The 57671-nt window shown below is 71.2% G+C and carries 52 protein-coding genes (2 of these 52 running past the window's edge); 30 read left to right on the top strand and 22 right to left on the bottom strand.

Annotation, left to right across the window (positions count from 1 at the left end; translation table 11 throughout):
• Positions 1-110: the end of a PadR family transcriptional regulator gene (locus MQN93_RS22435; RefSeq protein WP_242710989.1), read on the top strand. It extends 442 nt beyond the left edge of the window; the window shows 110 of its 552 coding nt (coding positions 443-552); its start codon lies off the left edge, out of view; its stop codon occupies positions 108-110.
• A 12-nt stretch (positions 111-122) separates the two neighbouring features.
• Here the strand turns inward: MQN93_RS22435 and MQN93_RS22430 are convergent, their stop codons facing one another.
• Both MQN93_RS22430 and MQN93_RS22425 read right to left on the bottom strand, forming a co-directional pair.
• Positions 123-683: a hypothetical protein gene (locus MQN93_RS22430; RefSeq protein WP_242710988.1), complete on the bottom strand. Its 561-nt coding sequence runs from the start codon at positions 681-683 to the stop codon at positions 123-125.
• A 183-nt stretch (positions 684-866) separates the two neighbouring features.
• Positions 867-1847 carry a fibronectin type III domain-containing protein gene (locus MQN93_RS22425; protein WP_242710987.1) on the bottom strand — a complete coding sequence of 327 codons (981 nt, stop codon included), beginning with the start codon at positions 1845-1847 and terminating at the stop codon, positions 867-869.
• A gap of 397 nt (positions 1848-2244) precedes the next feature.
• Here MQN93_RS22425 and MQN93_RS22420 point away from each other — a divergent pair, with 397 nt between their 5' ends.
• The gene (locus MQN93_RS22420) at positions 2245-2940 is read left to right on the top strand and encodes a glycoside hydrolase family 75 protein (protein WP_242710986.1); all 696 of its coding nucleotides are present in this window, start codon (positions 2245-2247) and stop codon (positions 2938-2940) included.
• Positions 2941-3031: 91 nt separating this feature from the next.
• On the opposite strand, the gene dhaM is transcribed toward MQN93_RS22420, so the two are convergent.
• Genes dhaM through dhaK form a run of 3 tightly spaced genes read right to left on the bottom strand, consistent with a single transcriptional unit; the run spans position 3032 to position 5075 of the window.
• On the bottom strand, positions 3032-3442 hold the full coding sequence (gene dhaM / locus MQN93_RS22415) for a dihydroxyacetone kinase phosphoryl donor subunit DhaM (RefSeq protein ID WP_242710985.1): 411 nt from the start codon (positions 3440-3442) through the stop codon (positions 3032-3034).
• Positions 3435-4037, bottom strand: a complete 603-nt coding sequence (dhaL, locus tag MQN93_RS22410; protein WP_016433356.1) for a dihydroxyacetone kinase subunit DhaL — start codon at positions 4035-4037, stop codon at positions 3435-3437. The genes dhaM and dhaL overlap by 8 nt, the downstream gene beginning before the upstream one ends.
• Positions 4038-4082: 45 nt before the next feature.
• Positions 4083-5075 carry a dihydroxyacetone kinase subunit DhaK gene (dhaK, locus tag MQN93_RS22405; RefSeq protein WP_016433355.1) on the bottom strand — a complete coding sequence of 331 codons (993 nt, stop codon included), beginning with the start codon at positions 5073-5075 and terminating at the stop codon, positions 4083-4085.
• A 179-nt stretch (positions 5076-5254) separates the two neighbouring features.
• Here dhaK and MQN93_RS22400 point away from each other — a divergent pair, with 179 nt between their 5' ends.
• Entirely contained in the window at positions 5255-5842 is a 588-nt protein-coding gene (locus MQN93_RS22400) for an Rv1733c family protein (RefSeq protein WP_242710984.1), read from the top strand.
• Between the two features lie 134 nt (positions 5843-5976).
• On the opposite strand, the gene MQN93_RS22395 is transcribed toward MQN93_RS22400, so the two are convergent.
• On the bottom strand, positions 5977-6339 hold the full coding sequence (locus MQN93_RS22395) for a DUF6479 family protein (protein WP_016433353.1): 363 nt from the start codon (positions 6337-6339) through the stop codon (positions 5977-5979).
• Between the two features lie 71 nt (positions 6340-6410).
• On the opposite strand from MQN93_RS22395, the gene MQN93_RS22390 reads away from it, so the two are divergent.
• From MQN93_RS22390 to MQN93_RS22360, 7 genes are all read left to right on the top strand, one after another.
• Positions 6411-6782, top strand: coding sequence for a four-helix bundle copper-binding protein (locus MQN93_RS22390; protein WP_242710983.1), 372 nt, complete (start codon positions 6411-6413; stop codon positions 6780-6782).
• A 76-nt stretch (positions 6783-6858) separates the two neighbouring features.
• Positions 6859-8037, top strand: coding sequence for an acyl-CoA dehydrogenase family protein (locus MQN93_RS22385; RefSeq protein ID WP_242710982.1), 1179 nt, complete (start codon positions 6859-6861; stop codon positions 8035-8037).
• A 22-nt stretch (positions 8038-8059) separates the two neighbouring features.
• Complete coding sequence (locus tag MQN93_RS22380; RefSeq protein ID WP_242710981.1) at positions 8060-8998, top strand: oxygenase MpaB family protein; 939 nt, start codon at positions 8060-8062, stop codon at positions 8996-8998.
• Positions 8980-11220, top strand: coding sequence for a serine/threonine-protein kinase (locus MQN93_RS22375; protein WP_242710980.1), 2241 nt, complete (start codon positions 8980-8982; stop codon positions 11218-11220). Before MQN93_RS22380 ends, MQN93_RS22375 begins: the two co-directional genes overlap by 19 nt.
• 68 nt (positions 11221-11288) lie before the next feature.
• Positions 11289-12857, top strand: coding sequence for a phytoene desaturase family protein (locus tag MQN93_RS22370; RefSeq protein WP_242710979.1), 1569 nt, complete (start codon positions 11289-11291; stop codon positions 12855-12857).
• On the top strand, positions 12854-13669 hold the full coding sequence (locus MQN93_RS22365; protein WP_242710978.1) for a class I SAM-dependent methyltransferase: 816 nt from the start codon (positions 12854-12856) through the stop codon (positions 13667-13669). Before MQN93_RS22370 ends, MQN93_RS22365 begins: the two co-directional genes overlap by 4 nt.
• Before the next feature lie 42 nt (positions 13670-13711).
• Complete coding sequence (locus MQN93_RS22360) at positions 13712-15100, top strand: Fic family protein (protein WP_242710977.1); 1389 nt, start codon at positions 13712-13714, stop codon at positions 15098-15100.
• 199 nt (positions 15101-15299) lie between these two features.
• Here the strand turns inward: MQN93_RS22360 and MQN93_RS22355 are convergent, their stop codons facing one another.
• A complete protein-coding gene (locus tag MQN93_RS22355) occupies positions 15300-17078 on the bottom strand; it encodes a serine hydrolase domain-containing protein (RefSeq protein WP_242710976.1) in 1779 nt (592 codons plus the stop codon).
• Positions 17079-17253: 175 nt separating this feature from the next.
• Between MQN93_RS22355 and MQN93_RS22350 the strand changes: the two genes are divergently transcribed.
• The 4 genes from MQN93_RS22350 (at position 17254) to MQN93_RS22335 (ending at position 23121) form a co-directional block, all read left to right on the top strand.
• Positions 17254-18378: a nitronate monooxygenase gene (locus MQN93_RS22350; protein WP_242710975.1), complete on the top strand. Its 1125-nt coding sequence runs from the start codon at positions 17254-17256 to the stop codon at positions 18376-18378.
• Positions 18375-19928 (top strand): acyl-CoA synthetase, encoded by a 1554-nt coding sequence (locus MQN93_RS22345; protein ID WP_242710974.1) that lies wholly within the window; start codon positions 18375-18377, stop codon positions 19926-19928. Before MQN93_RS22350 ends, MQN93_RS22345 begins: the two co-directional genes overlap by 4 nt.
• A gap of 95 nt (positions 19929-20023) precedes the next feature.
• Positions 20024-21520, top strand: a complete 1497-nt coding sequence (locus MQN93_RS22340) for an acyl-CoA synthetase (protein WP_242710973.1) — start codon at positions 20024-20026, stop codon at positions 21518-21520.
• Between the two features lie 86 nt (positions 21521-21606).
• Positions 21607-23121, top strand: coding sequence for a purple acid phosphatase family protein (locus MQN93_RS22335; RefSeq protein ID WP_242710972.1), 1515 nt, complete (start codon positions 21607-21609; stop codon positions 23119-23121).
• 24 nt (positions 23122-23145) lie between these two features.
• Here the strand turns inward: MQN93_RS22335 and paaK are convergent, their stop codons facing one another.
• Positions 23146-24438: a phenylacetate--CoA ligase PaaK gene (gene paaK / locus MQN93_RS22330; protein ID WP_242710971.1), complete on the bottom strand. Its 1293-nt coding sequence runs from the start codon at positions 24436-24438 to the stop codon at positions 23146-23148.
• Between the two features lie 199 nt (positions 24439-24637).
• On the opposite strand from paaK, the gene MQN93_RS22325 reads away from it, so the two are divergent.
• Positions 24638-25495, top strand: coding sequence for an alpha/beta fold hydrolase (locus MQN93_RS22325; RefSeq protein ID WP_242710970.1), 858 nt, complete (start codon positions 24638-24640; stop codon positions 25493-25495).
• On the opposite strand, the gene MQN93_RS22320 is transcribed toward MQN93_RS22325, so the two are convergent.
• Both MQN93_RS22320 and MQN93_RS22315 read right to left on the bottom strand, forming a co-directional pair.
• Positions 25464-27257 (bottom strand): alkaline phosphatase family protein, encoded by a 1794-nt coding sequence (locus MQN93_RS22320; protein WP_242710969.1) that lies wholly within the window; start codon positions 27255-27257, stop codon positions 25464-25466. The two genes, MQN93_RS22325 and MQN93_RS22320, sit on opposite strands and share 32 nt — an antisense overlap.
• A 279-nt stretch (positions 27258-27536) precedes the next feature.
• Complete coding sequence (locus MQN93_RS22315) at positions 27537-29156, bottom strand: acyl-CoA synthetase (RefSeq protein ID WP_242710968.1); 1620 nt, start codon at positions 29154-29156, stop codon at positions 27537-27539.
• Positions 29157-29342: 186 nt separating this feature from the next.
• Here MQN93_RS22315 and MQN93_RS22310 point away from each other — a divergent pair, with 186 nt between their 5' ends.
• From MQN93_RS22310 to MQN93_RS22280, 7 genes are all read left to right on the top strand, one after another.
• Positions 29343-30143 carry a crotonase/enoyl-CoA hydratase family protein gene (locus MQN93_RS22310; protein WP_242710967.1) on the top strand — a complete coding sequence of 267 codons (801 nt, stop codon included), beginning with the start codon at positions 29343-29345 and terminating at the stop codon, positions 30141-30143.
• Between the two features lie 30 nt (positions 30144-30173).
• Positions 30174-31115: a Zn-ribbon domain-containing OB-fold protein gene (locus MQN93_RS22305; protein ID WP_242710966.1), complete on the top strand. Its 942-nt coding sequence runs from the start codon at positions 30174-30176 to the stop codon at positions 31113-31115.
• A complete protein-coding gene (locus MQN93_RS22300) occupies positions 31115-32161 on the top strand; it encodes a thiolase family protein (protein ID WP_242710965.1) in 1047 nt (348 codons plus the stop codon). Before MQN93_RS22305 ends, MQN93_RS22300 begins: the two co-directional genes overlap by 1 nt.
• Positions 32158-33324, top strand: coding sequence for a thiolase family protein (locus tag MQN93_RS22295; protein ID WP_242710964.1), 1167 nt, complete (start codon positions 32158-32160; stop codon positions 33322-33324). Before MQN93_RS22300 ends, MQN93_RS22295 begins: the two co-directional genes overlap by 4 nt.
• Positions 33325-33418: 94 nt before the next feature.
• Positions 33419-33661: a DUF397 domain-containing protein gene (locus tag MQN93_RS22290; protein WP_016433331.1), complete on the top strand. Its 243-nt coding sequence runs from the start codon at positions 33419-33421 to the stop codon at positions 33659-33661.
• A gap of 134 nt (positions 33662-33795) precedes the next feature.
• Positions 33796-36702, top strand: a complete 2907-nt coding sequence (locus MQN93_RS22285) for an ATP-binding protein (RefSeq protein ID WP_242710963.1) — start codon at positions 33796-33798, stop codon at positions 36700-36702.
• 190 nt (positions 36703-36892) lie between these two features.
• On the top strand, positions 36893-37390 hold the full coding sequence (locus MQN93_RS22280) for a hypothetical protein (RefSeq protein ID WP_016433329.1): 498 nt from the start codon (positions 36893-36895) through the stop codon (positions 37388-37390).
• A gap of 25 nt (positions 37391-37415) precedes the next feature.
• Here MQN93_RS22280 and MQN93_RS22275 read toward each other — a convergent pair whose 3' ends face one another.
• The gene (locus MQN93_RS22275) at positions 37416-38510 is read right to left on the bottom strand and encodes an ornithine cyclodeaminase family protein (protein WP_242710962.1); all 1095 of its coding nucleotides are present in this window, start codon (positions 38508-38510) and stop codon (positions 37416-37418) included.
• 44 nt (positions 38511-38554) lie between these two features.
• Positions 38555-39319: a 3,4-dihydroxyphthalate decarboxylase gene (gene phtC / locus MQN93_RS22270; protein ID WP_242710961.1), complete on the bottom strand. Its 765-nt coding sequence runs from the start codon at positions 39317-39319 to the stop codon at positions 38555-38557.
• Positions 39320-39436: 117 nt separating this feature from the next.
• Between phtC and MQN93_RS22265 the strand changes: the two genes are divergently transcribed.
• Together MQN93_RS22265 and MQN93_RS22260 are read left to right on the top strand one after the other, a co-directional pair.
• A complete protein-coding gene (locus tag MQN93_RS22265) occupies positions 39437-40222 on the top strand; it encodes a FadR/GntR family transcriptional regulator (protein WP_242710960.1) in 786 nt (261 codons plus the stop codon).
• A 164-nt stretch (positions 40223-40386) separates the two neighbouring features.
• Positions 40387-41397, top strand: a complete 1011-nt coding sequence (locus MQN93_RS22260; RefSeq protein WP_242710959.1) for a cupin domain-containing protein — start codon at positions 40387-40389, stop codon at positions 41395-41397.
• A gap of 65 nt (positions 41398-41462) precedes the next feature.
• Here the strand turns inward: MQN93_RS22260 and MQN93_RS22255 are convergent, their stop codons facing one another.
• From MQN93_RS22255 to MQN93_RS22210, 10 genes are all read right to left on the bottom strand, one after another.
• Positions 41463-42350, bottom strand: a complete 888-nt coding sequence (locus MQN93_RS22255; protein ID WP_242710958.1) for an AAA family ATPase — start codon at positions 42348-42350, stop codon at positions 41463-41465.
• Positions 42351-42366: 16 nt separating this feature from the next.
• Positions 42367-43434, bottom strand: coding sequence for a cupin domain-containing protein (locus MQN93_RS22250; RefSeq protein WP_242710957.1), 1068 nt, complete (start codon positions 43432-43434; stop codon positions 42367-42369).
• Between the two features lie 47 nt (positions 43435-43481).
• Entirely contained in the window at positions 43482-44711 is a 1230-nt protein-coding gene (locus MQN93_RS22245; RefSeq protein ID WP_016433322.1) for an MFS transporter, read from the bottom strand.
• Positions 44712-44714: 3 nt separating this feature from the next.
• Positions 44715-45851, bottom strand: coding sequence for an ABC transporter ATP-binding protein (locus MQN93_RS22240; protein WP_016433321.1), 1137 nt, complete (start codon positions 45849-45851; stop codon positions 44715-44717).
• An 18-nt stretch (positions 45852-45869) separates the two neighbouring features.
• Positions 45870-47663 (bottom strand): ABC transporter permease, encoded by a 1794-nt coding sequence (locus tag MQN93_RS22235; RefSeq protein WP_242710956.1) that lies wholly within the window; start codon positions 47661-47663, stop codon positions 45870-45872.
• 6 nt (positions 47664-47669) lie between these two features.
• The gene (locus MQN93_RS22230) at positions 47670-48779 is read right to left on the bottom strand and encodes an ABC transporter substrate-binding protein (protein ID WP_242710955.1); all 1110 of its coding nucleotides are present in this window, start codon (positions 48777-48779) and stop codon (positions 47670-47672) included.
• A gap of 42 nt (positions 48780-48821) precedes the next feature.
• On the bottom strand, positions 48822-49925 hold the full coding sequence (locus MQN93_RS22225; RefSeq protein ID WP_242710954.1) for an extracellular solute-binding protein: 1104 nt from the start codon (positions 49923-49925) through the stop codon (positions 48822-48824).
• A gap of 277 nt (positions 49926-50202) precedes the next feature.
• Entirely contained in the window at positions 50203-51777 is a 1575-nt protein-coding gene (locus MQN93_RS22220) for an ethanolamine ammonia-lyase reactivating factor EutA (RefSeq protein WP_242710953.1), read from the bottom strand.
• 30 nt (positions 51778-51807) lie between these two features.
• A complete protein-coding gene (locus tag MQN93_RS22215; RefSeq protein WP_016433316.1) occupies positions 51808-52941 on the bottom strand; it encodes a cupin domain-containing protein in 1134 nt (377 codons plus the stop codon).
• Between the two features lie 93 nt (positions 52942-53034).
• Positions 53035-53799, bottom strand: coding sequence for a 2,3-bisphosphoglycerate-dependent phosphoglycerate mutase (locus MQN93_RS22210; protein WP_242710952.1), 765 nt, complete (start codon positions 53797-53799; stop codon positions 53035-53037).
• 154 nt (positions 53800-53953) lie between these two features.
• Here MQN93_RS22210 and MQN93_RS22205 point away from each other — a divergent pair, with 154 nt between their 5' ends.
• From MQN93_RS22205 to MQN93_RS22180, 6 genes are all read left to right on the top strand, one after another.
• Positions 53954-54268: a 2Fe-2S iron-sulfur cluster-binding protein gene (locus tag MQN93_RS22205; RefSeq protein ID WP_234024405.1), complete on the top strand. Its 315-nt coding sequence runs from the start codon at positions 53954-53956 to the stop codon at positions 54266-54268.
• Positions 54269-54337: 69 nt separating this feature from the next.
• Complete coding sequence (locus MQN93_RS22200; protein ID WP_242710951.1) at positions 54338-55624, top strand: aromatic ring-hydroxylating dioxygenase subunit alpha; 1287 nt, start codon at positions 54338-54340, stop codon at positions 55622-55624.
• A gap of 1 nt (position 55625) precedes the next feature.
• Complete coding sequence (locus tag MQN93_RS22195; protein WP_242710950.1) at positions 55626-56105, top strand: 3-methyl-2-oxobutanoate hydroxymethyltransferase; 480 nt, start codon at positions 55626-55628, stop codon at positions 56103-56105.
• 12 nt (positions 56106-56117) lie between these two features.
• Entirely contained in the window at positions 56118-56951 is an 834-nt protein-coding gene (locus MQN93_RS22190; RefSeq protein WP_242710949.1) for a 3-methyl-2-oxobutanoate hydroxymethyltransferase, read from the top strand.
• Between the two features lie 25 nt (positions 56952-56976).
• Positions 56977-57159 carry a hypothetical protein gene (locus MQN93_RS22185; RefSeq protein WP_242710948.1) on the top strand — a complete coding sequence of 61 codons (183 nt, stop codon included), beginning with the start codon at positions 56977-56979 and terminating at the stop codon, positions 57157-57159.
• Between the two features lie 25 nt (positions 57160-57184).
• Positions 57185-57671, top strand: the 5' portion of a protein-coding gene (locus MQN93_RS22180; RefSeq protein ID WP_242710947.1) for an alpha/beta fold hydrolase. 368 nt of this gene lie beyond the right edge of the window; the window shows 487 of its 855 coding nt (coding positions 1-487); its start codon is at positions 57185-57187; its stop codon lies off the right edge, out of view.

The raw sequence follows: 57671 nt of genomic DNA, 5'->3' as shown, positions 1-57671 counted from the left end.
TCCAGCACCTGGTGCTGCGCGCCGGGATCGACCTGGAGACCTTCTGGACGCAGTGGCTCACACACGCCCTGGAGGAGTTCGCCGAGCTGCCCGAGTCCGGGACGGCGTGAGGGCGGCCGCCGTCAGAGGCGGTTGGGCTTGGTGCGCTTGCGCAGATACCAGCCCGTCGCGATCACACCCGTGCCCACCAGGGCCGCGCCCACTCCCAGCGTGACCGGGCCGTAGTCCTTGACGGCGCCGCCGAGACCGCCCGCCACTCCGCGCGAGGGCGAGGCCGAGGGCTTGGACGTGGCCGAGATGGTGGGCCGGGAGGCGGGGGAGACCACGACGGACTGGGTGCCCGCGGTGCGGTTGTTGGAGGAGCAGATGACGGTCACCGTGTAGGTGCCGGCGTTCACGCTCGACCAGGCCGCCGACTGCAGGGCCGTGGTGCCCGACAGCGACACCTGACGTCCCTGGGCGAAGTTCGACTGGCCGCTGCTGAGCAGCGAGGCCGTGCCCCAGCTCCCGCTGCTGCTGGTCCGGGCGCACTGGGTGGTCGTGACCGAGACGGTGGACCCGCTGGTGCTCACCGAGATGCCCGACCCCTGCGCCGTGGCAGGAGTGGCCGCCAGGGCGAGGGGCAGCACGGCGGCGGCCGCGGCGGTCAGGGCGGCACGGGGAAGTGGCTGGGAGTTGCGCATTGGTCTGCCCTCCGACGGCACGGTCCGCGGCACATCCCTTGCGCCGCCGAGGGTCGGGAAACGCCCGTGCTGCCTCAGAGGCAGCCAACGTCCCCGCCGTCCGTGCCGCATGCGGACCGCCCCCGGGCAGGTGACGGATTCCTTCGTCCGGCCCATGCGGGCGCGCCCTCGGCCGAGGTCGCGTCAGTCCCCGGTGGTCACCGTCCGCTCCGCCGACCAGCCGCCCCAGGTACCGTCGGGCAGCCTGGCCGCGATCCGCACGCGATGGGTCACGCCGGCGTCCTTGCCGACGTAGAAGGAGTACGAGGCCCTGGTGCGCGGCGCGTCCCCGCCGTACACCAGGGAGGTGGCCGCCCGGCCGTCGAGGCGGATGCGGTACTCCGTGATCACACCGTCCGCGCGCGGCGGGATCCAGTCGAGGTCGAGGTAGTAGGCGCCGTCGGCGCGGTGGCTCGTCGCGTGGAAGGCGGTGGGCGCCGTGTCGCGGCCGTCGTCGGAGCCCGGGGTGGTGAGGCGGACGGTGGTGCCGGGCGGCGAGACGTTGTCGGCCGCGTCGCGGGCGCGGACGGTGAAGGCGTAGCGGGTGCCGGGACGCAGCCCCGTGACCACGGTCGCCGTCTGGGCTCCGCCCACACTGTGGATCTTCGAGGAGCCCTGGAGGATGTCGTACGACGCCACGGCCCGGTCGTCGATGGAGGCGGACCAGGAGAGCTCGACCTCCCGGCTGCCGATCACCCGGCCCCGCGTCCGGCCCGGCCGGCTCGGCGCGGTGTCGTCCGCCGCCACCTCCGCCGGAGTCGTCGCCCGCACCGCGCGGCCCGGCGGTCCGAGCCGGCCCTCGGTGTCCCGGGCGCGCACCGTGAAGGCGTACTCGGTGGACGGTCTGAGCCTGGTGATGTCGACCATGTGCTCGGAGCCGGGGACTTCCCCGACCTTTGTGGTGCCGCGATATACCTCGTAGACGCGGACCCGGGGGTCGGCGGACACCGCGTTCCACATCACGTGCACGCTGGTCGCGCTGCCCGCCGTGGCGGTCACGCCCGTGGGTGCCGCGGGCATCCCGCCGCTCTCGTCGCCCGCGTCGGTGTAGCCGCAGGACCCGACGAGGGTGAGGACCGCGCCGAGCGCGAGGGACCGGTACACGAGCACGGTGGCACGACGCACGGCACTGCCTCCCCGGACCGCGGCAATGGTCCGGACCAATATCGCGCTGCTGACGTGATCGCATCAAGAGGGCGGTCGGCTGGGGGTGGTGGGTACCGCCCCCGGAGGTTACGTATGCTGAAGCTCCTCACGGCTGAACTCTCCATGAGGGCTGGTGAGTTATGCCGGTGGCGCGGACCGCTGTCGTCGCTGTTCCCGCGCCCGACGGGGGTGGCCGGGCGGCCGGGGTCGATACGGACCCAGGTGCCCGGCCCCCCACCGCTCGCCTCCGGCGCGCCACGCCGCAGGTCACCTGAAGCCCGTACGCCGGTCCGCCGCCTACGGTGGGCCGCGTCATTCATTCGACGCATAACGGACATAACGCCCGTCTGCGTCCCTTCAGGAGAGGCCCTTCATCGTGCGTGTCCAGTCGCTGACCCTGGCCGTGGCCGGCGCCGCCCTGCTCGCCCCGTCGATGGCGGCCGCCGCCGAACCGCGTGTTCCGGCGGCACCGACCGCCCTGCGCGAGGGAGACGTCCGCGCCACCGACCTGCTGACCAGGGTGCGCGACTGCACCCGCATCTCCCACGGCCGCTTCCGCAGCGACCACGGGAAGCGGGCGTCCGTCGCGGTGTGCGGCACCCGGCACGCCGTCTTCTGGAAGGCGGACCTGGACATCGACTGCGACGGGCAGCCGGGCCCGCGCTGCAACCGCCGTACCGATCCGCTGTTCTCGGCCGCCACCGCCTACCGGCAGTCCGACGGGCGCGCGTTGAGCGCCGAGCGCCTTCCGTACGTCGTCGTGCCCGCCGGCGGCCCCGTCTGGAACCCGGCCGACGACGGTGTCCGTGGAGGGTCCGTCGCCGCCGTCGTGTACCGCGGCCGCGTGCAGTACGCGGTGGTGGGGGACATCGGTCCGCGCGGCCTCATCGGCGAGGCGTCCTACGCCACCGCCAAGGCTCTCGGCATCGACCCGAACCCCCGCCACGGCGGCGCCCCCTCCGGCGTCACCTACATCGTCTTCAAGAACTCCCAGGCCAGACCCATCGAGAGCCATGCAGCCGCCGTCGCGGCGGGCCGGCGGTTGGCGCGGCGGTTCGTGCAGGGGGAGTAGGCCGGCCGACGAGCCCGAGGTGGCCGTGCGGCTCGCTGGACATGACCCTCCGGCTGCTGCTGGACCGCCGCCCATCCGGCTGCCCCGTGCGTCACACCTTGCGGTAGCTGTACGCCTCCGCGGCCGCCGCCTCCACGGCCGCGAGGTCGGCGCCCGTGGAGGCCGTGACCACCGCGGCCACCGCGCCCTCCACGAAGGGGGCGTCCACGAGGCGGGTGTGGTCGGGGAGTTCGTCGCCCTCGGCGAGCAGGGCCTTCACCGTGAGGACGGCGCTGCCGAGGTCGGTGAGGACGGCGACGCCGGCGCCGCGGTCGACGGATGCGGCGGCGGCGGCGATCAGTTCCGCACTCGTGCCGAGACCGCCGCCCTCGGTGCCGCCCGCCGGGGCGACGGGCACCGACGTCCCGCCACCTGCGAGCCCCTTGGCCAGCTCGGCCACGGACGCGGCCACCTCCGCGCTGTGCGACACCAGCACGATCCCGACCTGCTTCTCGTCACTCACCGTCGGCCTCCGCGAGAGCGGCGACGAGGAGCGAGGACGAGGTCGCGCCGGGGTCCTGGTGACCGATGCTGCGCTCCCCGAGGTAGCTGGCGCGGCCCTTGCGCGCCTGCAGCGGCGTCGTCGCGAGCGCGCCCTGCTCGGCGGCGGTCCCGGCCGCGGCGAAACCACCGTCGCGGAGCGCGTCCACCGCGGGCACCAGCGCGTCGATCATGGTCTTGTCGCCCGGCGCCGCGCCGCCGAGCGTCATGACCGCGTCCACCCCGGCCCGCAGCGCCTCGGCGAACTGCTCCTCACTGACCTCGGCGGCGTCCCCGAGCGCCTTGCCGGTACGGCGCAGCAGCGTGCCGTAGAGGGGCCCCGACGCGCCGCCGACGGTCGAGATCAGCTGTCGCCCGGCCAGTGTCAGCACCGCACCGGGCGTCTGCGGCGCCTCCTTCTCCAGCGTCGCGGTCACGGCCCGGAACCCGCGCTGCAGATTGCTGCCGTGGTCGGCGTCCCCGATGGGCGAGTCGAGGGCGGTGAGCCGTTCCGCCTCGCGGTCCACGGACGCGGCGGTCGCCGTCATCCAACGGCGGAAGAAATCGGCGTCGAGCACTGGATCTCCTTGCGTGGTAGGTACGTTGACACCCGGCCTGCCGGTCTACATTCCCCAGCGCAGCCCCGGCGTCTTCACCGGCGCGTCCCACAGCCTGAGCAGTTCCTCGTCGATCTGGCACAGGGTGACCGAGGCGCCGGCCATGTCGAGCGAGGTGACGTAGTTGCCCACCAGCGTGCGCGCGACGGAGACTCCGCGCTCGGTGAGCACCCGCTGCACCTCGGCATTGAACCCGTACAGCTCCAGCAGCGGCGTCGCGCCCATGCCGTTGACCAGGACCAGGACGGGATTGCGCGGGGACATGTCCTCCAGGATCGCGTTCACCGCGAACTCGGCGATCTCCCCCGAGGTCATCATGGCCCGCCGCTCCCGGCCGGGCTCGCCGTGGATGCCGATGCCCAGCTCCAGCTCGCCGGCGGGCAGGTCGAAGGTGGGGCTGCCCTTGGCAGGCGTCGTACAGGCGCTCAGCGCGACACCGAAGCTGCGCGAGTTCTCGTTCACTTGCCGGCCGATCGCCTCGACCCGCTCCAGCGGCTGCCCCTCGTCGGCCGCGGCGCCCGCGATCTTCTCCACGAACAGCGTCGCCCCGGTGCCCCGGCGCCCCGCGGTGTAGAGGCTGTCGGTCACCGCCACGTCGTCGTTGACCAGCACCTTGGCGACCTGGATGCCCTCGTCCTCGGCGAGCTCGGCCGCCATGTCGAAGTTCAGCACGTCACCGGTGTAGTTCTTCACGATGAACAACACGCCCGCCCCGCTGTCGACGGCGGCCGCGGCGCGCAGCATCTGGTCCGGCACCGGAGAGGTGAAGACCTCACCGGGACAGGCCCCCGACAGCATGCCGGGGCCCACGAAGCCGCCGTGCAGCGGCTCGTGCCCCGAACCGCCACCGGAGACCAGGGCGACCTTGCCGGCCACGGGAGCGTCCCGCCGTACGATCACCCGGTTCTCCAGGTCCACGGCCAGCTCGGGGTGGGCGGCCGCCATGCCGCGCAGCGCGTCCGTGACCACGGACTCCGGGACGTTGATCAACATCTTCATGGGTTCCTCCTGCTGGGCGTGGCACCTGTGGGCAGTATCGACCTTGAGGCGGCGGCGGTCACGTGGGTGTGGGGGCACTTGTCGGGTGATCGCCTGCGGTTGACCCTCCCATTGCGATGCGCGAGGTGAGACCTTTGAGAAGTGTCCGTCCTCATGGCGCCCGTGGGGAGGTGCGACCGATGCGCAGAGCCAGACGCGTGCAGGTCCTGGGGTGGCGCTGGCGGAGCAATCCGCTGCGACGGCGCAGTGATGTGCTGGAGGCGTGGATCGTGCTGGCCGCCTGGACGGTGGCGACGCTGGGAGCGGTCGTCGCCGGCGTCGTCGGCGCACAGGCCGTCCAGCGCGCGGTGCAGCGCGACCGCGCGGAACGCAGGCCCGTGACCGCGGTGCTGGTCAGGACCGTTCCCGGCAGCGGACGGGACGTCGTCACCGGTGTGCGGTACGACATGGTGCTCGCGAAGGTGCGGTGGACCGACGCGGACGGAACCGTGCGCACCGGCACGACGAAGGTGACGCCGACGGCCGGGCCCGGCAGCACGGTACCGGCGTGGACCGACGGTCACGGGCGTCTGGTGTCCCGGCCGGTCGCCCCGGCCGAGGCGACCACGCGAGTGGTGATGGCGGGCACCGGCATCGCTCTGGCCACCGGTGCGCTCGTCCTCGTCGGCGGGCGTCTGCTGCGGATGCGGGTGGAGCGCCGGGCCACCTTGGAGTGGGGCGCGGAATGGGACCGGATCGACCGGCCCAGGGGGCATACGACGGGGTGACACGGGTGCCCCGTGCACAGGATTCCGGCCCGGGTGCCCGTGCACCCGGGCCGGAACCGGTCAGTCCCGGTCGACCTTTCCTCTATGGACTCAGCCCTTCACGGACACAGCCACGGACACGGCCCTTTCGGGACTCAGCGCAGGCCCGGTCCGCCGCTGCCGAAGGATCCGCTGCTGCCCTCGCTCCAGCGGCGCCGCTCCTTGGCCGAGCCGGTGCGGGTCGGCGAGTTGCCGTGGTTGGGCAGCTCGTGCGGGGTCAGACGGTGGTCACTGCGGGGAATCTCGTCGGGTTCGCGGTTCTCCAGCACCTCGCGGACCGGACCCCCCTCCGGCATCTGCGGCTGTTCCTCCGGGCGCGGCGGGGCGGGCTCGCGGCGGCGGATGCGGGCGCCCATCCAGAAGGCGCCGATCAGCAGGACCACGATCACCAGTCCGGCCGCGATGAGCCCCATGGCGGAGGCGCTGCTTGCGGCGATGTTCATCCATGCGCTGTTCATGGCACGCGGGTACCCCGCGCCCCCGCCGTGAACCGACGTTTGACCGGACCGGCCGAGGCAACCCGCCCGGTGTGACTACGACGACCCAGCAGGAGCTCTTCCGATTCCTGGAGGATCGCTTCGCGTGTGCGCAGGCGTGCACCGAGTGTGCCCGCGCGTGCGCCCTGCGCGCGAGCATGGTGGACGCGGACGGTACCCAGGAGCAGGAATTCGTACGACGCAAGGGCATCATGTGCGCGGAGGTGTGCGACGCGACGTGCCGGGTGCTGTCGGAGCAGAACAGCCTCGACGAGTCCGCCATCCGCATCCAGGTGGAGTGGTGCCGCACGGTGTGCCTCGAGAGCGCCCACGCCTTCGACCGGTATCCGGGCGCCGAGGACGGCGCGCAGGCCACCCGCGAGTGCGCGCAGGCGTGCACGGACTTCCTCAGCACACTGAACTGACGACGGCATTCCCAATTTCTGAAACACGTTCTACGGTGTGCGCCGACAGGACCTGCCTGGGAAGCCTGGAGGCGCCGTGCACCTCGAATACACGCCCGAGCAGCAGCGGCTGCGCACCGAACTGCGGTCGTACTTCGCCGAGTTGGTGCCCGACAACGCCTATGCCCGGCATGCCGACCCGGCCGTCCAGAAACGCTTCTACCGCGAGACGATCCGCCGCCTGGGAACGGACGGCTGGCTCGGCGTGGGCTGGCCGAAGGAGTACGGCGGGCGCGGGCTGACCGCGATGGAGCAGTTCATCTTCTTCGACGAGGCCGCCCAGGCCGGCGTACCGCTGCCGCTCATGGCGCTCAACACCGTCGGGCCCACGATCATGCAGTACGGCACGGACGAGCAGAAGGCCTACTTCCTGCCCCGGGTCCTCTCCGGCGAGATCGACTTCGCGATCGGCTACAGCGAACCCGACGCCGGCACCGACCTCGCGTCGCTGAAGACGCGCGCGGTGCGCGAGGGCGAAGAGTACGTCGTCAACGGCCAGAAGATCTGGACCACCAACGGCGACACCGCGGACTGGGTGTGGCTCGCGACCCGCACCGACCCGGACGCCCCGCCCCACAAGGGCATCACCATGCTGCTCGTGCCGACCACCGACCCCGGCTACTCCTGCACCCTCATCAACACCCTCGCCTCGCACGACACCACGGCGAGCTACTACGAGAACGTCCGCGTCCCCGTCACCCGCCGCGTCGGCGCCGAGAACCAGGGCTGGCGGCTGATCACCAACCAGCTCAACCACGAGCGGGTGACCCTCGCCGCCCACGGCACCATGGCCATCCGCGCCCTGCACGACGTACAGCGCTGGGCGATGGAGACGAAACTCGCCGACGGCCGCCGCGTCGTCGACCTGCCCTGGGTGCGCCGCCGCCTCGCGCAGACCCACACCCGGCTCGACGCGATGAAGCTCCTCAACTGGCGCATGGTGCACGCCGTCCAGGACGGCACGCTCACCCCCCAGGACGCCTCCGCGGTCAAGGTCTACGGCTCCGAGGCCCGCCGCGACGCCTACGCCTGGCTCATGGAGATCGTCGGCGCCGCCGGCGAACTCAAGGAGGGCTCCGCGGGCGCGGTCCTGCACGGCGAACTCGAACGCGGCTACCGCTCCGCCGTCATCTTCACCTTCGGCGGCGGCAACAACGAGATCCAGCGGGAGATCATCTCGTGGATCGGACTGGGGATGCCGAGGGTGCGGCGTTAGCCCGCGGAGTTAGCCTGCTCAGATGGCAGGTCTCCAGGCAGGTGACCCCGGGCTGTTCCGCCCAGAGTCCGTGACATGGCAGATGCACGGTGACCCCATGATGTGGGTCGCCGGCATCCGCGCGCTCTACCTCCAGGCACTGCATCCGCGCGCCGTGCGCGGCGTCCTGCAGAACTCCGACTTCCGCAAGGACGCCTGGGGCCGGCTGATGCGGACCGCGAACTTCGTCGGGACCACGACCTACGGCACGACCGAGGCCGCCGAGCGGGCGGGCGCCCGGGTCCGGAAGATCCACAGCATGCTGTCGGCGAGCGACCCGGACACGGGGGAGCGGTACGGCGTCGACGAGCCGGAGCTGCTGCTGTGGGTGCACTGCGCGGAGATCGACTCGTATCTGAGCGTGGTGCGGCGCTCCGGCTTCCGGCTCACCGACGCGCAGGCCGACCGCTACATCGGCGAACACCGCACGAGCGCCCGCCTGGTGGGCCTCGACCCCGACGCCGTACCCGCGAACCAGGCCGAGATGGCGGCCTTCTTCGAGAAGGTGCGGCCCGAGCTCGCCGCCGGCCCCGAGGCACGCACAGTGGACGACTTCCTGCTCCGCCCGCCGACGCACCCGCTTCTCGTCCCGGCGCGTGAGGTGCTGTGGCGGCGTGTGGCGCAGCTGGCGTACGCCGCCCTGCCGCCGTACGCCCACGAGCTGTACGGCAGACCGGCCCCGAAACCCGCCACCGTCACCCGGCAACTGCGTGCCACCGGCACCCTGCTGCGCTGCGTTCCCGCACGTGTGCGCTGGCAACTCCCGCCCAAACACATCCTGCGCGCCATGGCACGCCTGGGCCCCGGCTCCCGTCCGGCACCGTACAAACTCGGACGAGAGGTCGCCATACTGGACGAGCCAGGGGAGGGTCGAAAGGACAGTAACGGGGGCGATCGCGGCAGATGGGGGACAGCAGGCTGATCCAGGGCCGGTACCGGCTGCTCGATCTGATCGGGCGGGGCGGCATGGGCGAGGTGTGGCGTGCGCGCGACGAGTCGCTCGGCCGGCATGTCGCCGTGAAGTGCCTCAAGCCCCTCGGCCCGCACCACGACCAGTCCTTCACCCGGGTGCTCAGAGAACGCTTCCGCCGCGAGGCCCGTGTGGCCGCCGCCCTCCAGCACCGCGGCGTGACCGTCGTCCATGACTTCGGCGAGTCCGACGGCATCCTCTACCTGGTCATGGAACTGCTGGAGGGCCGCAACCTCTCCCAGCTGCTGGAGGACAACAAACAGCACCCGCTGGCCGTCGGCGACGTCGTGGACATCGCCGACCAGGTCGCCGCCGCCCTCGCCTACACCCACCAGCAGGGCATCGTGCACCGCGACCTGAAGCCCGCCAACATCATGCGGCTCGACGACGGCACGGTGAAGATCTGCGACTTCGGCATCGCCCGCCTCGGCCACGACATCGGCTTCACCTCCCGGCTGACCGGCACCGGCATCGCCATGGGCACCCCGCACTACATGTCGCCCGAGCAGATCGGCGGCTCGGAGGTCGACCAGCGCAGCGACCTGTACTCCCTGGGATGCGTGCTGTACGAGATCGCCACCGGGGTACCGCCGTTCGACCTCGACGACGCCTGGGCGATCCTCGTCGGCCACCGCGACACCCCGCCCGAACCGCCCCGCAGCAGGCGGTCCGAACTGCCCGAGTACCTCGACCGGATCATCCTGGACCTGCTCGCCAAACACCCCGAGCAACGCCCGCACGACGCACGCGAGTTGGGGCGCCGTATCACCCTGGGCCGGACGACTCCCGCCTATGTGCCGACCGTCGTCACCCCGCAGCCCGTGCTCGATCGGCCCGCACCCCTTGCCTCCCGCGAGGCCCGGATGCCCTCCTGGACCCGCGGCATGACCACCGGCCACAAGGCCACCGGCACCGGACTGCGCACCACGCCCCCGGACGCCGGCGCCGGGCTGAGCGGCGAGTGGATTCCGCGCCCCGCGGGCGACCGCGCCCAGGAGCCCGCCCCTGAGGAGCCGTCGACGCCCGCCCCGGAGAAGATCGCCGCACTGGCCGGCCGGCACAACGCCGGGCTGAGCCTCGGGCGGCTGGGCCGCTGGGCCGAGGCCGGAGAGGTGCATCGCGCGGTGGCCGCCGAACGCGCCCACCTGCTCGGCCCCGACCACCCCGACACCCTCGCCAGCCGCTACGAGGTCGCCTTCACCCTCAGCCGCACCGGCCGCGCCGCCGACGCGCTGCAGGAGTACAAGCACGTGGCGGCGGCGAGGACGCAGGCGCTGGGCGCCGACCACGTCGACACGCTCGCCGCCCGCCAGGAAATGGCCTATGTACTGGGGCAGTTGGGCCGCCACTTCGACGCCCACCAGGTGTACGTCTCGGTGCTCGCCGCCCGTGAACGCGGCAGCGGCCCCGACCACCCGGACACCCTGCGCTGCCGCCACAACCTCGCCTTCAACCTCAGCAGGCTCGGCCGGCTGGAGGACTCGTACCGCATGGCCTGCGAGGTGGCCGCCGCACGGGCCCGCGTCCTCGGCCCCGACCACCCGGACACCCTGGTCACCCGCTACGAAGTGGCGTACGCACTCGGCCAGTTGGGCCGCTGGCCGGAGGCCCTGCAGACCTACCACGAGGTCGCCGAGGCGCGCGCCCAGGCCCTCGGCCCGGACCATGCCGACACCCTGGCCGCCCGCTACGAGGTCGGCATCAGCCTCGGCCGGCTCGGCCGCAGCGCGGAGGCGCTCACGCTGTACCGCGATCTGATCGAGGACCGCACCCGCGTCCAGGGCCCCACCCATCCCGAGACCCTCCGCGCCCGCCACGGCCTGGGCGTCAACCTCGGCCGCCTCGGCCGCTGGGAGGAGGCCCTCGCCGAGTCCCGCGACGTCTGCGCGATCCGCGAGCGCGTCCTCGGACCCGACCACCCCGACACCCTGGTCAGCCGCCGCGAGGTCGCCGTCGGCCTCGGCTGGCTGGGCCGCTGGCCGGACGCCCTGACCGAGTACCGCCGGGTCGCCGCCGCCCGTGAGCGCGTGCTCGGCGCCGACCACCCCGACACCCTCGCCAGCCGCAACGACGAGGCCCACTGCCTGGAACAGCTCGGCCGCGGCGCCGAGGCCGTCGAGCTGTACCGCAGGGTGGCGGTACTGCGGCAGCAACGGGCGGCGGGCGGGCGCTGACCCGGCGGGGCCGCCCCCGGCGCCGTACACCCCTGGCCGCCGACGATCATCGCGTGTTACGAAGAAGCATGGCTGCTCACGAGGGACACCGGACATACGACGCCGTGATCGTCGGCGGAGGACACAACGGCCTGGTCGCCGCCGCCTACCTGGCCCGGGCCGGACGGTCCGTACTGGTCCTGGAGCGGCTGGACCACACCGGGGGCGCGGCCGTCTCCACCCGCCCGTTCGTCGGGGTCGACGCGCGCCTGTCGCGCTACTCGTACCTGGTCAGCCTGCTGCCGTCGAAGATCGTGCGCGACCTCGGTCTGAGCTTCCGGATCGGCCCGCGCACCATCTCCTCGTACACGCCCGCGGAACGGGCCGGGCGGCCGACCGGACTGCTCGTCGGAGGCGGCGAGGCACGCACCCGCGAGGCCTTCGCCCGGCTCACCGGCTCCGACCGCGAGTACGAGTCCTGGCAGCGCTTCTACGGCATGAGCGGCCGCGTCGCCGAGCGTGTCTTCCCGACGCTCACCGAGCCGCTGCCCACGCGGGACGAGCTGCGGCGGCGCGTCGACGACGACGAGGCCTGGCGCACCCTGTTCGAGGAACCCATCGGCGTCGCCATCGAGGACCGCTTCGCCGACGACCTGGTGCGCGGCGTCGTCCTCACCGACGCCCTCATCGGCACCTTCGCCGACGCCCACGACCCCGCACTGCCCCAGAACCGCTGCTTCCTCTACCACGTGATCGGCGGCGGCACCGGCGCCTGGGACGTCCCCGTCGGCGGCATGGGCGCCCTGACCGACGCCCTGGCCGCCGCGGCGCGGGACGCGGGCGCCGACATCGCCACCGGCCACGAGGCGGTACGCATCGACACGGACGGCCGTACGGCCCAGATCACCTACCGGACACCGGACGGCGAGGGGGTCGCCGCCGCACGGCACGTCCTGGTCAACGCCTCCCCGCAGGCGCTCGCCGAGCTGACCGGCGACACTCCTCCAGCCCCCGCCGAGGGCGCCCAGCTCAAGGTGAACATGCTGCTCAAGCGGCTGCCCAGGCTGCGCGACGAGGCGGTGGACCCGCGCGAGGCCTTCTCCGGCACCTTCCACATCGCCGAGGGCTACCGGCAGCTCGCCACCGCGCACGCCCAGGCGGCCGCCGGTGAGCTGCCCGCCGCGCCCCCCTCCGAGATCTACTGCCACTCCCTCACCGACCCGACGATCCTCGGCCCCGATCTCGTCGAGCAGGGCTACCAGACCCTCACGCTCTTCGGCCTGCACACACCGGCCCGGCTCTTCGACCGCGACAACGACGCCGTACGCGAGGAGCTCCTCAAGTCGACCCTCGCCCAGCTCGACGCCCACCTCGCCGAACCGCTCGCCGACTGCCTGGCCACCGACGCGGACGGCCGCCCGTGCATCGAGGCGAAGACCCCGCTCGACCTGGAGCGCGACCTACGGCTGCCCGGCGGCAACATCTTCCACCGCGAACTGTCCTGGCCCTACGCCCAGGAGGGCACCGGGCGTTGGGGCGTGGAGACCCGGCACGCGAACGTGCTGCTGTGCGGGGCGGGCGCCGTGCGGGGCGGAGGCGTGAGCGGGGTGCCGGGGCACAACGCGGCGATGGCGGTGCTGGAGGCGACGGCGGGGTGACACACTCGGCCCGGGACTTCTACGACTCGCTCGCCGCCGACTACCACCGCATCTTCCCCGACTGGGACACGAGCATCACCCGCCAGGCAGCCACCCTGGACGCCCTCCTGCACCGCGAACTGGGCCCGGGACCGCACCAGTTGCTGGACTGCGCCTGCGGCATCGGCACACAGGCGATAGGGCTGGCGCGCGCCGGGCACGGGGTGGTGGGCAGCGATCTGAGTCCCGTAGCGGTCGTGCGGGCAGCCGCGGAAGCCGCGGCCCGTGGCGTCCGACTGCGCACAGTGGCCGCCGACATGCGCCAACTGCCGTTCCGCCCAGGCGCTTTCGACGCCGTCGTGTGCGCCGACAACTCCCTTGCGCACCTGCTGACGACGGGCGACCTGGAGGCGGCGCTCACCGACATGCGCCGGGTTCTCGTCGACGACGGGCTGCTGCTGCTCACCATCAGGGACTACGACGAGGCCCGGCGGACCCACCCCACGTCCGTGCCGCCCCAGGTGTCGCACGATGCCGACGGCCGCTCGATCACCTTCCAGCTGTGGCACTGGCACGACGACGGGGAACACTACGACCAGGAGTACTTCCAGCTCGTGCCTGCCGGGGACGGATGGAAGGTGCGCGTGCGCCGCGCCACCTCATGGGCGCTGACCCGGGACCAAGTGGCTGCCGCCGCGACCGCGTCCGGCTTCACCGCCCTCACCTGGCACACGCCGGAAACCAGCGGTTTCTACCAGCCGGTGCTGACGGCGCGGGCGGCGGCCGGGCCGGGCATCGTGCCGGGGCATCGTGAGGGCGGCTTCCCGCGCTAATTCACTTGCACGAACACCCGTTCGGCATGGCAGGCTGGCGAGGTGATCTTCGAGTTGTCTCCGCGTTGGCTGAGCTGGGACGAGGTGGATCCCGCCCGTCACCCCTTCGACAGCGAGTCCGCCGCGGAGCTGGTGCGCTCCCTGGACGCGGCCCGGCGAGTGCCGTGCCGCCCCCAAGTACCCTTCGCCGACCCGGTGATGGGTGCCTGGAGCTGGGACGAGGCCCGCCCCTGGGCCGACGCGATGTCGCAGGCGCTCGCCGAGCACTACGGCAGCTGGGCGGTGGGTTGGCGCTGGGCGCACGACGAGGGGGACTTCGACGGCGGGCCGGTGGGGAGCTGGTGCTGCCCCAGGGACTCCGTCACCACCCCGGAGGAGACACTCCCGCGCGTGGTCGCCGCGCTGCGCGAGTGGCGCGGATGGCTGGAGACTCTCGCAGGGTGGTTCGAGGCGTACCCGCTGGACCTGACGTCCGTGGCGGATCAGCGCATCCTGTGGGAGCGCGCCGCCCGCAACCTGATCCTGCAGGTCACGGACCGCACGGGCTGCGGCAGCGGTTGGTACGGACACTGCCGTCTGGTGCTCACGTGGTTCCTCGACCACTGGGGGGTCGAGGAAGGGCTCGCGGAGGAACTGCTCGACGAGGCGATCGGTGGGCGTTTCGAGAGCTGGACCGGCCCGGACATCGTGCTGGTCGACGACGTCGCGGAGCGGCTGGCGCGGTCACTGCGCCCGGACGACGCCGCGCCACCCGCCGCCGAGCCCCTGCTGGACCACCTGGAGCACTGGCTCGCGGTGCGTGGGACCGTGCCGTGGCAGGAGTGCCCGGACGACGGGGGAGGGCCGGTGACCCCGTCCCGTGACGGCGTCGCCGCCGACATCCGCGCCTTCGACGGCGCCCTGAACCCCACCCGCGCGGCCGGACTGCTCGCCGCGCTGGAGCTGATGCGGGCGGACGCCGCGCGCGGCGCCCCGCTCGACTTCGCACTGCTCCGCGGCTGGCAGCAGCACGTCCTGGGCACACCGCAGCCACCGCCCTTCCGCACCCAGCCGGCATTCGCCAAAAGCGGCCGTGAGCGCTACGGCATAGCCCCGGATACCCGCGCCCGCCTGGACGCCTGCCTGTCCGAAAGCACCCGAGCCGCCTCGCCGCCCCTTCCCCTGACCGCCCGTGCCGCCCGCGCCTACCTCGACGTCTGCTTCTTCCACCCCTTCGACGACGGCAACGCCCGCGCGGCCCTGCTCACCGCCCTCTACGTCCTCGCCCGCGAGGGCGTCGGCCTCGACGGCGTCTCCCTCCTGCGCCGCGTCACCTTCCAGGCCGACGAGCCGAAGGATCCGATGATCCTCATCCGGTACATCGACATCCACCTGACGCAGACTCGGCGCAACGCAGCGAAGCCGCGATGCGAAGGCGAGTCGGCCGACTGACGCCGACTGCCGGCCGTTCGGATCAACTCGGCGCCACGGGGCCCGATGTGCGCAGAACGGCGACTCCGCGACTCCCGGACGGGCCCGACCATGAACCTCATCGCGCCACCCGCCCCTCCGCCCCACAGCCGCCCCCCGAGACCCTGCTGGGGTGATCGGGGCGCGGCCCCCGCGTCCAGCCTCATCTCACATACAGCTCCTAGTCGGCCGACTCCTCCCACCCCGTCGCCGCGATCCGCGCAGCATCCTCCCTCCGTGTCTCGTCGAAGAGAACTCGTCCCCCCGCCTCAACCCGAAGCCCATCGACGTACACCCCACGTCCGACGTACAGCGTGTCGGTCGTGTACCGCCAGCGCAGGGTGAGACCGGCGTGCGCTGGCAGGTCGGCCCTCACCCGGTGCCAGACGCGGCCCGACCAGCCGGTTGCCGAGCCGGAGGGGTGGTTCTGCGGGCGCTCGCCGTGGCGGGTTGTGGTGAAGGGGATCGGGTGCCAGGTCGTGCCGCCGTCCGTGGTGGCCTCCAGTACGACGGTGTCCGACGCGGGCTCGGTGTCCCACCACAGGGAGTTGGTGAGCCGCGCCCCGTGTGTCGTGTCGAGCGGGGGCAGCGCGAGCGTGGCGGTCGTGGCGCTCGCCATTCCCGCGAACCATGCCGTACGGCCCCGCTCCGGGCGCACCGGCACGGCGCGTGCCAGGTTGTTGGCGGTGGCGACCCGGGGAGCGGAGCCGGAGCGCCAACTGCGCACCGGATGCACCGAGTTGCCGAGGACAATCAGGAAGGAGTCGGTCGTCGGGTCGAGGACCAGGGAGGTGCCGGTGAAGCCGGTGTGCCCCGCGGTGCGCGGTGTGGCCATCGCGCCCATGTACCAGTGCTGGTAGAGCTCGAAGCCGAGTCCGTGCTCGTCCCCGGGGAAGGCGGTGTTGAAGTCCGTGAACAGCAGCTCCACCGACTCCGGCCGAAGGATCCGGCTGCGGCCGTAGACGCCGCCGTTGAGCAGGGTGCGGCCGAGGACGGCGAGGTCCCAGGCGCTGGAGAACACCCCGGCGTGCCCGGCGACCCCGCCGAGGCTGTAGGCGTTCTCGTCGTGCACCTCGCCCCACACCAGGCCCCGTTCCAGGCCGGACCAGGGCGCCCGCTCGTCCTCCGTGGCCGCGATCTTCGGCTTCCAGGAGGCCGGCGGGTTGTAGCGGGTGCGGTGCAGGCCGAGCGGGCCGGTGATGTTCTCGTGGAGCAGGGCGTCCAGGGTGCGGCCGGTGATCTTCTCCAGGACGAGCTGGAGCGAGATCAGATTCAGGTCGGAGTAGAGGTACTTGGTGCCGGGCGGGTTGAGCGGCGCCTCGTCGTAGATGAGTTGGAGTTTCCCCTCACGCGTCGGCGCCTTGTACAGCGGGATCCAGTCGCGGAACCCCGAGGTGTGGGTGAGCAGCTGACGGATCGTGATGTCCTGCTTCCCCGCCGCGCCGAACTCGGGGACGTAGGAGGCGACCGTCCCCTCCAGCTGCAGCGTGCCCCGCTCCATCTGCTGCACGGCGAGCAGTGAGGTGAACAGCTTCGACACCGAGGCCAGGTCGAAGACCGTGTCCCTGGCCATGGGGATCTGCTGATCGGCCGGGAACTCGACACCGGTGTCGGTCTTCTCGTCGTACGCCTGGTAGCGCACCGCCATCCCGATGGGCTCGTGCAGGGCCACGGTGCCGCCGCGGCCGGCGAGCAGGACGGCGCCCGCGTACCACGGATGCTTGGGGGAGGGGCCGAGGAACGTCTGCGCGTCGGTGACCAGTTGACGCAGATGGGGTGCGAGCAGACCGGCGCGCTCCGCCGAGCCGTGCCGCAGGGTGGGGTGCCCGGAGCCCGTTGCCGCCTCGGCCGCCGGGCCCGCCGGGAACGGCGCGACGGCCAGGGCGCCGCCCAAGGCGAGGGCTCTTCGGGCCAGTTGACGTCGGGACAGGCCGGGCCGTCCCGCCGCTTCGTCCGTCATGGGCGATCCTCCACGGAGTGAAAGTATTTTTCCTCGATCACCTTCCGGGATGAAACTTTCGTGTCAGGGGTGCGGTGTGTCAACGAGGCGTGCAGAAGGCGCCCGCTGTCCAGAAATCTGACGGAGCATCAGAAAAGGTCTTCCGTCGGCCGGAGGACTGCGGCATCCTGCGCCCATGCAGACGGAGCTGAGCAAGAAACTGGGAGTCGAGCACGCCATATTCGGCTTCACGCCGTTCCCCGCCGTCGCCGCCGCCATCAGCCGGGCCGGCGGCTTCGGAGTGCTCGGCGCGGTCCGCTACACCGCCTCCGACGACCTCAAACGCGACCTGGACTGGATCGAGGCCCATGTCGAGGGGCGCCCCTACGGGCTGGACGTGGTGATGCCCGCCAAGAAGGCCGAGGCCCCGAACCATCGGCCGCTGACCGAGGCCGACGTCGAAGCCATGATCCCCGAGGCGCACCGGCAGTTCGTCAAGGACACCCTCGCCAAGTACGGCGTGCCCGAACTGGACGAGGGCGAGGCATCCGGCTGGCGCATCACCGGCTGGATGGAACAGGTCGCCCGGAGCCAGCTCGACGTCGCCTTCGACTACCCGATCCGGCTGCTCGCCAACGCCCTCGGCTCCCCGCCCGCCGACGTCATCGCCCGCGCCCATGAGCACGACGTGCTCGTCGCCGCGCTCGCGGGCAGCGCCCGGCACGCGCTCAAGCACAAGGAAGCCGGCATCGACATCGTCGTCGCCCAGGGCTACGAAGCCGGCGGCCACACCGGCGAGATCGCCTCCATGGTGCTCACCCCGGAGGTCGTCGACGCCGTCGACCCGCTGCCCGTGCTGGCCGCCGGCGGCATCGGCAGCGGACAGCAGGCGGCCGCCGCGCTCGCCCTCGGCGCCCAGGGCGTCTGGCTCGGCTCGATCTGGCTGACCGTCACGGAGGCCGACCTCAGCTCGCCCGCGGTGACCCGCAAACTCCTCGCCGCCGGCTCCGGCGACACCGTCCGCTCCCGCGCCCTGAGCGGCAAACCGGCACGCCAGCTCCGTACCGAATGGACCGACGCCTGGGACGACCCGGCCGGGCCCGGCGCCCTGCCCATGCCCCTGCAGGGCCTGCTCGTCGCCGACGCCCTCACCCGCATCCAGAAGTACGAGATCGAGCCGCTGCTCGGCACGCCCGTCGGCCAGATCGTCGGCCGGATGAACAGCGAACGCAGTGTCCAGGCCGTCTTCGACGACCTCACGCGCGGCTTCGAGGAGGCCGTCGACCGCATGATCCGTATCGCCGGAAGGAGCGGCACGTGACGAGTACGCCCCCCGTCGGATTCTGGGCCCAGGCCGCGGCCGATCCCGACCGTCAGGTCCTTGTCGCGCCGGACGGCGAGCAGTGGACCGCGGGCCGGCTGCACGCCGCGACCAACCGGATGGTCCACGGCCTGCGCGCCGCCGGACTGCAGCGCGGCGACGCCTTCGCGGTGGTCCTGCCCAACGGCGTCGAGTTCTTCACCGCCTACCTGGCCGCCAGCCAGGCCGGCTTCTATCTCGTGCCGGTCAACCACCACTTCGTCGGCCCGGAGATCGGCTGGATCGTCGCCGACTCCGGCGCCAAGGTGCTGATCTCGCACGAACGGTTCGCGCAGGCGGTGCGGCACGCCGCCGACGAGGCAGGGCTTCCGGCCACCCACCGGTACGCCGTCGGCACGGTCGAGGGATTCAGGCCGTACGCCGAACTGCTCGACGGACAACCGGAGTCGGTGCCCGAGCACCGCGAGCTCGGCTGGGTCATGAACTACACCTCGGGAACCACGGGCCGTCCGCGCGGCATCCGCCGCCCGCTGTCCGGCAAGACCCCCGAGGAGGCCTATCTCGGCGGCTTCCTCGGCATCTTCGGCATCAAGCCGTTCGACGACAACGCCCATCTCGTCTGCTCGCCGCTCTACCACACCGCGGTGCTGCAGTTCGCGGGCGCGTCCCTGCACATCGGCCACCGGCTGGTCCTGATGGACAAGTGGACGCCCGAGGAGATGCTCCGGCTCATCGACCGCGAGAAGTGCACGCACACCCACATGGTCCCCACCCAGTTCCACCGGCTGCTCGCCCTCCCGGAGGAGGTCAGGCGGTCCTACGACGTCTCGTCCATGCGGCACGCCATCCACGGCGCCGCCCCGTGCCCGGACCATGTGAAGCGGGCGATGATCGACTGGTGGGGCGAGTCGGTGGAGGAGTACTACGCGGCCAGCGAGGGCGGCGGCGCCTTCGCCACCGCCGAGGACTGGCTGAAGAAGCCCGGTACCGTCGGCAAGGCCTGGCCCATCAGCGAACTCGCGGTCTTCGACGACGACGGCAACCGGTTGCCCGCCGGTGAACTCGGCACCGTCTACATGAAGATGAACACCGGCGGCTTCGCCTACCACAAGGACGAGGCCAAGACGAGGAAGAACCGCATCGGCGACTTCTTCACCGTCGGCGACCTCGGTTACCTCGACGAGGACGGCTATCTCTTCCTGCGCGACCGCAAGATCGACATGATCATCTCGGGCGGCGTCAACATCTACCCGGCCGAGATCGAGTCCGTCCTGCTCGCCCACCCCGCCGTCGCCGACGCCGCCGTCTTCGGCATCCCGCACGACGACTGGGGCGAAGAGGTCAAGGCGGTCGTCGAGGCGGCGCCCGGCCACGACCCCGGACCGGCCCTCGCCGCCGCGATCCTCGACCACTGCGCCGAGCAACTCGCGGGCTACAAACGGCCCAAGAGCGTCGACTTCATCGCCGAGATGCCCCGCGACCCCAACGGCAAGCTCTACAAACGGCGGCTGCGCGATCCGTACTGGGAGGGCCGTACCCGACCCGTGTGACGGGCATCGCCATGCCATGCACACGGTGACCCGCCCGGCCCCCGACCCCGCCACATGCTTGACCTGACCCGGCGTCGGACCGAGGATCATCAGTCATGACGCAGGGACAGGGCAGCACGGTCGACGGGGTGCTGCGGCGCAGTGCCCGGCGCACCCCCGCACGCGACGCGGTCGAGTACCGCGACCGCTCGTGGACGTACGGGGAACTCGACGAGGCCGTCTCCCGGGCGGCGAGCGTCCTGCTCGGCCTGGGCCTCGCCCCCGGCGACCGGGTCGGCGCCTACGGCCACAACTCGGACGCCTATCTGATCGGCTTCCTCGCCTGCGCCCGCGCGGGCCTGGTCCATGTGCCGGTCAACCAGAACCTGACCGGCGACGACCTCGCCTACATCGTCGGCCAGTCCGGCAGCTCGATCGTCCTGGCCGACCCCGGTCTGGCCGGGCAACTCCCGGACGGCGTACGGACGTTGACCCTGCGCGACGCCGAGGACTCCCTGCTGGCGCGGCAGGCGACGGCGCCCGCGTACGACGGTCCCGAACCGCGCGCCGAGGACCTGGTGCAGCTGCTGTACACCTCCGGCACCACCGCCCTGCCCAAGGGCGCGATGATGACGCACCGCGCCCTGGTCCACGAGTACTTGAGCGCGATCACCGCTCTCGACCTCAGCGCCGGCGACCGGCCCGTGCACTCCCTGCCGCTCTACCACTCGGCGCAGATGCATGTGTTCCTGCTGCCGTATCTCGCGGTCGGTGCCACGAACATCGTTCTCGACGCGCCCGACGGCGACCGGATCTTCGAACTGATCGAAGCGGGCCGGGTGGACAGTCTGTTCGCGCCGCCCACGGTCTGGATCGGCCTGTCCAACCGCCCGGACTTCGCGACCCGGGACCTGTCCGGACTGCGCAAGGCCTACTACGGGGCGTCGATCATGCCGGTGCCCGTCCTGGAGCGGCTGCGCGAACGGCTGCCGGAGCTCGGCTTCTACAACTGCTTCGGACAGAGCGAGATCGGCCCCCTGGCAACCGTCCTCGCACCCGACGAGCACAAGGGCCGCATGGACTCCTGCGGCCGCCCCGTCCTCTTCGTCGACGCGCGCGTGGTCGACGAGGACGGCAAGGACGTCCCCGACGGCACACCGGGCGAGATCGTCTACCGTTCCCCGCAGTTGTGCGAGGGCTACTGGGACAAGCCCGAGGAGACGGCCGCCGCCTTCCGTGACGGCTGGTTCCACTCCGGCGACCTCGCGGTGCGGGACGCGCACGGCTATTACACGATCGTCGACCGGGTGAAGGACGTCATCAACTCCGGTGGCGTACTGGTCGCTTCGCGCCAGGTCGAGGACGCCCTGTACACGCACGACGGCGTCGCCGAGGTCGCCGTGATCGGGCTGCCCGACGAGCGGTGGATCGAGGCCGTCACGGCCGTCGTCGTGCCGCGCGGCGCAGTCTCCGAACAGGACCTCATCGCCCACGTCCGCGAGAAGCTCGCCCACTTCAAGGCGCCGAAGCGGGTGGAGTTCGTGGACGAACTGCCGCGCAACGCGAGCGGGAAGATCCTCAAACGGGAGCTGCGGAACCGCTTCGCCGGGTGACGCGATACACAAGAAGTCTCATTTCATACCTGGTACGGCCGCCGTTACCATGTCTCGTGTTTACGGCAGGAGGGCACAAACCAGGCATGCGATGCTGTTTCCCCGCTCCTCTCGCCGCCCTCGCCGGCGTCCCCGGCCCCTGTGAGGTGCTGCGTTCGGGAGCACTGCTCGCCCCGGCCCTGCTCAAGGCCGCCTCCGCCGCCCGCGCCCGTCTCCCGCACCACCAGACCGTCGCGGCCGTCCACCTGGAACTGGTCACGCTGACCGAGGACCGGGCCATCATCACGTGGTACACCGGCGTGCCGGGCACCGACGACGGCTTCGGCCACATGCTGCCGGCCGTCACGGAGGGCGAGGTCGTCTACGGCACACATCCCGGCCGTCTCGACCGCGTCGCCGGCGAGGACCGGCTCACCGCGCACCACCATGTGGAACTCACCGGGCTCGAGCCCGGGCAGACGTACTACTACCAGGCGCGATCCCGAGGCGTGGCCGCCCGTCCCACCACGCTGCACCTGGTCCGGGGCAACGCGGCGGGCACCTCACGGCACGGTCTCGGCTCGCTCGGCGGGCCGTACTCCTTCACCACGCCGCAGCCCCCGCCCGGCCGCCACCTGATGACCCTGGCGCTCTGCAACGACCTGCACCTCGGGGAGACCATCGCCGGGCTGGTGACCGGATTTCCGCTGCTGCGCGGGATCTCGCAGCAGCCGGGGCTCGCGCCGTATCCGGAGATCATGAGCCGGGCCCTGGTCGAGGAGGCCCGCAGACGAGGGGCCGATCTGCTGCTGGCCGCGGGCGACATCTCGGCCGGCGGCGGGGCACGGGACCTGGCCGAGGCCAGAGCGATCCTGGACGGGTTCGGCACCCACGGCGAGGAGTACTTCGTCGTACGGGGCAACCACGACCGGCCCGGGTCCGGCGACGGACCGGGCGACGACGGCGACACCTTCCGCCGCGGATTCGGAGGCGAGGAAGAGCCCGGGTACTTCGCGCGCGATCTGGGCGGATTGCGGCTCATCGGCCTCGACACCTACGAGAAGCCGGGCAACGGCGCCGACTCTGGCGGGCTCGGTGCCGAGCAACTGTCCTGGTTCCGCAGCCGGTTGCGCGAGAACAAGGACCAGCCGACCCTGGTCTTCGGCCATCATCCGCTGTTCGTGCGGGACTCCCTCTTCCCGGTCGCCGCGGGCCAGCGCATGGGCCGCCGCCAGGCACGCTCCATCGTCGAGGCCTACGCCGCCACGCCCGGCGTCTTCCTGCACCACGCGGGCCACACCCACCGCAACAAGCGCACCCTGCTGCCCCACGCCCCGCACGTGGCCCTGCAGGAGGTCGGCGCGGCCAAGGAGTACCCCGGCGGGTTCGCCCTGCTGCGCATCCACACCGGCGGCTACGCCCTCAACTTCTACAAGGCCCGCACCACCGAGGCCCTCGAATGGGGCGAACGCAGCCGCCGCATGGCCGCCGGCCTGTGGCCGCACCACGCCCTGGGCCGCTCGGTCACCGACCGCAACAGCGTCGTCTTCCGCGACCTGTCCGGCATCACCCGCCCGACACTGCCATCCCTGTCGGCGGCCGTTCCCGAACTGCACGTCTGACCCGCTGTGGCAGCAGCCCCCCGCCTACCCCCGCAGATCCACGATCCGCCGGATCTTCCCCACCGACCGTTCCAGCGTCTCAGGGTCGACGATCTCCACCGCCACCGTCACGCCGATGCTGTCCTTCACGGCTGTTGCGATCGACCGGGCCGCGGCGTCGCGTGTTTCGCGTGTCGCGTCCGTGCGGGCCTCGGCGCGTACGGTGAGGGCGTCGAGGCGGCCCTCGCGGGTCAGGTGGAGTTGGAAGTGGGGGGCGACGCCGGGGGTGCGGAGGACGATCTCCTCGATCTGTGTGGGGAAGAGGTTCACCCCGCGCAGGATGACCATGTCGTCGCTGCGTCCGGTGATCTTCTCCATCCGGCGGAAGACACGCGCCGTGCCCGGAAGCAGGCGGGTCAGATCACGGGTCCGGTAACGGATCACCGGCATCGCCTCCTTGGTGAGCGAGGTGAAGACCAGCTCGCCCTCCTCACCGTCGGGCAGCACCTCACCGGTGATCGGGTCGACGATCTCCGGATAGAAGTGGTCCTCCCAGATGTGCAGTCCGTCCTTGGTCTCCACGCACTCCTGCGCCACCCCCGGTCCGATCACCTCCGACAGGCCGTATATGTCGACCGCGTCGATCGCGAACCGCCCCTCGATCTCCTGCCGCATCTGCTCCGTCCACGGCTCGGCACCGAAGATCCCGACCCGCAGCGAGGTCGAGCGCGGATCGACGCCCTGCCGCTCGAACTCGTCGAGGAGCGTGAGCATGTACGACGGCGTCACCATGATGATCCCGGGCTTCAGGTCCTGGATCAGCTGGACCTGACGGGCCGTCATCCCGCCGGAGGCCGGAACGACCGTGCAGCCGAGCCGCTCGGCGCCGTAGTGCGCGCCGAGGCCACCGGTGAACAACCCGTAGCCGTACGCCACATGGACCGTGTCGCCGGGCCTGCCGCCCGCCGCGCGGATCGAGCGGGCCACCATGTCGGCCCACAGGGAGAGATCGCCGTCCGTGTACCCGACCACCGTGGGGCGCCCGGTGGTGCCGCTGGAGGCGTGGATACGGCGGATCCGGTCCTGGGGGACCGCGAACATGCCGTACGGGTAGTTCGCCCGCAGGTCGCCCTTGGTGGTGAACGGGAAACGGGCCAGGTCGGCGAGGGTCGTGCAGTCCTCGGGGCGCACCCCCGCCTTGTCGAAGGCCTCGCGGTAGAAGGGCACCCGCTCGTAGGTGTGCCGCAGCGAGGCCCGCAGCCGCTCCAGCTGCAGCTCTCGCAGCGCCTCGGCGTCGAGCCGTTCCCCGGCATCCAGCAGATCCTGCGCACCCGCCATGGGGACCTCTCCCTGGCCGTCCGGGTCCGCCCGGGCGACCGATCATTCGGTAGCTCTGTTCGGGATCAGTAATCCAGGCCGGGTCGGCGCAGGCAAGTGGTCCGGCCGTTGTTTCACGCGTCCGCAGCTCCGGTCCGCGAAACGCCCGGCGGGGGAAAAGCGTTGCGGCCCGCGCCCGCAGGCCACGAGGATCGGCGCCATGCCGACCTTCAGCGCGCCCGACGGAACCGAACTCGCCTACCACTTGCGCGGCGAGGGCCCTTTGCTGGTCGTCCTGCCCGGCGGGCCGATGCGGGCCTCCGCCTACCTCGGCGACCTGGGCGGCCTCACCGCACACCGCCGGCTGGCCCTGCTCGACCTGCGCGGCACCGGCGACTCCGCCGCACCGGCCGATCCGGCGACGTACCGCTGCGACCGGCTCGTGGACGACGTGGAGGCGCTGCGCGTCCACCTGGGACTTGAGCGCATGGATCTGCTGGCGCACTCGGCGGGCGGCAGTCTCGCCATGCTCTATGCCGCCCGGCACCCCGAGCGGGTGTCCCGGCTGGTGCTGGTGACCGCCATCCCGTGGGCGCTGGGGATGCCGCCGACGCCGGAGCACCGGCTGGCGGCGGCCCGGCTGAGGAGCAGCGAGCCGTGGTTCGACGCGCTGTTCCCCGCGTTCGAGGAGTGGCTCGCGGGACAGGCCGACTTCGACCCGGCCTTCGCGCCCTTCTTCTACGGCCGCTGGAACACCACGGCGGCGGAGCACGACGCCCGCGCCGAGGTCGAGTTCAACGACGACGCCGCCGACGTCTACGGCTCCGAGGGCGCGTACGACCCCGAGGCGACCCGCACCGCGCTCGGCGCGGTCTTCGCCCCCGTCCTCGTCCTCGCCGGCGAACTCGACGGCGGCCCCCGCCCCGAGCTGGCCCGGGCCGCCGCCGACGTCTTCCCGGACGTCGAGCTCACCGTCCAGCCCGGCGCCGGGCACTACCCGTGGGTGGACGACCCGGAGTGGTTCGCGGGCCGGGTGACCGCGTTCCTCACTTCGACTGCGGCCCGTACGCCGTCATGAAGCGGTCGCGGAACTTGTTCATCGTCCATTCCGGGGCGTCGTCCGCGGGCTTGATCCCGTCCGTCCAGCCCCAGTCCGCGACCCGGTCGAGCACCTTCGGGTCGTGGGCGACGATGGTGACCGGCACGTCCCTGTTGGCGCTGCCTCCGGTGACCGTCGGCACGGGCTGGTGGTCGCCGAGGAAGACCAGGACGGTGTTCTTGTCGCCGTAGCGCTGCATCCACTGCGTCAGGCTGTCCAGGGAGTACTGGATGGCCTTGCGGTACTCGGTGCGCACGCGCTTCGCGCTCTTCCAGACCTGGGTGGGGTTGGTGCCCTCCTTCTTGATCTTGTAGAAGACCTTGCCGTTGCCCAGGTCCTTCCAGTCGATCATGTGGGCGATGGGGGACCAGGGGTTGTGGCTGGAGGCGAGGATGATCTCCGCCATGATCGGGTCGCGGTTCTTCTTGCCGTGCTCCAGCTTCTGGAAGGCCTCCAGGCTGAACTGGTCCGGCACCGGCGTCCAGCTGAAGTAAGGGCCCTCGTAGCCGAGGTGCGTGGAGTCGTAGATGTGGTCGAGGCCGAAGTACTTGCCCTCGGGCCAGGACTTGCGCACACCCGGGACGATGCCGACCGTGCGCCAGGCGCCGGTCTTCTGGAAGTAGCTGGTGAGGGTGGAGCGGTCGCTGGTGGTCAGCGTCCGGTACCGCTGCTGGTTCTTGACCCACAGGCCGGACAGGAACGTCGAGTGGGCGAGCCAGCTGCCGGCGCCGGTCACGGGCGACCTGAGCCAGCCGCTGCGTGCGGCGAACCCGGCCGACCTGAGCCTGGCGTCGCCCTCCTGGAGCGTCTTGTCGAGCTCCGGCCCCATCGACGGGTCGTCGATCGCCACACGGCCGTAGCTCTCGATGAAGGTGAACATCACGTCCTTGCCCCGCAGTCCGGTCAGCAGCTGGTCGGGCGGGGTCTTGGCGAAGGCGTCGACGGCCATCTGCTTCTTGAAGACGTCGGCGTCACCGAGTCCTTCGCGGACGTACTGCACACGGTTGGACAGGTACTGGGCGTAGCCCTTGGTGGCGACCGTGACCCCGCCGAACTGCACCCCCATGGTGAAGCAGATGATCCATGCGACGCCGAGGACCAGGGTGGAGCGCGCGGTCACGGATCGGTGGCGGCCCATCAGGTTCGCCAGCCGGACCATCGCCAGAGCGCTCACCACGAGCACCACGACGGCCAGGACGATCACCCCGATCACGGCGAGCACCTCGCCGGTGTGGCCGAACGAGTCCTTCAGCCAGTCGGCGGCGTCGTTCAGCAGCACCCAGTCGAAGACCAGGTCGAACGGCCGGGCCAGGGTCTGGCGAAAGCCCATGTCGAGGCACTTCAGGATGGCCGTGAGGCCGAGGAACACCCCGAGCGCCCCGGCCGTGATCTTCCGTGCCCTCGACGGCAGCAGGAGCAGCAGCGCCGCGAGGAAGAGTCCCTCGACGGGCAGGCGGAAGAACGACCGGACGGTGATCCAGTCGAGCCGGTTGGGCACCAGCAGCACGACGAGCACCAGCGCGGCGGCCAGGACATGAACGCCCACCCGCACGACACGCGCGGCGAGAGGGTAGCGACGACGCCAGCCGAACCAGCCGGGGCGGGTCGGCGGGGTGGAATCCGCGGCGGGTGCGGTGTCGGCTGCGGGTGCGGAGTCAGTCGCCGGTGCGCTGTCGGCTGCGGGCGCGGTGTCGTTGTCCGCCCCCGGCTCGGGGGACTCCGCCTGTTTCGCCTCGGTCACACCCTCCGTTGCCGTATCGTCCGAGGGCGCGGCAACATCAGGAGTCACAGCCGTATCGGGGTCGGCCCCCGCTGTGACGTCCGGCAGCTGGCGAGGGGGCGTGAGGTGCGACACCCGTAGGTCCTTCCGTGCGAAGCCCGGTGATGGCACGGCGGACCGGGCCCGCAGGGCCGGGCCGCCAACCTCCGTACGGCCCGGCTTCACTCTCCGTTCAAAAAGCCCGGGTCAACCGCGCGCAAAGACTACGCCGGTCCATGCCGCGGACCGAGATCACGGAGCTCACGCGGACGCCACGTCCGACGCCGCCGCCACCTCCCGGGCCCACCGGTAGTCCGCCTTCCCGCTGGGTGAGCGCCGTACGGCCGCCGTGATCACCAGCTGGCGCGGGATCTTGTACCCGGCGAGACGGGTACGGCAGAAGGACTGGACATCCTCCAGCGAGGGTCGCGCCGCTCCCTCACGCAGCTGCACGACCGCCGCCACATGACTGCCCCACTTCGCGTCGGGCACCCCGGCCACCAGCGCGTCGTACACGTCCGGATGGGACTTCAGCGCCTGCTCGACCTCCTCCGGGTACACCTTCTCGCCCCCGGTGTTGATGCACTGCGAGCCCCGGCCCAGAACCGTGACGACGCCCTCCTCGTCCACGGTCGCCATGTCGCCGAGGAGCACCCAGCGCTCGCCGTCCTGCTCGAAGAACGTCTCGGCGGTCTTGGCCGGGTCGTTGTAGTAGCCGAGCGGAACGTGTCCGCACTGCGCCACGCGCCCCACCTCGCCCGGCGCCACCGGCGCATGGGTGGCCGGATCGACCACCCTCGTACGGGAGTTGACGCGGATGCGGAAGCTCTGGCCCGCGCCGGAGTCGTTCGTCGCCGTGCCGTTGAACCCGGACTCGGACGAGCCGTAGTTGTTCAGCAGCATGATGTTCGGCAGCAGTTCCTGGAACTGGCGGCGCACCGTCTCCGACATGACCGCGCCGGAGGACGACACACTGAACACCGATGAGCAGTCGGTGCCCTTCAGGGGCCCGTTGAGGGCATCGATCAGCGGCCGCAGCATCGCGTCACCGACCAGCGAGATGCTGGTGACCTTCTCCTTCTCGATCGTGCGCAGCACCTCCTCGGGCACGAACTTGCGGTGGACCACCACGCGTTGGCCGAAGTTGAAGCCGATGAGGGAGGTGAGGGTGGAGGTGCCGTGCATCAGCGGGGGAGTGGGGAAGAAGGTGATGCCGTCGCCGCCCGCCGCGACCCGCTCGGCCAGCTCCTGCGGCTTGGTCACCGGCTCACCGGTCGGCGCGCCCCCGCCCAGACCCGAGAAGAACAGGTCCTCCTGACGCCACATCACACCCTTGGGCATCCCGGTGGTGCCGCCGGTGTAGATGATGAACTGGTCGTCGCCCGAGCGCACCGGGAAGCCACGCTCCGGTGAACCGCCCGCCTCCGCTTCGGTGAAGGGCACGGCGGCCATCTGACCCCCGTCGCCCCCGACCCGTACGAGATGACGCAGCTTCGGGCAGTGCGGCAGCGACGCCGCCACCCGGCCGTCGAACTCGGCGTCGAAGACCAGGGCCACGAGATCGGCGTCGCGGTAGAGGTAGACCAACTCGTCTTCCACGTAACGGTAGTTGACGTTGACGGGGACGATCCGTGCCTTGAGGCAGCCGAACACCGTCTGCAGATACTCGATGCCGTTGTAGAGGTGCAGCCCGAGGTGTTCGCCCGGGCGGATCCCGGCGTCGAGCAGATGGTGACCGATGCGGTTGGCCGCCGCATCCAGCTGCGCGTAGGTCAGACGGCGCTCAGCGCCCGTGCCCGGGTGGTCGATGTACACCAGGGCCTCGCGGTCGGGCACCACGTCGACGACCGACTCGAACAGGTCCGCAAGGTTGTACTCCACCGCTCCTCCTGACCCCGGCAGCCATGACGAAGCAAGGCGCATCCGTCGGTTCGCCGGTCATCAGAGCAAAGGGCGCGGCAACTGTGAAGGGTTCGCGCGAAGAAATCTGACTGCCTGTCAGAAAACTCTTGAAGTGCCTTCCGGGGTACTGCAACCTGTTCTCGTTCCCGGAGAGGGGAGACGGCAATGGGTGGGACCGAACACCTCACCGTGCAGCGAGAAGGCGCCACGCTGGTGCTCACGCTCAACAGGCCCGAAGCCAAGAACGCGCTGTCGCTGCCGATGCTGGTCGGGCTGTACGACGGCTGGATCGAGGCGGACGAGGACGACGCCGTCCGCTCGATCGTGCTGACCGGTGGCGGCGGTGCCTTCTGCGCGGGCATGGATCTCAAGGCCCTGGCGGGCCGGGGGATGGAGGGCGATCACTACCGGGACCGCCTCAAGGCCGATCCCGACCTGCACTGGAAGGCGATGCTGCGCCACCATCGCCCGCGCAAACCGGTGATCGCCGCGGTCGAGGGACACTGCGTGGCCGGCGGCACGGAGATCCTCCAGGGCACCGACATCCGCATCGCGGGCGAGTCCGCGACCTTCGGGCTCTTCGAGGTCAGACGCGGACTCTTCCCCATCGGCGGCTCCACGGTCCGGCTGCAGCGCCAGATCCCGCGCACCCACGCCCTGGAGATGCTCCTCACCGGCCGCCCCTACAGCGCCCGCGAGGCCGCCGACATCGGCCTGATCGGCCATGTCGTGCCCGACGGCACCGCCCTCGCCAAGGCCCTGGAGATCGCCGAACTGATCAACGCCTGCGGTCCGTTGGCCGTGGAGGCCGTCAAGGCGTCCGTCTACGAGAGCGCGGAGATGACCGAGACGGACGGGCTCGCCGCCGAACTCGCGCGCGGATGGCCCATCTTCGACACCGCCGACGCCAAGGAGGGCGCCCGCGCCTTCGCGGAGAAGCGACCGCCCGTCTACAAGCGAGCCTGAGCCCCAGCAGGCCCTGTCAAGGAGATCGGCATGCCCGAAGTCCTCACCGCCCCTCTCACCGTCGAGTTCCCCTTCACCCGCTCCCTCGGCCCCGTCCAGAGCGCCTTCCTCACCGGTCTGCGCGAGCGCGTCGTCCTCGGGGTGCGGACCGGCGACGGCCGCGTACTGGTCCCGCCCGTCGAGTACGACCCCGTCACCGCCGACGAGATACGCGACCTCGTCGAGGTCGCCCCCACCGGAACCGTCACCACCTGGGCCTGGAACCACGCGCCGCGCCGCGGCCAGCCCCTGGACACACCCTTCGCCTGGGTCCTCGTCCGGCTCGACGGCGCCGACACCGCCCTGCTGCACGCCCTCGACGCGCCCGGCCCCGACGCCGTGCACACCGGCATGCGCGTCCGCGTGCGCTGGGCCGCATCGCGCGAGGGCGCCATCACGGACATCGCCTGCTTCGAGCCGTACGACGGCGAACAGCAGCAACCGGGCGGCCACAGCGGCGAGTTCGCGGACGCGATCACCGGCATCGTCACTCCCGCCCGCCTCGACTACACCTACTCTCCGGGCCGCGCGCAGACCGCCTACCTGCGCGCGCTCGCCGACCGGCGCACGATGGGCGAACGCTGCCCCTCCTGCCGCAAGGTGTACGTCCCGCCGCGCGGCGCCTGCCCCACCTGCGGCGTCGCCACGACGGAACAGGTCGAGGTGGGCCCGGCCGGCACCGTCACCACCTTCTGCATCGTCAACATCAAGGCCAGGAACCTCGACATCGAAGTCCCCTACGTCTACGCCCACATCGCCCTCGACGGCGCCGGACTCGCGCTGCACGGCCGGATCGGCGGCATCCCCTACGACCAGGTCCGCATGGGACTGCGCGTCGAACCGGTGTGGACCGAAGGGGCCCGCCATCCCGACCACTACCGGCCGAACGGGGAGCCGGACGCGGAGTACGACACCTACAAGGAGCTGCTGTGATGCGTGACATAGCACTGGTCGCCTTCGCCCAGACCGACCACCGCCGCAGCAGCGACGAGCTCTCCGAGGTCGAGATGCTCATGCCGGTGCTGCACGACGTGCTGGCACGGACCGGCCTGAAGACCGCCGACATCGGCTTCACCTGCTCCGGCTCCAGCGACTACCTGGCGGGCCGCGCCTTCTCCTTCACCCTCGCCCTCGACGGCGTCGGCGCCTGGCCGCCGATCTCCGAGTCGCACGTCGAGATGGACGGCGCGTGGGCCCTGTACGAGGCGTGGACGAAGCTGCTCACCGGCGACGCCGACACCGCCCTCGTCTACTCCTACGGCAAGTCCTCACCCGGCTCCGTGCGCGACGTCCTGACCCGGCAGCTCGACCCGTACTACGTCGCCCCGCTGTGGCCCGACTCCGTGGCCCTCGCCGCACTGCAGGCGCAGTCCCTGATCGACGCCGGCGAGACCGACGAGCCCGCGCTGGCCGCCGTCGCCGCCCGCAGCCGCACGGACGCCACCGCCAACCCCCATGCCCAGCTCAGCGGTTCGGTGCCGCAGGGCGACTACCTCGTACGCCCCCTGCGCGCCGGCGACTGCCCGCCCATCGGCGACGGCGCCGCCGCGGTCGTCCTCGCGGCGGGGGAGCGGGCCCGTGAGCTGTGCGAGCGGCCCGCCTGGATCCGCGGCATCGACCACCGCATCGAGGCCCACGGCCTCGGCGTCCGCGACCTGACCGACTCGCCCTCCGCGCGGCTCGCCGCCGAGAAGGCCGGCGCCTTCGAACGGCCCGTCGACACCGCCGAGTTGCACGCTCCCTTCACCTCGCAGGAGGTCGTGCTGCGCAAGGCGCTGCGGCTCGGCGAGGACGTACGGGTCAATCCGTCCGGCGGAGCGCTCGCCGCCAACCCGCTCATGGCCGCGGGACTCATCCGCATCGGCGAGGCCGCCGCCGCGATCCACCGCGGAGACTCGGACCGGGCCCTCGCCCACGCCACCTCCGGTCCCTGTCTGCAACAGAACCTGGTCGCCGTACTCGAAGGGGATCCGCGATGAGCAAGGAGCCCGTGGCCGTCGTAGGGATCGGCCAGACCAAGCACATGGCGGCGCGGCGGGACGTGTCGATCGCCGGGCTCGTCCGGGAGGCGGCCCGGGCCGCTCTCGACGACGCCGAGCTGACCTGGGCCGCCGTCGACGCCGTCGTCATCGGCAAGGCGCCCGACTTCTTCGAGGGCGTGATGATGCCCGAGCTCTACCTCGCCGACGCCCTCGGCGCGGTCGGCAAGCCCATGCTGCGCGTGCACACCGCGGGCTCCGTCGGCGGCTCCACCGCGCTCGTCGCGGCGAACCTGATCGCGGCCCGCGTCCACGGCACCGTCCTGACGCTGGCCTTCGAGAAGCAGTCCGAGTCCAACGCCATGTGGGGCCTGTCCTTGCCGATCCCCTTCCAGCAGCCGCTGCTGGCGGGCGCGGGCGGGTTCTTCGCCCCGCACGTGCGGGCGTACATGCGCCGCACCGGCGCCCCCGACCACATCGGCTCGCTCGTCGCCTACAAGGACCGGCGCAACGCCCTGAAGAACCCTTACGCCCATCTCCACGAGCACGACATCACGCTGGAGAAGGTCCGGTCCTCACCCATGCTGTGGGACCCCATCCGCTACTCGGAGACCTGCCCGTCCTCCGACGGCGCCTGCGCGATGGTGCTGACGGACCGGGCGGGCGCGGCACGCGCGCCGCGGCCACCGGCCTGGATGCTCGGCGGGGCCATGCGCAGCGAGCCGACCCTCTTCGCCGGCAAGGACTTCGTCTCGCCGCGGGCCGGCAAGGACTGCGCGGCCGACGTCTACCGGCAGGCCCAGATCGCCGACCCGCGGCGCGACATCGACGCCGTGGAGATGTATGTGCCGTTCTCCTGGTACGAGCCCATGTGGCTGGAGAACCTCGGCTTCGCCGACGAGGGCGAGGGCTGGAAGCTCACCGAATCCGGGGTGACCGAGCTCGACGGGGACCTGCCCGTCAACATGTCGGGCGGCGTCCTGTCGACCAATCCCATCGGCGCCTCGGGCATGATCCGGTTCGCAGAGGCGGCGCTCCAGGTGCGGGGGCAGGCCGGAGAACACCAGGTGGACGGAGCCAGGCGGGTCCTCGGGCACGCCTACGGGGGCGGATCGCAGTTCTTCTCCATGTGGCTCGTCGGGAGCGAACGCCCGAACGCGTAGAACTCTTGCGAAAAGGTCCCCCTCACGTGGCCTGTCGGCATCACAGACCGATCGCTAGGCTGGCCGCGGACGACGAACCGGGAGGAGCACGGACGTGGCCGAGAGCACCATCCAGCAGTACCCGCTGGCAGGCTGGGAGAAGCCGGATCTGGACCTCAGCAACGCCGACTGGCATTCGAGCAGCCGTGGCCTGGGGGATGTCCAGATCGCCTTTGTCGAGGGATTCATCGCGATGCGCAACAGCGGCCGCCCCGAAAGCCCTTCCCTGATCTTCACGCCCGCGGAATGGGGCGCGTTCGTGTCGGGGGCGCGGGAGGGAGAGTTCGATCTGACCTGATCCGGTCGGGCGATCCGGTCGGTAACGCGCGAACCGGGTCGCGCGACCCGCCGGAGGCGTACGCTGAGGTGCCTGGAGGTCACGGTGTGCGCCCGCTCCCCGCGCAGGTGTACCACCGTGACAGGGGGTACGTCATGGGGCAGCGCAGTGTGCGGGCCAACCGGACCATATTCGAGCGCGAAAGTGAACTCGCCGCTGTGGACGAGGCGTTGGGGGAGCTCACGGGCCTGCGCAGAGGTGGGGCCGAACGCTTCGACCGTTCCCGCGGTGCCCTGCTCGCGTTCGCCGGGCGCGCCGGCATCGGCAAGACCACCCTCCTCGCCGAAGTCCGCCGCCGCGCAACCGCCTTGGGCTGCACCGTCCTGTCCGCCCGCGGCGGCGAGCAGGAGCAGCGCGTCGCCTTCCACGTGGCCCGGCAACTGCTGCAGCCCCAGCTGGCCGGATCCGGGGAGACCGATCTGCGGGCCTCGCTCGGCAGTTGGTACGACATCGTCGGCCCCGCCCTCGGCCTGTGCGCCCCGACCGGCGGTGCGCCACCCGACCAGCAGGGTCTGCGCGACGGACTCGACTGGGTGCTCACCCATCTCGCCGTGCTGCGCGCCCCGATGGTCCTCGTCCTCGACGACGCCCACTGGGCCGACCCCGAATCGCTGGGCTGGCTCGCCGCGTTCGCGCCCCGCGCCGAACAGCTTCCGCTGCTGGTCGTGGTGGCCTATCGGCCCGACGAACTCCCGGACCACGCCGAGTCGTTCAAGGGCCTGCCGGGGCGTGCGGGCGGCCGCCCCATCGACCTGGAACCGCTGAGCGCCGCCGCCGTCGCCCGACTCGTACGGGAAGCGGTCGGCGCCCACGCCGACGACGCGTTCTGCCGCGAGTGCTGGGCCGTCACCGGCGGCAACCCGTTCGAGTCGGTCGAGCTGATCGCCAAGGTGCGCGACCGCGGGGTCACCCCGACCGAGCCCGGCGCCCATCTGCTGCGCGACCTCGCCGCCGCAGTCAAGGGCAGCGGTCTCGTCGCCCGGCTGGAACGCCTCGGCACCTCCACCGTGCGCTTCGCCTGGGCCTGCGCCGTCCTCGGCACAGAGATCCATCCGCTGCTCGCCGCGGCCGTGGCGGGACTCGGCCAGGAGGAGGCCGCCGACGCGGCGGACGCCCTGCGCGGCGCGCGCATCCTCACCGGCGCCGAAACCCTGGAGTTCGTCCATCCGCTGATCGCGACGGCCGTGTACCGCGCCATCCAGCCCGGTGTCCGCGTCGCCCTGCACGGTCAGGCCGCCTGGTGCGTGGTCAATGACGGGCAGGGACCCTCCGCCGCCGCCCGCCATCTCCTGGAGACCCACCCCGACGGCGACTCCTGGGTCGTCCAGCAACTGCGCGCCGCCGCCGAGGAGACCCTCCGGGCCGGCGCCCCCGACGCCGCCCGCAGCTATCTCGCCCGCGCCCTGCGCGAACCCCCGCCCTTCGAGGACCGCGCCGCCGTCCTGTACGAGCTGGGCTCCGCCTCGCTGCTCACCGAACCGGCCACCACCGTCAACCATCTGCGCGCGGCACTGGAGGAGCCCATCGCCGACGCGGCGCTGCGCCAGCACATCGTCTACCGGCTCTCCCAGGTCCTCGCCCACAGCGACCGGCTCGCCGAGGCCTCCGACACCCTCGCCCGCGAGATCCGGGTCACCGACGACGCCCGCGTCAGGCTGCGCATGCTCGCCGAACAGTTCATGTGGGACGCCTTCCGCGCCGACGAACCCGACCACCCCTCGCGCTCACGGCGGCTCACCGCACTCGCCGACCGGCTGGGGGGCCGCGACCTCACCGAGCGCTACGTCATCGGCCTGCGCGCCTGGGACGCCGTCCTGCGCGGCGAACCCGCCCACGTCGTCCTCCACCACGCCGAACGTGCCCTGGCCGGCGGCCTCGGATGGGCCGAGCCCGACCGCGGCTTCGAGGTGCCCGTCCTGGTCGCGCTCTCCTTCATGTACGCCGACCGTCCCGGCCGTACCGAGGAACTCTTCACGGCCGGCATCGCCGACTTCGAACGCCAGGGCTGGCGGGGCGCCCACCTCTCCTTCGCCTACACGCTGCTCGGCTACGTCCGCTACCGCCGCGGCCGGCTCTCCGAGGCCGAGGACTTCGTCCGCGCGGGACTCCGCCTCGCCGAACGCGTCGGCCCCGGCACCCCCGCCCACTGGTATGCGGTGGGCATCCTGATCGAGGTCCTGCTCGCCCGCGGCCGAATCACCGAGGCCGCGCGGACCGGCGAGCAGTACTCCTTCCGCGCTCCCTTCCCGGCGGCCGTCGTCTTCCCCGACGCGCAGACCGTGCACGGGGAACTGCTGCTCGCCCGCGGCCGCACCAAGGAGGCGGCGGAGGAGCTGTCCGCCGCGGGGCGCCGACTGGAACCGCGCGGCATCCGCAACCCCGCGTGGTGCCCCTGGCAGCTGCATCTGGCCCGCGTCGAGGCCCATGAGACGCCCGACCGCGCACAGGCCACCGCCGTCGAAGCGGTCGCCCGCGCCCGCCAGTTCGGCACTCCGTCCGCCATCGGCCAGGCCCTGCGCACCGCCGCCGAGGTCTCCTCGGGCGCGGACCGCCTGAAGTACCTGGAGGAGTCCGTCGCCCACCTGGAGCGCTCACCCGCCGGCTACGAACTCGCCTGCGCGCTCGTCTCCCTCGGCACCGAACTACGCCGCACCGGCCACCCCGGGGACGCCGCCGAACATCTCTACCGCGGACTGGAGGCGGCCGTGCAGTGCGCCGCCGACGCCCTGGCCGAGACGGCCCGCGACGAACTGGCCGCGGCAGGCCTCCGCCCCCGCCGCCTGCACAGCACCGCGACAGACACCCTGACCTCCACCGAACGCACCGCCGCAACCCTGGCAGCCGCCGGCCACACCGAACCCGAGATCGCACACCACCTCCACCTGGACGAGCCCACCATCACCCACCTCCTCTCAGCAGCCTTGAGAAAACTGGGCACGGACCACACAGGCCTAAAAGCAGCCCTGAGCACCCAAGACCCAACGCCAGGTACACCCCCCTAGGGGCGCGAGGAACTGCGCGCTCAACCGTGCAGCCCCGACCCCTGACCACCCCACGCCGGGTGCAACCCCCCAGGGGCGCGGGGAACTGCGCGACCAACCCCAACGAACCCGCACCCGCCCAACAAGCCCACCCGCCCCCGAACCCCTGACGCCCCCACCCCCACCGCCGGACGGCACGTACCATTGCCCCATGTCGTTCCTCCGCCGTCGCAGCGCGACCCCCGCCGGCCCAGACTTCGACGTACTGGCCATGGACCCGGGCGACTGGCCCGGCAACCTCGGCGCCGGCCTGCTCCCCGCCCCCGACGGCAGCTGCCAGGGCGTCTTCCTGCGCTACGACCTGTTCGGCGGCCGCGGCCCCGCGATGATCATCGGCAATCTCCCGGAGGGCTCCCCGGCCCGCGAGGTCGCCGAGGGCGAGGTCCCCTTCGAGGTGGCCCAGCTGCTGCTCGCGCTGGAGAACGACGAGGAGGTGACCGTCGTCGGCGCGGACGACATGCCGGTCATGCAGGGCGACAACCTCCTGATCGTGCGCCGCCTCAAGCTCTCCGAGAGCCGTATCTCCTGTGTGCAGTTCGACCGCAGCGACAACGTCCTGGTGACCATCGCCGCCTGGGACCGCCCGATCACGGACGACCTGTACGCCCTGCTCAAGCCGCTGCCCGCGGAGCTCTTCCAACAGGGCTGAGCCGGGACCAGCGGTCACGGCGCCCCTAGTCGCGAATGTCCTGCAACAACCACTCGCGCGGGATCTCGTGCCCCAGCCCGCGCTCGCGGGCCCGCTCGTAGACGACGGCCGCGACGGCGTGGAACTGTGCGCCCTGGATGTTGCCGCGTTCCGAGAACGTCACCTGGCGCTCGTCGTCGCGGGCGCGTTCACGCCCCGCGAGGACGGTTTCGAGACCGACCGTTCGGGCGCCACGAGGCGGTCGGCGCGGCCCCCGTTCGTGGTGGTGCCGCCAGACGGGGTCGTCGGGCCGGGCGCGGTAGGACACGTACTCGTCGGCGGTCGCCCAGGCGGGTGTCGACACCGGCGTGCTCGCGCTGCCCAGCCGCAGCCAGACGTCGAAGCGTTCCCGCGCCGCCGCGTCCGGGTGGCCGCCGATGCAGGTGACATGGGTGCCCGGGGACAGATGGCGGCCGAGGACGACATCCCCGACGGCATCGGTGCAGCCCGCCACGATGTCGGCGTCGCGCTGGGCGTGTTCGGGCTCGTCGACCGCCACCACGTCCAGGCCGTGCAGCTCCCGCATCTCGGCGGCGAAGCGCTCACGGTGGCTGCGGGTGGGGCTGTAGACCTGGACGCGTTCCAGGGGCCGTACCGTGCGGAAGGCCTCGACATGGCTGCGGGCCATGCCGCCCGAACCGAGCAGGCCCAGCACCCGGGCGTCCGCCCGGGCCCCGAAGCGCACACCGATCGCCGAGTCCGCGCCGACCCGCAGATGCTGCAGCAGGCCGTCGTTGAGGAGCGCGAGGGGTTCCCCGGTGCGCGCGTCGAGCAGGAGCACGAGGCCGCAGAACCGGCCGGGCCGTACGCAGTACTTCTCCTGGGTCCGCAGCCCGGGCGGCCCGGTCTCCGTGAGCACGTCGGACTTCATGCGGAGGGCGACGTAGCCGCTGCGTGCCGAGCCACCCTCCATGGTTCCCCACCGGTACACGCGCGTGCCGTCCACGGGGAGGTTGAGGTCGATGCGGGGCCGGCACACGCCCTCGCCGTCGGCCAGGTCCCGGTAGGACTCCTCCAGTGCCCGCACCACGTCGGGCATGGTGAGGACCTCGGCGGTGACCTTGTTGTCGAGGACGAGCATGATCCTCCGCTCGGTCAAAAGCCTGGGCGCCGGGGTGGCGCGGGTCAGCCGCGCAGGGGAGTGGCGGGGCCCTCGTGCTCCACCCGGGCGGTCAGATGGCGCCACATCGCGGCGACGTTGAACGCCGGTCCCAGGTCGGGCAGTTCGGCGATGTCCTCGTCGGGTATCGGCTGCAGCGGTGCGCCGGTCGCCGCGACGGCGAGAGCGGTGCGGGCCAGTGAGTCCACCGCCAGCGCGCGCGTGACGGCCTCCGCGACGGCATGGGCCGGGTCGCCCGTGCCGACGGCGACGAGGCCGTGGCCGCGCAGGACGACGACGGGGCGGTCCCCGAGCGAGGCCGTCATCTGCTCGGCCAGGTCGCGGCGGCGGATCAGCGCCGAGCGGGGCCAGACGGGGATGCCGTCGTGGGCCAGGCGGGCGGCCGGGATGTCGTAGGAGCCGACGATCGGCAGCCACGGCAGTTCCGCGACGGACGCGGCGACCACCGCCGGCGGATGCGCGTGCACGACGGCCGTGACCTCGGGGCGGGCGCGCAGCACCTCGCTGTGGATGGGGAGTTCGCTCGGCACCCGCCAGTCCGCAGGGACCTCGCCCTTGCCGTCGAGGTCGACCTGCTGGACGTCGTCGACGACGGTGAAGGCGAGGCCGCGCTCCTCGGGACCGCGCCCGCGGATCAGCAGCGACTCGGGGCCGGTGCGGGCGCTGACGTGACCCAGGATGTGCTCGACCAGGCCGGTGACGGCGAGCACCCGGCAGGCCAGCACGATCCGTTCACGCAGTGCTTCTTGGGAGCTCTCGGGGAATCTCATGTCCGTGTCGGTCTCCTCGCGTACGATTCACCCGCAAGCTATTGGACTGTTGGTATGACTTTAAGCCATTGCGTAGGATGACGTCAACGGACCCTCTGACCATGGGACAATGCGCGCATGCCATCGCGACCGAGCCAGCCTCAACGCGCTGAGAACGACGGGACGACGCCTGCCAAGAAGACCGCCCCCGCGGACGGTCTGTTCAAGGCGGTCTCCTCCAGCCGTGTCTCCCAGCTGATCGTGGAGCAGATCAAGCTGCTGCTGAAGGAGCAGCGTCTGCAACCGGGCGACCGGCTCCCCAGCGAACGCGAGCTGTGCGTGCAGTTCGGCGTCAGCCGGGTGACCGTGCGCGAAGCGCTGCGCAGCCTGGAGGCCAGCGGCCTGGTCGAGATCCGGGTCGGTGCCCGTGGTGGCGCGTTCGTGACGGCGCCGTCGTCGCAGCGGGTGGGGGAGGGCCTGGCCGACCTGTTGTCCCTGTCGCCGCTGACCGCGGCCGAGGTCACCGAGGCGCGGATCGTCTTCGAACTCGGCATCGTGCCGCTCGTCGTGGAGCGCGCCACCGACGAGGACATCGAGAGTCTGCGCGCCCTGTGCGAGGAGCACGCCGAAGCGGTCAAGCAGGGTGTGTACGACATGGAGATGTCGGCCGACTTCCACACCCGTGTCGCGGCCTGTACGCACAACACGGCGATCGAGATGCTCGTCCAGTCCTTCCACGGCCCCCTGCTCATGAGCCTGCGCGAGGCGCAGAGCGTCGAGCCGCAGATGGGCCACCAGGGCTCCAAGGAGCACCGCAAGTTCGTGGACGCCGTGGCCGCGCGCGACGTCGAGACGGCCACGGAGATCATGCGCACCCACATCAGGCGGACCGCGTCGCGGGTGAAGGGCGGCTCCGCCAAGTGACCGGATCCGAGTGATCCACAACTGATCGAGTCCCGGGTCCGGTTGGGCCCGGGACTCTTTTGTGTCCCGCCTGAAGGCATTATGGTTAGACCATCAGTCATCCAGCGGCCAGTCATCCAATGACCGTTATCCAGAAGAGGGCTCGAACCCTCACAGGAGGCACCATGGGCAAGAAGGGACGCGTCTTCGTCCGCGGCCTGACCTCGGAGACGTACGGGCTCGGGGAGTTCCGCCGACGGCAGCTGGCCGTCAAGCGGGTGCGCGACGACTCGGTGGTCGTCGACGACGCGAAGGTGGCCCACTCCGGCGACAGCGAGAAGTCCCGGACGTGGTGGCGGGTCGGCCCGGGCGACGAGGAGTTCCTCACCCAGACGATCCAGGTCCACTTCGTCGAACTGCCGCCCGAGTCCAGCAACCACGGACACGGCCACCAGAACGAGGCGGCCTTCTACATCCTCGAGGGCCGCGGCTACGAGATCCACGACGACCGGCGCTACGACTGGACCAAGGACGACCTCGTCTTCGTCCACACCGACTCCGTGCACCGTCACTTCAACCCCTACGGCGAGACCGCGACCGCCCTGGTGGTGAAGGCCAAGAGCACCTGGATGTTCATGGGCCTGCTGCAGCAGGGGCGCAGCGGACCGGTCGAGCGGGAGGCCGAGTTCGGGCCCCGCGAGGACTGGTCGCGGATCTGGACGCCCGGCGTGCTGGACCGCAAGAAGGTCATCAGCGTCGGCGACACCACGTGGGAGAACACCCCGCTCGGCCGCGTACGCGTGATGTCCTCGCCCGAGCGCACCGACGCCCGCATCTTCTCCATCGACGCCTTCGAGCTCGACATCCCGACCGGCAGCCGCTCCGGCAAGTACTGGAAGATGGCCGACGAGGTCTTCTACGTCCTCGACGGCGGCGGCTACGCCCTGCAGTGGGAGGTCGAGGCGGAGATCGCGGAGAAGTACTATGCGCGCATCGCCAAGGAGCCCACCCGCCACGAGATCACCAAGGGCGACACGCTGTACGTGCCGCAGAACCACGTCTGCCAGCTCTTCGCCCACGACGGCACGCCCCTGAGGGTGTTGTCGGCGCAGAACCGCGTCTTCAAGCACCTCGGCTACGACACGGTGCACTTCATGGAGGACGCGCCCGAGTACGAGCCGGCGCAGAACGCCTGACGGGCTCACGAGTTCGGCCCCACACCCGTGCGAGGGGGTGTGGGGCCGAAGTGGCGTCGGCGGTGTCAGGTTCGTTCCGCCGCCGCCTCCTCGGCGGCCGCGACGAGGTCGTCGAGATTCAGCAGCGCCGGATCACGCGCCGTCTCCAGACGCAGCGCGAGCGCACCGTGCACCGTCTTGCGGATACGGCGCCCGTCCAGACCGTGCAGCAGCTTGCCCACCTTGCGGTGGACCGCCGAGTCCTCGGCCAGGACGGCCAGTTCGGGCCACTGCGCCGCCAGACCGCGCAGCGAGTCGGCGACGATCAGCGGGACCACCGACTCGTCGGGCAGCTCGGTGCGGACGACGAGATCGGCCCGGGACAGGAACGCCTCGTCCACGGCCTCGGCGAAGTTCGTCGTCACCACCAGCAGCGTCCCGGGGCGTTGTGCCCGTAGCGCGTCGAGTCCGCTGAGCACGGCGTCCGTCGCCCGGTGCACGTCCACGGGATTGGTGTCGAAGGAGGCCGAGTGCCGCCGCACCGCGAGCGCCTCGACCTCGTCGACCAGCACGATCGTGTGCGGACGGCGGGCGGCGAGCTCGGGCAGGGTCTCCCGGAACAGCCGGGAGACCGAGCGCTGGCTCTCGCCGAGCATTTCGCTGGGGAAGGCGTGCGGATCGACCTCGACAAGGGTGGTCGCCCCCTGCTGCGCCAGCGTGCGGGCCGCGGCCTGCGCGAGCCCCTGGGCCAGCGTGGTCTTCCCGGTGCCCGGCGGTCCCGCCAGCACCACGAGCCCGTGCGGTGCCACCGCCGAGCCGGCCAGCCGCCGCCCGTGCCGCAGCACGAGGACGGCGGTCGCCAGCAGCCGTTCCTTCAGCCGGTCCTCCACGATCACGGAGTCCCACGGCCCGTCGTGGTGGTCGGCGGGCAGCGCATGGATGCCCGCGACGCCGTGCGGCAGTGTCTCGCTCACCGCGTGCCGCCCCCGTTCACGGCCACGTGGGGCGCGTCAGCGCCGGCCACTTGATCGTCGACGGGTCGCCGGCCTGCGCGTCGCGGATGTGGTCCGGCGGCTCCTCGAACAGCACCAGCGGATCGCACAGCGCGCGCATGGTCTCCAGCAGGCTGTCGAACATATGGATGCGGACCACCTTGGCGGTCTGCTCCGGGTGGGAGTTGATGTGCTGGTGCCACAGGAAGTGGTCGACGACGATGATGTCGCCCTTCTTCCACGGGTGCTTCTCGCCGCCCTCCGGCTCGGTGCCGAGGTAGCTCTCGCCGGAGCCCTCGACGACGTACAGCCAGGCCTCGCCCGGGTGCCGGTGCATCGACTGGGCGCGGCCCGGGCCGATCTCGAACATCGCCATGGTGATGCCGGAGGCCTGGTAGCCGATGGCGCGGTCGAGCAGGAAGGTCGTCCGGGTGCCGCGCGGAGTGTTGCGCAGCTCCAGCTCGTCCCAGCTGGTGTGCAGGCGGCCCGAGCGGCGGGCCTCCTGGTCGCGGGCGAGCCGGCGCAGCCGGTTGGCGTACGGGTCGGCGCCGTCGCGGCCGGGGGAGAAGGCGGGCCGCGGCGGCAGTTCGGAGACCGGGGTGTGCCCGGCGTCCTCGATCACGGCCATGCCCATCGTCTCCAGCAGCGGCGCGCTGGAGAAGGTCAGGTAACGCGTCGTCGTGTCACCGTCGTTGCCGCTGCGGTGCCAGGCCCAGGCCGGCAGGTGCAGCGAGTCGCCGGGGCCCCAGTCGACGCGCTTGCCGTCGATCTCGGTCCAGCCCCAGCCGGCCACGACGAACACCATGGCGTCCCAGGAGTGCCGGTGCAGCGTGGTCGTCGTCCCCGGGTCGATCTCGTGGGCGAGCGCGTCCATGGTGCGCGTCGGCCGGTCGCCGTCGGCGCCGACGTAGACGCCCACCCGGCTGCCCCGTTCGGTGGGGTGCATCTCGACGTCTTCCAGCGCGACGATCGTGCGGTGGGTCTTGCGCCACTCCTCGATGAACGCGGCTCGTCGGCGCTTCTGCACGTGGTAATGGGTGACTTCGGTCGTGGTGTGCGTACTCAAGGTGTCTCCCAACAGGCGGAATGGAGCGGGGAGTTCGAGGTGCGGTTTCAGGAGGTGGCGGGTTCGGGGCGGGGCACGCTGTACTCGCGGACCGTGCGGCTGCGCACCGCGCTCGCCACGGAGACGGCGGTGGGCACCAGGCCTCCGACGGTCAGCGCCGCGATCGGACCGAGGGCGCCCGCGGCCAGACCCATCACCGAGTCGCCGATCGCGGGACCGCCCCGCGAGCACATCTGGTAGATGGCCGAGACCCGGCCGCGCAGTTCGTCGGGGGTCTCCACCTGCACGGCGGCATGGCGGACGGTGGTCGCGACCGCGTCGGCCGCGCCCAGCAGGAGCGCCATGACGATGGCCACGGCGAACACCCGCGCCTGCGCCAGGCCCACAACGGCCAGACCGTACGCGGCCGTTCCCCACAGCACGATCCGTCCGGCACGCGCCGTGCGCACCAGCCGGAAGACCCACACCGAGCCGATCAGGGCGCCAGCCGAGGGTGCGGCGGACAGCAGACCGTAGCCGGTGGCGCCGACATGCAGGACGTCCGCGGCGAACGCCGGCAGCAGCACCCGGTAGGCGCCGAACACCGTGGCCGTCATGTCCAGGCCCATCAACTGCCAGACCACCGGCCGGTGCGCGACATACCGCACGCCCTCGCGCAGGCTCTCCAGCAGCGAGCGCCGTTCGGTGTCGGCGACCAGCGGCGGCACGCGCAGCACCGCCAGGACGACGACGAGCACGGCGTAGGTGACGGCGTCGAAGACGTAGACCGCGCCCGGCCCGCCGACGGCGATCAGTACGCCCGCGAACGCCGGCCCGACGAGGACGGCAAGCTCGCGCGAGGGGTTGAGGAGCGCGAACGCCTCGACGAGCCGTTCGCGGGGCACCATCGCCGGGATCAGGGCCTGCCGGGCCGGCTGGTCGAAGGTCGCCGCCGCCGTCGCGAGCAGCGAGGAGACGACGACCGTCCACACCGTGGCGGAACCGGCCAGGGTGATCGCGGCCAGGCCCGCGGACACCACCAGCGCGATGCCCTGCGTGGCCTGCAGCAGCCGGCGCCGGTCCAGCCGGTCGGCGTAGATCCCGCCGATCGGGGAGAGGACCAGCAGCGCGACGGCCTGGGCGAGGCCCACCAGCCCCACCTGGGCGGTGGAGCCGGTGAGTTGGTACACCTGGTAGAGATTGGCGGCGACGGCGCCCCGGGTCCCGATCTGGGAGAGGACGACGCCGCTCCAGTAGAGCGTGAAGTCGCGGTTGCGCAGTACCTGGGGTATCGGCATCGCTCAGTCGACCGGGACCAGGGTCACCTTGTCCGGGGCCACCGTGAAGTGGACCTCGGTCCCGGGCGGGATCGACAGGTTGGGGTTGGAGCGGTTGCGGATCTCCAGGTCGCCCACGCCCACGATGTGGTCGACGACGTCGCCCATGAAGGCACGGTTGCGGATCGTGCCGGACCACTCGTTGGGCACGTCGCCGCGCCGCTCGCGGGACAGGTCGACGCACTCCGGCCGGATCGAGATCAGCACCGTGTCGCCGATGCCCGGCGTCCGCTCCACCCCGCGCGCGACCATCCGGCCGTGCGCGGTGTCGGCCTGCACCTCGTCGCCCTTGACCGAGACCACCTTGGCCTCCATGAAGTTGGAGGTGCCGATGAACTCGGCGACGAAGCGGGTGGCCGGCTTGGTGTAGATCTCGCGGGGCTTGCCGATCTGCTCGATACGGCCCTGGTTCATCACCGCGATCCGGTTGGACATCACCAGCGCCTCGGACTGGTCGTGTGTCACGTAGATCGCGGTCAGGTTCAACTCCCGCTGCAGCCGCTTGAGTTCGAAGCGCATGGTCTCGCGGAGCTTGGCGTCCAGGTTGGACAGCGGCTCGTCGAGCAGCATCAGTTCGGGCCGGGTCACCAGGGCGCGGGCCAGGGCGAGGCGCTGCTGCTGGCCGCCGGAGAGCTTGGTGGCGGGCCGGGAGGCGTAGGCGCCGAGCTCGATCACATCGAGGACCTGTCCGACGCGGTCCTCTATCTCCTTGCGGTCCGGGCGTTTGCCGCGCGGCAGCACGTCCAGCGGGAAGGAGACGTTCTTGAAGACCGACATGTGCGGCCAGATCGCGTACGACTGGAAGACCATGCCGAGTCCGCGCCGGTTGGCCCGCATGTTGATGCCCTGCTCGTGGTCGTAGAGGACCTTGCCGCCGAGCGTCACCCGCCCCTCCGTCGGGCGTTCGAGGCCCGCGACCGAGCGCAGGGTCGTGGTCTTGCCGCAGCCGGAGGGGCCGAGCAGCGTGAACAGTTCGCCGTCGTGGACCTCGAAGTCGACCCCGCCCACGGCGTACACCCGAGTGCCCGCCCCGGAACCGCGTTTCGCCTTGCGTCCCGACGTGTCGTCGTAGCTCTTCTTGAGGGATTCGACCGTCAACATCGCTGATGGTTCCTTCGGTTAGTTCGCGGAGTCGTTCTGCAGCCCGAAGCGGGCGCCCAGCCGGTAGGCGACGGAGACCAGCACGACGAGCAGGACGACCATCAGGACGCCCAGCGCGGCCAGGGTGGTGAACTGGCCGTTCTCGAACTGCTCCCAGATCAGCACCGACAGCACTTCCTTGCCGGGGCTGTAGAGCAGGATCGTGCTGGACAGCTCGCGGAAGGACACGACGAGGATGTAGACCCAGCCGGCCAGGATGCCGCCGCTCATCAGCGGCAGCACCACGCGCCGGAAGGTCTGGAACCAGGAGGCGCCCGACACCGCGGCCGACTCCTCCAGTTCGGGGGACATCTGCGCCATGGCCGACGACGAGTAGCGCATGCCGTAGGGCAGATAGCGCGTGCAGTACGACACCAGCAGGATCAGCAGCGTGCCGTAGATCGGCAGCGGCATCCGCAGGTAGACGAACGACAGCGCGAGGCCCAGGACGAGCCCGGGGATGACGATGGGGGTGAAGGCCAGCAGGTCGAGGGCCCGCCGGCCGGGCGCCTTGGTGCGCAGGACGACCCAGGACACGATCGACGTCAGGAGCATCACCGCGGTGGCCGCGCCCAGTCCGACGATCAGCGAGTTCTTCAGCGCCGTGAAGGCGAGCGGCATGTTGAGGACGGTGCGGTAGTTGGCCAGCGTCATCTGGCTGAGCGTCTTGTGCGACGGTGCCGCGTAGTACTTCAGCAGCGAGGCGTAGACGAGGACCGCGACCGGCAGGACGACGGTGAGCAGGAAGTAGAGGATCACTCCCGCGCCCACGAACGGCCGCGCGCGGCCCAGTTCGACCGGGCGGGGACGGAAGGCCTTGCCGGTGACCGTCTGGAAGTTGCGCGAGGAGCGCTGCAGCCAGGCCGACAGCAGCACGCCGATGGCGGCGATGACGAGCAGGCCGATGGCGTACGCCCCGGCGGCTCCGTAGTCGACGGGGTAGGCCCGCAGCACGAAGTAGATGCGGCTGGTGAAGACGTAGATGCCGTTCTGCAGTCCGAGCAGGCCGGGCACCTCGAAGCTCTCCAGGGACTGCACGAACATCAGCAGCGCCGCCGAGATCATTGCGGGCCGCAGCAGCGGCACCGTGACCCGGCGCAGCACGGTCATCCTGCTTGCCCCCGACATGGCGGCGGACTCCTCCAGCGAGGGGTCCATCGCGCGGAAGGCGGCGACCATGAGCAGGAACGCGACCGGCGCGAGATGCAGCCCCTGCACCCAGATCATGCCCCACACGCTGTAGATGTTGATCGGGTTGGAGCCGAACAGGGGCTTGAAGACGAGGGCGTTGAGCAGTCCGCTCGACGGGTCGCCGAGGAAGATCCACGAGGTGGCGTACAGAATGCCGGGCACGATCAGCGGCACCAGCGACGCGGCGAAGAACAGCGCCTTGAACGGGGTGTCCGTGCGCACCTGGATGTAGGCGAGCGCGGTGCCGAGGATCAGGGCCAGCGCGGCGGCGCCGACCGCGAACCACAGCGAGTTGAGCATCATCTCGCCGGACTGCGAGTTGCCGCCGTAGGCCCGTGAGAAGGCCCCGAAGGAGACGCCGTTGCCGTCGGCGCTCAGGAACGTGTCGTGGATCAGATAGCCCAGCGGCACGACCGCGAGATAGCCGACGATGATCACGGCGCCGCCGACCAGCAGCCCCTGCAGGGACAGCGGGCGCTTCAGCAGCCGGACGAGCCGGCCGGGACGGGTGACGCCGGGTGACTCCGGTACCGGCGCGGGTCCCGGGCCGTCGTCACGCGAGGTGGTGGTCGCGAGGGTCATCGGCGGTCACTTCCCCACGGACGCGACGCCGCGCAGCAGTGCGTCGTACTTCTTGTCCCAGCTGCCGTCGTCCTTGCTCAGTCCCTTGACGTCGAAGGGCACCAGCGTGATGCCGGTCAGGCTCTTGTCGCCCGAGACCTTCGTCGACGGGGTCAGACCGAGCTTGACCAGCTCCTTCTGGCCGTCGGTGAGCAGCCAGTCGTAGAACAGCCAGGCGGCGGCCGGGTGCTGGGCGTCCTTGATCATGCCGACGCCGTTGGGCCGGCCGAAGGCGGGGATCGACGACTTGCCGCTCTTGGGCAGATGGGTCACGGGGGCGCCCTTCTCGGCGGCGCGGTCCGTGATGTACGTGTAGTTCATCGCCTCCATGGGCGTCTGGCCCGCGGTGAGGAACTGCATCATCGTCGTGTGGCCCTTGGCCACCTTGGCGTTGGCGGCGATCTTCTTCCACAGCGTGTCGACCTCGGCCTGGGACTTGCCGTGGTCCAGCCAGTACTTGGTGACGTTCTCGAACCAGTCGCTGTCGCTGACCTCGAGGGTCACCTTGCCCTTGTACTTGGGCAGTGCCAGGTCCTCCCAGCTGTGCGGCTCCTGGCCGGGCTTGATCAGGTCGGTGTTCCAGGCGGGCTGGAAGACGTTGAACCGGCTGGCCGTCCAGTTCTTGAACTTGCCCGTGGGCTCCACCTTGTCGAGGGCCGAGCCGTTGAAGTCGGCCAGGATCTTGTTGTCGGAGAGGGCGGTCATCTCCAGGAAGTTGGTCTCCACCGCATCGGCACCGGCCTTGCCGGCCTGGGCCTCCTGCATGGCCCGCTGGAGCACGGTCTCGGAGTTGCCGCGGAAGACGTTGACATGGATGCCGTACTTCTTCTCGAAGGCGTCGGCGACCGGAGTCGCGATGTCCGCGGTCATCGACGTGTAGAGGGAGAGCGTGCTGCCCTCCTTCTTGGCCAGCTCCTGGGCCTTGGCGCGCTGTTGGTCCTTGGGGAGGCCGGCGATCTGCGTGTACACGCCGCTGGCCTTGGCATTGGATGCGGTGGTGACGGCACCGCCGCATCCGGTGGTGACGGCCGCGACCAGCAGCACGGCCACGGCGAGGGTGGTGTTACGGGTGCTCATGCGGTGCTCTCCTGGAAGAGATGCGATACGGGGATGTGCGACTCAGCCCGCCGCCGGGACGCCGCGCAGCAGCGCGTCGTAGGCGGTGTTCCATTTCTTGGTGTCGGTCTCGGCTGTCTTCGAGAGGCTGTAGGTCTTGGTGCCGGGCGGGATCGGGTCCGTGTAGCCGGGCACCGACTTGGCCGCGGGGATGCGCAGCGACTCGGCGATCACCTTCTGGCCGGGGCCGAGGACCCAGTCGGTCCACAGCAGGGCGGCCGCGGGGTGCCGGGCGCGGGCCATCAGGGCGACGCCGTTGGGGCGCAGGATCACTGGCTCGACGGCCGGCCGCCAGGCGACGGGCGCGCCCTTCTTCGCGGCCTTGTCGACGGTGTGGCTGTAGACCGAGAGCGCCACCGCGAACTGTCCGGCGCTGAGCAGTTCGCCCTGCACCGTGTGGCCCTTGACCACCTTCACGTTGGAGGCGATCTTCTTGAACAGGGCGTCCGCCTGGGCGCCGGACATCCCCTTCTCCTCGGTCAGATACGTGTGCATGGACGCGTACCAGTCCCAGTCGCCGACCTCGACGGAGAGCTTGCCCTTCCACTTGGGGTCGGCGAAGTCCGCGAAGTCGGTGGGCTCCTCGCCCTTCTTGACCTGGTTGGTGTTCCAGCCGACGACGAAGGCGTTGAAGCGCTCGGCCGTCCAGCCGCCGAGGTTCTTCGCGGCGTCCTTCAGGCCCGCCTCGGCGGGTCCCTTGTAGGCGTGCAGCAGATGCTGGGAGTCCAGGGCGCGCAGTTCGAGGTCGTTGGTGTCCATGACGTCGTTCTGCGGCTTGTTCGCGTCGTTCTCCTGGATCGCCCGCTGCAGCACGGTCTCGGAGTTGGCCCGGAAGGCGTGGACCTTGATGCCCGGGTACGCCTTCTGGAAGGCGTCGACCAGGTCCTGGATGTCGGTGTTGGAGGTGTAGAGATCGAGCGTGCCGCCCTCGCTCCTGGCGTCGGCGAGCAGCTTGTCGGTGCGCTTGCTTCCGGTGAGCGACTCGTAGGGGGCGTAGGGGTTCTTCTCGGGAGCGGAACCGGCGGTGCCGGCGGTGGGAGAGGCGCCACAGCCGGTGAGAACGAGACCCGCGGCCAGCAGGCCGGCGGGGAGAGCACCTTGACGCATCGCACACTCCTTGGACGAGGCGAACGGCTCGTGGTGCGGACGGAAGAGCACAGAGTGTGGGGGACACGGCCGCGCCGACGGTGGGACGGGGAAGTCGTCGGGCGACCGGGGAACGCTTTGCGGATCACGTCCGACCGTGTGTCGGGTCCCTGCATAAAACAGCAGGAGAGGTCTTATGGTCTAACCACCGGACCAGAGCTTTGCTTTATTGTTACGCGCCGGAGTCCGGAGGGTTTCCAGGACCGGGCCGGGTGCCCCGGGACAGGCACCCGGCGGCTCAGCGGGGGTCCTGGCCGAAGACGAGCGACTTGATGGTGACCGGGACCGTGTTGGACGGTAAACGCAGCCGTCCGATGTCGACGTAGTCGAAGTCGCGCAGGCTCAGCCCGTCGATGACGAGCACGTCCCCGGTGACGTCCAGCTCCTCGCGCAGCAGCCTGCCCAGCGTCATGGCGACGTCCCCGTCGAGCACGACGTACAGCGGGCGTCCCGCGGCCGTGCGCTCGGCGACGGCGTCCCGGATGCCGCGGGCGAAGGGCAGCAGCCGCTCATGGCTGGGCAGTCCGCTCCACGACAGGGCGAGGGCGATGTCCGTGCCGGTCTGTGCGACGTCGAGGGCGACCAGACGGCGGCGGACCGCCGCTTCGACCGTGTCGGCGTCCACCACCTCCCCGAGCTCGTACACGGGCCGCACGACCTGCAGATTGCGGCGCGGCAGCAGCGCGTCCGGGTCCGAGATGCAGCCCGTGTTGCCGCTGAGCTGCACGCTGTACTCCGAGGCCCCGAGCGCCGTGGCCCGGATGCACTCGCCCGCGGGCAGCAGGGGATACGGCAGTGCCCCCGCGTCCACGTGCCGGCGCAGCGCGTGGCCGAGACGGCGGCCGAGGTCGCCGAAGTCCTCCTCCTCGCGCCCGTAGACGTACTCCCCGACCCCGCCCGAGAACATCACCCCGTCGATCGGGCCGGGCTCGGGCAGCGGATCGGTGAGATACAGCGCGCGGACCGCGGGGGAGGGCGGATCGCCGGTGACGGCCTCGACGAGCGCCCGCGCCATCGACTCCGCCACCAGCGTCAGCTCCTCACCGGTGACGGTGTCACCGGTCTTCCAGGCGAACCCGGCGCGGGCGGCGTGCTCGCCCCCGGCCGGGTCGAGCCGGACGATCCGGCCCGTCCCGTCGACCACCTGGAGCCGGCCGCCGACGTGGACCGCCGCGGTGGCGACGACCTGTCCGCGGTCGAGGACGGCGAGCTTGGTGGTCCCGCCGCCGATGTCGACGTTGAGGATGCGCCGTCCGCTCTCGTACGAGGCCTTTGCGGCCCCCGAGCCGTAGGCGGCCAGCATCGCCTCCATGTGGTGGCCGGCGCTCGCGTTCACCAGCTCGCCGCCGCGCTCGGCGAGGATGCCCGCGATGGCCTCGGCGTTGCGGCGGCGCAGCGCCTCGCCGGTGAGGATCACGACGCCGGTGTCGACGTCGGCCGGCTCGACGGATGCGGCACGGTAGGCCCGGTCGATGATCGAGCCGAGCACGGGAGCGTCGATGTACTCGTCGTCGGCGTACGGGGTGAGCTCCACCGGGGACCGGTGCAGGGTCTCCCGCCGCACCACCAGGTAGCGGCTGGTCAGGTCCTCGCTGATGCGCCGCAGATGCAGCCGCGAGAAGACGACCTGGGTGCCGGAGGAGCCGATGTCCATGCCGACGCTGTGCAGTGTGACATTGTCCTGCTGCCAGATCGGGTTGTCCTCCAGCGCCCCGTAGTCCTCGTCGTCGTGCAGATGGTCGTGATCGGGGAGGTACGCCGAGTGAACCGTGCGCACCCCGTCGTCGTGGTCGTGTCCTTCGGTGTGCGGCACGATCGCGCTCCTTCATGGACGGTGCACGGGTCAGACGGTGGCGGGCTGCTCCGGCAGTGGCGGGAGCGTGGCCAGCTCCGCCTCGTACACGGCGTCCATCCGCGGCTCCATGCCGTGCTTGGCGAGCGCCTCGCGGAAGGTCTCGCGCACATACGGCGACTCGTCGGCGTAGTCGATCTGGTCGCCGCCGATGCGCTTGCTGATCCACGCCTTGGGCACGCCCTGGGCGTTGCGCACGGAGACCACCTCGTGCTTGAAGGCGAGGTAACGGCTCGGCTCGGTACCGGTGTTGAAGTGCTGGTGGAACCACATGTTCGGCGGCACGATCAGCGAGCCCGGGCCCCACTCGTAGCGGCGCGGCTCCTCGCCCTCCGGCCACATCAGGCTGTAGCCCTCGCCGGACAGGATGATGACGTGGGCGCCCGGTCCGTGCCGGTGGCCCTTCTTGTAGGTGGCGGTCGGGAACTGCGAGATGTGGCTGTTCATCGAGCCCTTGGCCATCGCGAACCGGATGTGTCCGCCGCCGGCGCCGCGCTCCTTCGCCTCGACCAGCGGCAGGTTGACCGAGTCGGCCACGAAGTTGGTGTCGAGCAGCAGGCCCTTCTGCTCGCCCTTGGGGGAGAAGTAGTCGGGCTCGCCGTTGAAGCGGTCCGGGAAGTCCCGCGGGGTGCCGAAGACGAAGTCGGGGTCGCCGTAGAGGTTGATGACGGGCGGCATGTTCGTCGAGGAGACGAAGCGGGCCGCCTTGCGGCCGGAGCCGTTGAAGTGCTGGTGGTGGGCGTTGAGGGGGATGGCGAAGATCGATCCGGCCTGCCATTCGAAGCTGACCTCGGCGCCGGCGTCGTTCCAGACCTTGGTCGATCCCTGGCCCTCCAGGACGAGGATCATCTCCTCGAACAGCTGCCGCTGCGGGGCGAGTTTGCCGCCCGCCGGGATCTCGCAGACGTAGCAGTCGTTGGAGGTGCGGGTGGCTTCGTGGTTGATGAACACGCCCCGGCCGCCGCGTCGCTCCCATGGCTTCAGCTCGACCGTGCGCAGGTCGGGTATGTAGTGGGCGGCGATGATGTCCAGGCCTTCGGCGGCCACCCAGCGGGTGTAGGGGGAGTCCTTCTCGGTGGCGAACTTCGCCGCCAGGGTGTCGTTGACGATCGCGTCCTTGGCCATGTGGGCCCTTCCCGGTCGGCTCGTTCAGCACGACATGTGCTGACATTCACAGGGGGTGGATTGGTAGAACCATAAGGCCACCCCTGAGAGCCGTCAACGAGTCGTGCCGAGTCGTCTGCGACCTTGATCGGCCACCTCGGCCGCGCCCTCGGCGGCGGCGCGCGGATCCAGATAGCGTCCGCCGCGCACCAGCGGAGCCAGCTCTTCGTCCAGGTCGTAGCGCAGGGGCATGCCCGTGGGGATGTTCAGCTCCAGCAGTTCGTCGCGGCTCAGCCGGTCGAGATGGGCGACCAGCGCCCGCAGCGAGTTGCTGTGCGCGACGACCAGCACGGTCCGGCCCGCGCGCAGATCGGGCACGACGGCCTCGTGCCAGTACGGCAGCAGCCGGGCCGTGACGTCCGCGAGCGACTCGGTGCGCGGCAGCAGCTCGCGCGGCAGGTCCGCGTAGCGCGGATCGTGCGCCACGTCCGCGGTGCCGCCCTCCGGCGCGGGCGGCGGCGCCGCGTCGTAGGAACGGCGCCACTGCCGGAAGCGCTCCTCGCCGAACTCCCGCAGGATCTCGCTCTTCTCGCGGCCCTGGAGGGCGCCGTAGTGCCGCTCGTTGAGCCGCCAGTGCCGGGCGACGGGGGTGTGGGCGAGGCCGGCCGCCGTCATCGCCAGGCGCGCGGTGCGCACCGCGCGGGTCAGCACGGAGGTGTGCACGGACCGCGGCAGCAGGCCCGCCGAGCGCAGCAAGGTCCCGCTGTCGCGGGCCTGCTCCTCGCCCCGCGGGGTCAGGTCCACATCGATCCAGCCGGTGAACAGGTTCTTGGAGTTCCACGCGCTCTCGCCGTGGCGCAGAAGGATCAGCGTTCGCATGCCGCCGATTGTGACCCCGTGTCCCGTCTCTTGTTTCCCGTTCTCAGCATCTGGTCTAATGGACAGACCACCGGACCGGGAATGTGGCCCTGTCGGCCTGCTCGTCCGCAGTGGAATCCGCCGATCGCGAGAGGAAACAGGGACCTTGCCCAAGGTGATCTTCGTCGGCAGTGACGGTCCCGAGTACACCGTCGATGCGACGGTCGGGGACTCGGTCATGACGGCCGCGGTGAAGAACGGTGTGCCGGGGATCGTCGCCGAATGCGGCGGCAATCAGTCCTGCGCCACCTGCCATGTCTGGGTGCGCGAGGAGTTCGCGCCGCTGGTCGGCCCGCCGGGCGAGATGGAGGACGACCTCCTCGACCTCGCGGTGGCCGAACGGCGCGACACCAGCCGGCTGTCCTGCCAGATCCGCGTCACCCAGGAGCTGGGCGGACTGACCGTGGAGATCCCGCCGGAACAGCCCTGACCGCGGCGCCCCGCCCGGCACCGACGTCCACGACCCGGCCACGGGTCAGTACCTGAAAGGGAAACGGCTGTGCTCAGGAAAGACATCAACGAACTGCTCACCCAGACCGGTCCGGGAACGCCGATGGGCGAGCTGTTCCGCCAGTACTGGATCCCCGCCCTGCTGGCCGAGGAACTCCCCGAAAACGACTGCCCGCCCGTGCGCGTCAAGCTCCTGTCGGAGCGCATGGTCGCCTTCCGCGACAGCGAGGGACGCTACGGCCTGGTCGACGAGTTCTGCGCCCACCGCGGCGCCTCCCTCTGGTTCGGCCGCAACGAGGGCTCGGGCCTGCGCTGCCCCTACCACGGCTGGAAGTACGACGTCACCGGCCAGTGCATCGAGGTGCCCTCCGAGGCCGACAACAGCAGCTTCTGCCAGAACGTCCAGCTCACCTCCTACCCGCTGGTGCGGATCGGCGACGTGCTGTGGACCTACATGGGCGACCGGGCCACCCAGCCCCCGCTGCCCGAGTTCGAGTGGGTGCACGTCCCGCCGGAGCAGACCTACACCTCCAAGCGCTGGCAGCAGTGCAACTGGCTGCAGGCCTTCGAGGGCGGCATCGACTCCAGCCATGTCACCTTCCTGCACTCCGGCGGCCTGAAGACCGACCCGCTGTTCCGGGGCGCCAAGGGCAACGAGTACAACATGAACGACACCAAGCCCTTCTTCGAGGTCGCCGACAGCGAGGGCGGACTCTTCGTCGGCGCCCGGCGCAACGCCGAGGAGGGCAAGTACTACTGGCGGATCACGCCCTATGTGATGCCGGCCTTCACCATGGTCCCGCCGCGCGGCGACCACCCCGTGCACGGCCACTTCTGGGTGCCGATCGACGACGAGAACTGCTGGACGTACTCCTTCGACTACCACCCCGTGCGCCCGCTCACCGAGACCGAACGGCAGGCGATGATCGACGGCCACGGCGTGCACAGCAAGAACATCCCGGGCACCTACCGGCCGATGGCCAACATGGACAACGACTATCTGATCGACCGGGAGGCGCAGAAGCGCGGCGAGACCTACTCCGGTGTGGCCGGCATCGCCATGCAGGACGCCTCGCTGCAGGAGAGCATGGGCCCGATCGTCGACCGCTCCAAGGAGCGCCTGGTGCCCGCCGACAGCGGGATCATCAAGGCCCGGCAGAAGCTGCGCAAGGCCGCCATCGCCCTGCGCGACGAGGGCGTGACCCCGCCCGGCGTCAACCCCGAGCACCACAAGGTGCGTTCGGCGGCGGTGGTGCTGCCGCAGGCCGAGTCCTTCCTGGACTCCTGCCGCGACGCGGTCAAGGTGACACCCGGCGTCCCGCAGGCCTCGGTGTGACATGACGACGCCCACCTTGCAGTTGAGCGAGAGCGCCCGCGCGGCCTCGGCGAGCGAGTCCCGGTACCGGATCGACGTACCGATCCGGCCCGCCCGCTCCGCCCGGGTCGTCGCCCTGGACGAGCGGGCGGCCACCGTCGCCCGCAACCTGGCGGCACGCCCCTGGGCCCATGCCCGCTTCTACACCAGCGACGGCGATGCACGGCTGCGTGAACTCGACGGCGCCGCCGCCCCGTTGGACGAGGTGCTGACCGGCACCGACGTGGTCGTCGTCCTCGCCACCGAGGACGGCGGCCGTGCGGCCGCCGCCGCGATCGGCAGGATCTGCGGGCGGCGGGGCATCACCACCGCCGGTGTGGTCCTGGGCGACGGCTTCGAGGCGGACGACGCGGTCGCCGCACTGCGGCCGTACGCCCGCGTCCTGCTGCTGTCCGCCGACGAGGCCGACGCCTTCGAACTGCTCACCGCACTCAGGGTCTAGGAGGCCCGGCACATGTCCGAGAAGGTCACACCGCGCGGTCTGCAGCGGATGAAGGACGAGGGCCGCAAGATCGTCGGCGTCGTCGCCTGGGACTACCAGATCGCGCGCATCGTCGACCGGGCGGGAGTGGAGCTGGTCTCCGTCGGCGACACCGTCGGCGTGAACCTGTGGGGCCACTCCAACCCCTTCGAGGTGACGATGGACGAGATGGTCGTCGTCGCCCGGGCGGTGCGGCGCGGTGTCGAACGGGCCCTGGTCAGCGTCGACTTCCCGTTCGGCCCGCTGCAGGAGGGCACGGACAGTGCCGTCCGCGCGGCGGTGCGGTTCGTCAAGGAGGCCGGGGTCGACCTGGTCAAGCTGGACGGCGCCGCCGACTTCCCCGAGGCCGTCGAGGCGATCACCCGCGCCGGCATCCCGGTCTTCGCGCAGTTCGGCATCACCCCGCAGACCGCGCTGCGCTACGGCGTCGAGTACCACGCGATCCCCTCCTCCGCCGACCAGGTGCCGGAGGAGATGAAGGACGCCATGATCGCCGAGGCGAAGCGGCTGGAGGACGCGGGCGCGGTCCTGCTGAACTTCACCAACTCCGGCCCGGTGGTGGGCGCCGCGGTCGCCGAGGCCGTCTCCGTCCCCGTGGTCGGCGGCTTCGGCGGCGGCCCCTGGCTCGACGGCCGGATGCGCATGGCCCACGCGGCCATCGGCTACGCCGCCTCGAACCTCGACGATCCCACGAAGACCTACGCCAACGTAGCCCGCACCACGCTGGAGGCGATCACCGCCTACGCGGCGGACGTCCGGGCCGCGCGCCAGGTCGCCGGCGGTGTTCCCGTCCCGCCGGCGACCTGAACCTCGCTCAGAAAGGGAGTACGACATGTCCACGGCCGTCATCGACGGGATCGGCACGCCTAACGAGGTCACCGGTCCGGGGTCGTGCCTGTTGTTGTTCTCGCCCGGTGGCCGTGTGCGCATGGCGCACGCGATCACCGCCTACGCGACGGACGTTCGGGCCGCGCGCCAGGTCGCCGGCGGTGTTCCCGTCCCGCCGGCGACCTGAACCTCGCCCAGAAAGGGAGTACGACATGTCCACGGCCGTCATCGACGGGATCGGCACGCGCTACGAGGTCACCGGCTCGGGGCCACCCCTGCTGATGTTCTCGCCCGGTGGCTTCGACTCGAGCCTGGAGAGCTGGCGCACGGTCGGCGTCTATCGTCGGCTGCGCCTGCTCGACCACCTCGGCGAGAAGTTCACCTGCATCACCTTCGACCGGCGCGAGTCGGGCCGCTCCGGCGGCCGGCTGGAGCGGATCTCGTGGGCGGACTACGTCCGTCAGGGCGTCGGCCTCCTCGACCATCTCGGCATCGGGCAGGCCCACTTGATGGGCGGCTGCGTCGGCTGCTCCACCGTGGCGTCGGTCGCGGTGGCCCACCCCGAACGCGTCCTGAGCATGGTGCTGTACTCACCGGCCGGAGGCGTCAAGTACCGCATGAAGCAGCACGAGCGCTTCCAGCGTCATCTCGCCTACGTCGACGAACACGGCCCGCAGGCGGTCGTGACCCTGGCCCGCG

The organism is Streptomyces spinosisporus, assembly GCF_022698145.1.
Taxonomy (GTDB): Bacteria; Actinomycetota; Actinomycetes; order Streptomycetales; family Streptomycetaceae; genus Streptomyces; species Streptomyces spinosisporus.
This window is presented reverse-complemented; position numbering and strand designations above follow the sequence as displayed.

Excerpts from the sequence above, each read along its gene's own strand:
- dhaK (WP_016433355.1), bottom strand. The coding sequence starts at position 5,075 with ATGAAGATGTTGATCAACGTCCCGGAGTCCGTGGTCACGGACGCGCTG.
- MQN93_RS22310 (WP_242710967.1), top strand. The coding sequence starts at position 29,343 with ATGGGTGGGACCGAACACCTCACCGTGCAGCGAGAAGGCGCCACGCTG.
- MQN93_RS22295 (WP_242710964.1), top strand. The coding sequence starts at position 32,158 with ATGAGCAAGGAGCCCGTGGCCGTCGTAGGGATCGGCCAGACCAAGCAC.
- MQN93_RS22305 (WP_242710966.1), top strand. The coding sequence starts at position 30,174 with ATGCCCGAAGTCCTCACCGCCCCTCTCACCGTCGAGTTCCCCTTCACC.
- MQN93_RS22185 (WP_242710948.1), top strand. The coding sequence starts at position 56,977 with ATGTCCACGGCCGTCATCGACGGGATCGGCACGCCTAACGAGGTCACC.
- MQN93_RS22285 (WP_242710963.1), top strand. The coding sequence starts at position 33,796 with ATGGGGCAGCGCAGTGTGCGGGCCAACCGGACCATATTCGAGCGCGAA.
- MQN93_RS22260 (WP_242710959.1), top strand. The coding sequence starts at position 40,387 with ATGGGCAAGAAGGGACGCGTCTTCGTCCGCGGCCTGACCTCGGAGACG.
- MQN93_RS22215 (WP_016433316.1), bottom strand. The coding sequence starts at position 52,941 with ATGGCCAAGGACGCGATCGTCAACGACACCCTGGCGGCGAAGTTCGCC.
- MQN93_RS22235 (WP_242710956.1), bottom strand. The coding sequence starts at position 47,663 with ATGACCCTCGCGACCACCACCTCGCGTGACGACGGCCCGGGACCCGCG.
- MQN93_RS22430 (WP_242710988.1), bottom strand. The coding sequence starts at position 683 with ATGCGCAACTCCCAGCCACTTCCCCGTGCCGCCCTGACCGCCGCGGCC.
- MQN93_RS22240 (WP_016433321.1), bottom strand. The coding sequence starts at position 45,851 with ATGTTGACGGTCGAATCCCTCAAGAAGAGCTACGACGACACGTCGGGA.
- MQN93_RS22280 (WP_016433329.1), top strand. The coding sequence starts at position 36,893 with ATGTCGTTCCTCCGCCGTCGCAGCGCGACCCCCGCCGGCCCAGACTTC.
- MQN93_RS22300 (WP_242710965.1), top strand. The coding sequence starts at position 31,115 with ATGCGTGACATAGCACTGGTCGCCTTCGCCCAGACCGACCACCGCCGC.
- MQN93_RS22325 (WP_242710970.1), top strand. The coding sequence starts at position 24,638 with ATGCCGACCTTCAGCGCGCCCGACGGAACCGAACTCGCCTACCACTTG.
- paaK (WP_242710971.1), bottom strand. The coding sequence starts at position 24,438 with ATGGCGGGTGCGCAGGATCTGCTGGATGCCGGGGAACGGCTCGACGCC.
- MQN93_RS22355 (WP_242710976.1), bottom strand. The coding sequence starts at position 17,078 with ATGACGGACGAAGCGGCGGGACGGCCCGGCCTGTCCCGACGTCAACTG.
- MQN93_RS22395 (WP_016433353.1), bottom strand. The coding sequence starts at position 6,339 with ATGAACAGCGCATGGATGAACATCGCCGCAAGCAGCGCCTCCGCCATG.
- MQN93_RS22265 (WP_242710960.1), top strand. The coding sequence starts at position 39,437 with ATGCCATCGCGACCGAGCCAGCCTCAACGCGCTGAGAACGACGGGACG.
- MQN93_RS22230 (WP_242710955.1), bottom strand. The coding sequence starts at position 48,779 with ATGAGCACCCGTAACACCACCCTCGCCGTGGCCGTGCTGCTGGTCGCG.
- MQN93_RS22380 (WP_242710981.1), top strand. The coding sequence starts at position 8,060 with ATGGCAGGTCTCCAGGCAGGTGACCCCGGGCTGTTCCGCCCAGAGTCC.
- MQN93_RS22350 (WP_242710975.1), top strand. The coding sequence starts at position 17,254 with ATGCAGACGGAGCTGAGCAAGAAACTGGGAGTCGAGCACGCCATATTC.
- MQN93_RS22275 (WP_242710962.1), bottom strand. The coding sequence starts at position 38,510 with ATGCTCGTCCTCGACAACAAGGTCACCGCCGAGGTCCTCACCATGCCC.
- MQN93_RS22370 (WP_242710979.1), top strand. The coding sequence starts at position 11,289 with ATGGCTGCTCACGAGGGACACCGGACATACGACGCCGTGATCGTCGGC.
- MQN93_RS22195 (WP_242710950.1), top strand. The coding sequence starts at position 55,626 with ATGACGACGCCCACCTTGCAGTTGAGCGAGAGCGCCCGCGCGGCCTCG.
- MQN93_RS22210 (WP_242710952.1), bottom strand. The coding sequence starts at position 53,799 with ATGCGAACGCTGATCCTTCTGCGCCACGGCGAGAGCGCGTGGAACTCC.
- MQN93_RS22245 (WP_016433322.1), bottom strand. The coding sequence starts at position 44,711 with ATGCCGATACCCCAGGTACTGCGCAACCGCGACTTCACGCTCTACTGG.
- MQN93_RS22375 (WP_242710980.1), top strand. The coding sequence starts at position 8,980 with ATGGGGGACAGCAGGCTGATCCAGGGCCGGTACCGGCTGCTCGATCTG.
- MQN93_RS22225 (WP_242710954.1), bottom strand. The coding sequence starts at position 49,925 with ATGCGTCAAGGTGCTCTCCCCGCCGGCCTGCTGGCCGCGGGTCTCGTT.
- MQN93_RS22340 (WP_242710973.1), top strand. The coding sequence starts at position 20,024 with ATGACGCAGGGACAGGGCAGCACGGTCGACGGGGTGCTGCGGCGCAGT.
- phtC (WP_242710961.1), bottom strand. The coding sequence starts at position 39,319 with ATGAGATTCCCCGAGAGCTCCCAAGAAGCACTGCGTGAACGGATCGTG.
- MQN93_RS22335 (WP_242710972.1), top strand. The coding sequence starts at position 21,607 with ATGCGATGCTGTTTCCCCGCTCCTCTCGCCGCCCTCGCCGGCGTCCCC.
- MQN93_RS22190 (WP_242710949.1), top strand. The coding sequence starts at position 56,118 with ATGTCCGAGAAGGTCACACCGCGCGGTCTGCAGCGGATGAAGGACGAG.
- MQN93_RS22400 (WP_242710984.1), top strand. The coding sequence starts at position 5,255 with ATGCGCAGAGCCAGACGCGTGCAGGTCCTGGGGTGGCGCTGGCGGAGC.